Origin of the sequence: Leeuwenhoekiella blandensis MED217 (assembly GCF_000152985.1) — a bacterium.
GTDB lineage: Bacteria > Bacteroidota > Bacteroidia > Flavobacteriales > Flavobacteriaceae > Leeuwenhoekiella > Leeuwenhoekiella blandensis.
The window spans coordinates 1424202-1481872 of record NZ_CH672395.1; the positions used below are offsets into that span (position 1 = coordinate 1424202).

Consider the following 57671-nt stretch of genomic DNA (forward strand, 5'->3'; position numbering starts at 1 on the left):
AAAATACCACGAATAAAGGCGGTGGAGCTTGCTATGACTTTAGAGAAATCCTAAAGATTAGAAAGGTTTGTGACGATAATGGTTTAGGCTTTCATCTTGACGGTGCACGTCTTTGGAATGCACTTGTGGTGACCGACGAATCTCCTAAAGATTACGGGGCTGCTTTTGATACGATTTCGGTGTGCTTGTCTAAAGGTTTAGGAGCACCAATGGGATCTGTTTTGGTAGGTAAACAAAAGTTTATGGATAAGGCGATGCGTGTACGTAAAGTTTTAGGAGGCGGTATGCGTCAAGTAGGTTTTGCCGCTGCTGCGGGGCTTTACGGTATTGAGCATCATTGGCAACGTATGGCAGATGATCACAAGCGCGCTCAAGAACTTTCGATTGCTTTAAATCAGCATCCTGATGTAGCACACGTGGAGCCGGTAGAAACCAATATTCTGATTTTCAATCTACGCCCAGATGCAGATGAATTGCAATTTATAGAACGTCTAAAAGCCGAAGATATTCACATAAGTGCTTTGGGTAAAGGCAAACTTCGCATCGTTACGCATTATGACTATACCGAAGCAATGCATCAGCATTTTTTGGCATTTTTAAAAAATGCTTAAGACTGGGAGTGTAGTAGGCAGATTTGTAATCTGCTATTTTTCAGTATAAATATGGGATTTTGATTGACGAAATCAGGCTCAAGTACTTTTAAATTATCAATTTTTTAAAAATAGGCTGTATTGAACTAGTTTTTTAAGCTTCTCGCTTGATTTACTTTGGTGAATGCTATCTTAGTAAGAAGTTAACCCAATTTGCGCGTTGAGCGCCAAGCATAATAAAACCAGTTCTTTATGGCCTTAAAAGTAGCGATCTCTCATAAGACGAAATACAAATATGACAAACGTATTTCCCTGTCGCCACACATTTTTAGACTACGTCCTGCGCCACACAGTAGAACGCCTATTGAGGCATATTCGCTCAAAATAAAGCCGGAAAATCATTTTTTCAACTGGCAGCAAGATCCTTTTGGGAATTACCTTGCGCGCGTGGTTTTTCCTGAAAAAACAGACGAACTATCAATTGATGTTGAAATTATAGCCGACCTTAAAACGATCAATCCGTTTGATTTTTTTGTAGAAGATTCGGTGGAAGAATTTCCGTTTAAATATAAAGATTCCCTTAAAAAAGAATTACTTCCTTACCTAGAAATAACAGACGACGGCCCGCTACTCAAGAAGTTTTTAAAAACTATTGATGTTTCAGAGCAGCTCACGATTTACTTTTTAATCGGTCTTAATCGCCACATCAATGAGTACCTCAATTATACCGTGCGTATGGAACCCGGCGTACAATCTTGTGAAGAAACGCTGGAGAAAAAATTAGGTTCTTGTCGTGATTTTGCCTGGTTATTGGTACAAAGTTTACGGCATTTAGGATTGGCAGCACGCTTTGTTTCGGGCTATTTGGTGCAGTTAAAATCTGATGAAAAATCTCTAGATGGTCCATCTGGTCCTGAAGAAGATTTCACCGATTTACACGCTTGGGCAGAAGTCTATATTCCCGGAGCCGGCTGGATTGGTTTGGATTCCACTTCAGGTTTATTGGCTGGGGAAGGACATATTCCGTTAGCCTGTACGCCTTCTTTTGAAAGCGCTGCGCCTGTTGTTGGTTTTTCTGATCCTGCGGAAACGGAGTTTGAATTTGATAATTCGGTTACCCGAATATTCGAATCTCCGCGAGTTACCAAGCCCTATACAGAAGCACAATGGAACGCAATTTATGAGCTAGGGTTTGAGGTTGAAAAAGAATTGCAAGCAGGCGATGTGCGCCTTACGATGGGAGGGGAGCCGACTTTCGTTTCTATAGATGATATGGAATCAGACCAGTGGAATACTGCTGCAGACGGTCCTGAAAAGCGAAAACTTTCTGAAGGACTTTCTAAACGCTTGCTGCATAAATTTGGTCAGGGTGGAATGTTTCACCACGCACAAGGAAAATGGTATCCCGGCGAGCCTATTCCACGTTGGTCTATAGGTTTACATTGGCGTAAAGACGGCATTCCTATCTGGAAAGACGAGTCGCTTATGGCTTCTTTCAATGAGGAATATGATTTGCCGGAAGGAGTCACAAAGACTTTTCTGCAAGAATTGGCGCTTAATCTTGGGATCCGTTTAGAGTACATTACTCCCGCCTATGAAGATGTATTTTATTTTATGTGGGAAGAGGGGAGACTTCCAGTAGATGTTGATCCCTTAAAAGGCGATGATGTAGCGACTTCTGTGCGCAATCGCCTCAATAAAGTTTTAGAACAAGGATTGGATAAGAAAATCGGTCACGTGATGCCGTTGGCCAATATTCAAGGAAAATGGGTTACGAGTCCGTGGCGTTTCCGTAGAAATCATCTTTTTCTCATTCCGGGGAATTCACCGGTAGGTTTGCGTTTACCGCTTAATTCGTTGATCGAAGAACCCGATGTACCCACACAGCCCATTGCAGATCCTGATCTTTTTGACAAACGGAAGCCTTTTGGCCCATACGGTGAAGCTTTAGAAAAACGTAAAGCCGCTGAAAAACCTAAAAAGAAAAACGGGAAAGTTGATCATAATGCAGATAAGAAAGAAAAGAATCCGTTTGCACGCACCGCGATTTGTGCTGAAGTTCGGGATAAAAAACTTTATTTATTTCTTCCGCCTTTAGACAATGCCGAAACTTTTATTGACTTAATGGCTTCTGTGGAAGCTGCAGCAAAAAAGCTCAATGTTCCTGTATTGATCGAAGGTTATGAGCCGCCACGAGATAATCGTCTTGAGGTGTTGAAGGTAACGCCAGATCCCGGAGTTATTGAAGTGAATGTACATCCGGCGAAGAACTGGGACGAACTTACTAAAAATACGCTCACGTTGTATGAAGAGGCTAAAAAGAGCCGTTTGGGTACCGAAAAATTTATGCTCGACGGAAAACACACCGGCACCGGTGGTGGAAACCACGTGACCTTAGGCGGTGTCACTCCGGCTGATAGTCCGTTGTTGCGCCGACCAGATTTGTTGCGCAGCTTGCTTACGTTTTGGCAACATCACCCCGGACTTTCCTATTTATTTTCCGGGGGATTTATCGGTTCAACGAGTCAGGCGCCACGAGTTGATGAAGGTCGTCAGGAAAATTTATACGAACTGGAAATCGCATTCAATCAAATTCCGGAGGATGAAGATGTACCGTTTTGGTTGACCGATCGATTATTCAGGCATTTACTTACTGATATTACCGGAAACACGCATCGCGCAGAGTTCTGTATCGATAAATTATATTCGCCAGATTCGTCTTCCGGAAGATTAGGAATTCTTGAATTACGCGCGTTTGATATGCCACCACACGCACAAATGAGTTTAATGCAAATGTTGCTCGTGCGCACACTGGTTTCCTGGTTTTGGAATGAACCTTACAAACATAAACTTACCCGTTGGGGCACACAGTTGCACGATAAATTCCTGATGGAGCATTATGTGCGAGAAGATATTAAGGACATTGTTGAGCAGCTTAATGCGGCAGGATATCCATTCAAATTAGATTGGTTTGATCCGTTTTTTGAATTCCGTTTTCCTCTGTATGGTTTAGTTGATATCAAAGATATGCAGGTAGAATTGCGTGCCGCGATAGAACCTTGGAATGTACTGGGAGAAGAAATGACCGGTGGCGGGACTTCGCGCTACGTAGACTCATCTCTAGAACGTGTTCAGATCAAAGTTTCAAACTTTAATGATGAGCGCTATGTGTTGACCTGCAACGGCGTGAAAGTACAATTAAGCAATACCGGTGTCAAAGGAGAATATGTTGCCGGTGTACGTTATAAAGCTTGGCAACCGTGGTCTGCTTTGCACCCTACAATTCCTGTAGATACACCATTGGTTTTTGATATTGTTGATTTGTGGAATCAGCGCTCTATTGGAGGTTGTACGTATTTTGTATCACACCCGGGTGGACGCAATTATGAGACATATCCTATAAACAGCTTAGAAGCAGAATCTAGAAGAATCAATCGTTTTTGGGATATTGGTCATACGCAAGGCAATTTGGTTTATACTGAAAAAGAGCCCGATACCAAGCTTGCAGGCCGAACTTTAAAATCAACTTCTTCAGAAAAAACATTTAATTTTAAAGAAATTCCTGTAAATCCAGAATTCCCACATTTACTAGATTTGCGAAAGAAATAATTATTTACAACCCTGAATATGACTGTGGCTACTAATGCTTGGTTTACCAAGTATTTTACAGATTATACCTACGACGAGATGTTTACCCCAGATCTCAGCGTTAAGGAAGATTGGCAGGAGCTTTTAGAGAACTTTAAGCGCATAGGTATTGACGGCTTAACACAACGTCAAAATGATATCAATTGGCTGCTGGAAGAAAACGGGGTTACGTATAATGTGTATAACGATCCCAACGGGCTTAATCGCCCTTGGAATCTTAATGTTGTTCCTTTTATCCTTAAAGCGAACGAGTGGCAAAAAATTGAAAAAGGCCTTAAACAGCGCGCACACCTACTCGATCTTGTTCTTAAAGATATTTATGGCGAGCGTAAGTTGATCAAAGAAGGTATTGTACCTCACGAAGTGATCTATGGACATCGCGGATTCCTACGGCAATGTGATAAAATTCAGTATAAAATTGATAAGCATTTATTGCTGTATGCCGCAGATTTAGCTCGAGGTACCGATGGCAGAATGTGGGTGGTGAATGATCGTTCTCAAGCACCATCAGGAATGGGGTATGCTCTTGAAAATCGCTCTACGGCAAACCGCGTTCTTGCCGATATTTTTGGCGAAATGAACATCAAGCGACTTTCAGAATTTTTTAAAGAATTCAACGAGCTGTTGCTTGAGGCTTCTCCCGATAAAGTTGAAAATCCCAACATTGTTATTCTTACTCCGGGCTCGCATAACGAGACTTATTTTGAACACGCCTATTTAGCTTCATTTCTAGGATATCCTTTGGTTCAGGGGAATGACTTGGTCGTTCGCGACGGATTTCTGTTTATGAAATCGCTTAAAGGATTGAAGAAAGTACACGTGGTTTTGAGACGAGTGGATGATATTTTTACAGATCCACTTGAGTTACGTGAAGACTCTCATCTTGGTGTTGCGGGATTACTGGATGTAGTGCGTAGACAGAATGTAGCGGTGGTGAATCCCATAGGAAGTGGCGTTTTAGAAAACCCGGGGCTTATTCCTTTTATGCCGGCTATTTGCAAATATTTTTTAAAGGAAGATTTACAGTTGCCTCAAATTGCGAGTTGGTGGTGTGGTCAGGAGAAAGAGAAAGACTATGTGCTGAAGAATTTAGCAAACCTCGTCATTAAGCCGATTGATCGAACCAATCGCGAACATATACATTTTGGATCTCAGATGTCTACCGAAGAGCTTGAAGCACTTCGGAAAGAAATTTTAAAGAAGCCTTATCATTTTGTTGCTCAGGAACGCATCAGTTTTTCTACAGCGCCCAACTATTCAAAAGGAACTTTTGAACCGCGTAATATGGTCGCTCGTACGTTTACCATTGCAGGAAAAAGTGGCTACAATGTGATGCCGGGCGGATTGGTGCGTGTCGCTCCGGAACGTGGAAAACTAAGGGTTTCTAATCAACGTGGGGGAACCAGTAAAGATTTTTGGATCATTGGAGATCTTAAAAGTGAAGAGACGGCAAATTATAGTTGGAATCGCAGATCTGCCGTTTCGGTAAGCGGTCTTGATGATCTACCGAGTTTGACTGCGGAAAATTTATATTGGGCTGGTCGTTATGTGGGACGCACTTTAGTAAATGCACGTTTTTTACGAATGGTCTTAAAACAGATGAATGCTCCTGAAGCCGAATCTAATCAACAAACCTGCTCGGTTAAAATGAATATCCTCTATAAGGCTGTTACCCAAATGACCGGTACCTATCCCGGCTTTATGGAGAAAAGTAAGAACGGCACCTACGCGATGGACAATCCGCTGAAAGAAATGATGGCGGTAGTTCTTGACCGAAATAAAATAGGAAGTCTAGCTAACTCAATGATGATGTTCAGCAATTCCTATTATTCCATAAGGAATTTGTGGAGTAGTGATATGTGGCGGGTTTTTGAAAATATTCAAAAATTGTGGCGCAATCTGGAAAATGAAAAGCAGATCACCGTCAATAAAATGATCAAAACCCTTAATCAATTGATTACGCGTTTGATTGCTTTTATGGGACTTATTGAAGAAAGCATTATGGTGGACCAAGGTTTATTGCTTTATTTTATTGGTCTTCAGTTAGAGCAAAGTATGCTTACAATAACCAAATGTCGCTCACTTTTGGTGATCAAGCAGTCTGGGCAAACAGAATATGAAGTGCTTGAGTCGTTGTTGAGCAGTCACGAAAGTTTAAATATTTATCGTTACAGCTACAGGTCTTACATACGCGTAGAACCTGTGATCAGCTTGTTGCTAATGGATTTGAAATACCCGAGATCATTGGCTTTTCAGCTGGGAAGATTACAAAAAGATATAGCTCGTTTGCCACATTCTCAAAAGTCAGACGCCCTTATGGATTATGAGAAAAAAGTTTTTGAAGCATTTTCAAAATTACGTTTGGCAAGTTCCGAAGCACTCGCACAAACACAAGACGATCAAGGCAACATACGAGAGCATCTTGATGCACTTTTAGAAAGCTTAAGTGACTTATTATTTTCAGCCTCACAATCAATTTCAAATACTTACTTCAACCATACGTATAAGCAGAGTCAATTGGTTGATCAAAACTTTCCGCTCTAATGCTATATTCGGTAACGCATACCACAAAGTACGATTATGATGCTCCTGTGAGCTATTGTCATAATATCGCTGTTTTAAAACCGCGACGCTCACTAGGGCAGGAGTTGCTAGAATACAAGATGGCGATTACACCCGAAGCCGATGAAGTCTCTGAGCGCGTTGATTTCTTCGGAAATTACATCACTCGTTTTTCCATTCAGAAAGAACATAGGCAGTTGAAAGTGACCACAACCAGCAAATTGCGCAGGGAATATGAGCAGTTTAAAACAGACTTTAGGTCAGATAAATGTACACGTGTTACGCTAGATCAGGCCAAAGAAAATCTTTTAAAAACTGAAATTGAAATATTAGAGGCTAAGCAGTTTGTCTTAGATTCTATTTTTATCAATAAAACCGGTGAAGCGGTTGAAAAATATGCTCGCGAAAGCTTTAAATCCAATCGTTCAGTATTTGAAGCTGCCGAGGAATTGATGCAGCGTATTTATACTGATTTTGATTTTGTTTCAGGGTTCACCAGTGTTTCTACGCCAATACATGAAGTGATGGAAGAACGTAAGGGCGTTTGTCAGGATTTTGCGCAAATCGCTATTGCGTGTATTCGATCTATAGGGCTGCCCGCACGTTACATCAGTGGATACATAGAAACCTTACCACCTCCGGGCCAAGAAAAATTAATTGGAGCCGATGCATCTCATGCGTGGTTCTCTATTTTTATCCCGGGTTTTGGGTGGGTAGATTTTGATCCTACCAATAATCAAATCCCCGGCGACCAGCATCTGGTCGTAGGTTGGGGAAGAGATTATTATGATGTTCCTCCTTTAAAAGGAGTAGTTTATGGTAGTGGAAAAAGTCAACTTTCAGTCGAAGTTGATATTGCACGTGTTGTTTAAACAGCAGCAAGATATTTTAGGAAACACATACTGCCGCCTACGCCGCTGTATTGCCCATAATTAGGAATAACATCATATTCCCGTTTTTTGTAAAGTGCAATTGCCGGCGGTTGAAAAATTCCGGTTTCAAGTACACACTTTGTGTAACCTATTTCACTTGCCCAGTTTTCTAAAGCTTCAAGAATAGCACTCGCATAACCGCGTTTGCGGTACAAAGGCTTGGTGTACATTCTTTTGATCTCTACGCTTTTAGGACCGTATTCCCTAAAGGAACCACAGGCTACCGGAATTCCACTGTCGTATGCGACAATGACATTTTTTATTCGGTCTAATGCATTAAATTGATTGTAAAATGCGTGATCAGCACCGTCTGTAACTTTGAGGGTTTGATCAAGTTCTTTTACCATTTTTAAGAAATCGGCATTTTTTGAGTCGGTACGTACAAGATTTAGCATATTTCGTAAATGTGTTTGGTTGGTAGTTGAACTTGAAAGATACGGTTCTCTTGTACTTTTTAAAACTTTTGAAGGAAGTATTTGTTAGAGATTTTTTAACTAAAGTCTTTGTGCTGCCTAAATGCTGCTTGCCAAACAATAACGCAAAAAAATAGCCTGCCTTTTAAGACAGACTTTTTTAGTACTAAAAAATTATAGATACCACCATTGTAAATGGCATCCAGATCAAGTTTACTTTAAAGGTTCGAGTTCGCCAACGGCCAAACCCAAACTGTTGAGTTCATTTTTGATGCGCTCATAAACGCTTGGTTTTGCATAGTCGACCGCAATGATTTGTTCTTTGAGATTGATCTCCAAAACACGCACTTCCATAATCCTATTGAGACATCTATTGATCACTTCTTGTGAACCTTTGAAGTTTTGATTTGCGATTTGGAGCGTAGCTTTCATAAGATTGTTGTGGTTTAGATCAGACTTGGGCTTTTAAAATTACAACAAGAATTTGTAGGAATTACTAATCAAAAGCTCAAAATCTACTGATTAACAATATTTTAGTGTTAAATTTTTTAACTAAACCGGTTTAGGGAATTTAAAAATGTATGTGTTTATTTTACACTAAAGGATTTTTCCTGCTAAGTAGCGCTGTATAGCATAGACATCAATTTGCTTATTAAACTTCTTACTTACGCTAGGAACATTTTCGCTAGAGATCCAGATTTTCAATTCAGCATCTAAATCAAAAGTTCCGGCGGTTTCTAAAGAAAAGCGAGAAATATTCTTGTAAGGCAAACTTTTATATTCGGTTTTTCTTCCTGTAAGTCCTTGTTTATCTACAAGGATTAGCCGTTTAGAAGTAAAAATGAAGACGTCTCTGAGCAGCTGAAATCCAACTTCAATATGTTCTCTTTCTGTAAGCAAGCGATCGTATTTCTTGGTAAGGTCTTCTAAAGACATTTCGCTGGCATTCCCTAATATTCTATCAATGATACTCATGGTTCGTTTAAATTATGTTATCAGGAGTATAAGAAAGGCAGTCTGCAATCTCCTAGGGAATGGCTTGTTTAACAAGCATTTAATAAAGCTTACTTAGTTTATACTAGTAACAAGTATTTACGCATAAAAAAAGCCCCCAAGAGGGAGCTTTTTGAAGATTATTAGGAGACAATTATTAGAAGGCGTTAGCCACTAAATGCTCGTAAAGTTCTTGTCTTCCGCTCAATGGGGTAGGCTCACCACTTTTTCTTCCTATTTCACTAAGTTGCTCAAGGCTTAAAGTACCGTTTTCAAACTTGGCTCCATTTCCGCCATCAAAAGAGGCGTACCGTTCTTTACGTAAGGTGCTATATGATGTGTTTTGCAATAGATGATCTGCAGCGATCAGGCCACGTGCAAAGGTGTCCATCCCGGCGATGTGTGCTATAAATTTATCTTCAAGGTCAATCGAGTTGCGACGCACTTTGGCATCAAAATTTATTCCGCCGCCTTGAATACCACCGCCTTCAAGAATGACTAGCATGGCTTGTGTAACTTCAAAAACATCTATCGGGAACTGGTCTGTATCCCAGCCGTTTTGATAATCTCCGCGATTGGCATCGATACTTCCTAACATGCCTGCATCTACAGCAACTTGTAATTCGTGCTCAAACGTATGACTTGCCAGAGTTGCATGATTCACTTCAATATTCAGTTTAAAGTCATCTTGCAAACCATATTTGTTGATGAAGCCAAGACTTGTTGCAGCATCAAAATCATATTGATGCTTGGTTGGTTCCATAGGTTTTGGCTCGATAAGGAAATTTCCTTTAAAACCTTGTTTGCGGGCATAATCTCTAGCCATGGTAAGAAATTGTGCTAGGTGATCTTGCTCGCGTTTCATATTGGTATTCAAAAGACTCATATAGCCTTCACGACCACCCCAGAACACGTAGTTCTCACCACCCAATTCAAGTGTGGCATCTATGGCTATTTTCAATTGAGCGCCGGCATAGGCCACCACGTCAAAATTAGGGTTGGTTGCTGCGCCATTCATATAACGCGGATTACTAAAGAGGTTTGAAGTTCCCCATAAAAGCTTGATGCCGCTTTCTTGCTGTTTTGTTTTTGCATAGTCAACAACCGCTGCAATGCGCTTTTCAAATTTGGCGAGATCAGGCGTTTCATCTACAAGATCTACATCATGAAAACAATAATACGGCAAGCCCAGCTTGGTCATAAATTCAAAAGCTGCATCCATTTTATCTTTAGCACGAGCCACAGGATCAGGATTGGCATCCCAGGCAAAAGTTTCGGTAGGAGCACCAAACGGATCTCCGCCTTTATTGTTGAGCGTATGCCAATAAGCCATCGCAAAGCGCATATGCTCTTTAAGTGTTTTTCCTGCGACTACTTTATTTTCATCGTAGTATTTAAAAGCAAGAGGATTATCGCTTTCTTTTCCCTCAAATTTGATCGGGTCTATGTTTTTAAAATAGGTGCTCATTAATCTAGTATTTGAATATTCTTTTTCCAGGTTTGATATAAATTAGTGTAGTGTTCTTTCAATGCTGATTGAGGTTCCTGAGTGCTTAACAATTCTAGTCCTTGTGCAGCTTCATCCAGACTTTTATAAAATCCGTAGCCATAAGCAGCGCCACGGGCAGCACCTTCAGCACCATTGGTTTCGTACAGTTCTAAGGAAGTCTGCGTAGTATTCACAAAAATCTCTCTAAATACCGGACTTAAAAATAAATTGGCTTTTGTTGCTTTTACAGAAGTACCACCGGCACCAATTTGCTGCATCACCTCAAAGCCATAATTCATTGCATATACAATACCTTCACAAGCCGCACGAACCATATGCGTAGCTGCGTGCCTGTTGAAATCTAAATTTTGCAGACCGCTAAAGGATTTTTTATTGTTAAAAATGCGTTCAACACCATTGCCAAAAGGGTAGAAGTGTAAGCCATCACTACCCGGGCCTACTTTTGCCGCTTGTGCATTTAGGAAGTCGTAGGAAAGCAATTCATCTTTTCCGGTGGAGAGCATTTTACGCAACCATTGGTATAAGATCCCAGAACCATTAATGCATAATAAAACACCGTTGCGTTTCTGAGCTTCCGTGTTGTTTACGTGCAAAAAGGTGTTGATACGGTTTTCTGCATCAAAAACATCTTGATCGGTCACCGAATAGATCACTGCCGAAGTTCCCGCAGTAGTAGCGATTTCTCCGGGTTTGTTGACGTTAAGTGCAAGCGCATTGTTGGGTTGATCTCCGGCTCTGTAAGTGATTTCTACATTTTTTGAAAGTCCTAAAGCTTCAGCGATTTTAGGAGCAATAGTCGCTTGATGACTAAAATTAGCAACGATCTCCGGAATTACCGCACGCGGAAGGTCTAAAGCCTCGAGTACTTCTTCGGCTAGAGCATTCTTTTTAAAGTCCCAGAGTGCAGCTTCAGAAAGGCCAGATTTACTGGTTTGTGCTACTCCAGAAAATTTAGCTGCCAGATAATCTCCGGGCAACATCATATGTGCAATTTGATCAAAAAGTTGAGGTTCGTTTTCTTGAACCCATTTCAACTTAGAAGCGGTAAAATTCCCCGGACTTTGTAGAACCCGGTCTTGAAAAAAGCTTGCTCCTTTTTCCTGATAGTATTTTTCACCTATAGAAGCAGCACGACTATCACACCAGATAATAGACGGGCGCAGCACATTTAAATCTTTATCGGTAAGCACGAGGCCGTGCATTTGATAAGAAATACCAATGGCTTTGATCTGTTTAAGATCGATACCTTGATTGCCTAGTTTTTTGATGCCGTTACACGTGTATTCCCACCATTTTTCGGGATGCTGTTCTGCCCAGCCACTTTGAGGTGCATCAATGCGCATTTCTTGATCAGGAACCGAAGAACTGGCTACCGATTTGCCGGTATTGGCATCAAGAACGGCTAGCTTGATCGATGAGCTGCCCAAGTCGATTCCTAAAAAATACATAAGCGTTTAAATTAAATCTCTTATTTTAGTCCAATGGACAACTTATAGTTTTTATGACTACAAGTATACATATAAAAATATAATTATCACAATACCCATTAAAACTATCTCGTCATTAGCGATTGAGAACCAGAATTATGACAAAACAAAATGAAGCGACCATACTCGATAGTATAACCATTGATTGCGTGATTTTTGGTTTTAATCAAGGAACCTTAGAAGTACTTTTGGTCAAGCATGCTGATGGAATAAGCAAGGATAAATGGGGCCTTCCGGGAGGATGGATCTTTACCGATGAAAGTACAGACGCTGCTGCAAATAGGTTGCTGTTGGAGCTTACCGGGATAAAAGATGTTTATCTAGAACAGCTGCGTGCCTTTAGTGAACCCGATCGTTTTCCTTTGTCGCGAGTGATCACGGTAGGGTATTATGCTTTGATCAAAAAGGAAGATTGGACTGGTTTAAAGCCTGGTGCAACCGCGTCTGAAGTGGGCTGGTTTAAGGTTTCTGAAGTGGAGACGCTTATTTATGATCACTTGCATATTCTGGGGGTCGGATTGCGCAGGTTACGTCGCCGAATTAAACAGGAACCTATAGGTTTTAACCTTTTGCCTGAAAAATTCACACTGCTTCAGTTGATGCATTTGTATGAAGAAATTTTAGGCTACGAGATGGATAAACCCAACTTTAGAAGAAAAATTTTAAGAATGAATTTACTCACTGCACTTGACGAAAAGCAAAAAGATGTATCGCATCGTGCAGCAAAACTGTATAAATTCAACCCGGATACCTATCAAAAGTTGATAGAAAAGGGATTCAATTTTGAATTTTAAACCTAAAAAAAGCCGCAATTATTTAATTACGGCTTTAATTTTTATAAGCATTTATTTTTATTGCCATCCACCACCAAGACTGCGGTAGAGCTCAATGTTTGCAATTAGAATTTGCTTTTTGGTATTGATTTCATTCAGTTCACTTTCTAAAGCGTCGCTTTGAGCCGTGATCACTTCCAAGTAGTTTGCGAAGCCACCTTTGAACAGGAGCGCGGCGTCTTTAAGTCCTTTCTGAGTAACTTCAATACGCTCTTGCGCGATTTTATATTCTTCGGTGAGTTTGTTGATTCGGGTTAGCGAATTTGAAACGTCTTCAACAGCACCGATCAAATTATCTTTAAACTCCAATTGCGCGATCTCCCGTTCTGAAAGTGCCACTCGATAATTGGTCTTAAGTTTTCTATTATTGAAAATAGGCTGAAAGATAGAACCGTTAAGCAATGTAAAAGCTGAACTTACCGGATCAAAGAAATTCTCTAACTGAAATGAATTCAATCCCAATCCTGCACCGATGGACAGCGAGGGATATTTTAAAGCTTCGGCAACACCGGTACGTGCGTTTTGAGCGATGAGTTCATATTCTGCCATCGCAACATCTGGACGATTTTTAATCAATTCTAAAGGAACACCGGTCTTATATTTTTTCTGAAATTCTATATCATCAAGATCTGCGTTGAGCTCGATGGGACGTGGAGATCTTCCTAAAAGTCGGTTTAATTTATTTTCTTGTACCGTGTACGCGCGTTCTAATTGCGGAATAAGAGACTGCGCTTTTAACTGCTGTGATTTGGTTTGCTGAAGCGCCAGGGAAGTGGTTTCGCCTGCATCGTATTGCAGTTTTACTATATTGTACGTACTATCATTAAGCGCATAGTTTTTCTGTGCTACTTCAACCTGAGACTTCAACATTATTAAATTATAATAGGTCGAAGCAACTTCTGCGATCAATTCGGTTTGTACAACTTTTTTAAACTCTTGAGACTTCATAAAGTCGGCACGCGCTGCTTCCTTTTGCCATCTCAATTTTCCCCAGATATCCAGCTCCCAATCGGCTTGCAATGCAGTGGTGTACTCTAAGCGTTCTGTATATAAACTTCCCGGTACATTTTCTCCGTGATTGCGTCTCGCACGGTTAGAACCGTAATTGTTATAATTCTCTGAGTAATACTCTCTTCTAAAACCTGCCGGAGTTGCATTAACCGATGGTAAAAAGTTGGCCTTAGATTGGGATAAATATTCCATCCCAATATCCATATTGCGCATCGCTTTTTGCAAATTGATATTATTAACAAGAGCTGTGTCTATAAGAGAAATCAACGTGCTGTCTTCAATAAATTCTCTCCACGGAATATGCGACATCATCAAGCTGTCCCGACTGATTGCCGCTTCGGCTAATGAATCGTTCAGAACAGAATCTTTTACGTAGAATTCTTCAGAAACATCATCAAATTGAGGGCGCTCATATTTTTGTCCCACCTTACAACTACCAAGTATTAAAAGTATCAGCAATATCAAGCTTGCGCCGAGATATCGGCTTATATTCGGCTTTCTTTTTATGGTGTTTATATTAATCGTTTTCATAGTGGTTAGGTTAGTTTTCTTCTTCAATTTCTTTATCTCCGTAGCGCTCTAAGTTGTACTTATCGTGCAACATCTGGAAGATGTATGCCATCACAGGAATTACAAAAATTCCTAAAACAATACCACCTACCATTCCGCCGGCAGTACCAATACTCACCGAGTGATTACCTTGAGCTGAAGAACCTTCAGCAAACATCAACGGTACAAGTCCTACAGTAAATGCAAGCGAGGTCATAATAATAGGTCTGATACGCAACGCACTGGCTTCAAGTACGGCATCAAAGGCGTTTAAGCCTGCACGTCTTTTTTGAGCAACAAACTCTACAATAAGAATGGCGTTTTTAGCCAAAAGACCAATCAACATGATGATCCCAATTTGTACATAAATGTTGTTGTCAAGTCCGGCTAAATTAATCGCGGCAAACACACCAAAAATCCCAACAGGCAGCGATAACATTACCGCTAGCGGAAGTAAGAAACTTTCATACTGGGAGGCCAGAATAAAGTATACCAGAAGAATGATGATGATAAATACAATCATAGTGTCTCCACCAGAATTTTTCTCTTCCAGACTCATACTGGTCCACTCATAGCTCAAACTTGCTGGCAGTTTTTCACTGGTCAATTCTTCGATCTTTTTCATCACGTCACCGGTACTGTATCCTTTAGCCGGTGTCACATTGATCTTTGCAGCGTTATACAGGTTGTAACGGTTTACGACCTCAGGACCATAAGCTTGCTCTAAACGCACGATCGTGTTTACAGGCACCATTTCACCTTTATTATTCTTTACAAAAATGCTATTGAAAGACTCCGGCGATTCTCTATAAGGAATATCGGCCTGCATATACACACCATATTGTCTGCTAAAGCGGTTGAAATCACCCGGCTGTACACGACCAAAATAGGACTGCACCGTAAACATCATGTCTTTTACGCTAACACCTAAAGCCTTTGCTTTTTCGTAGTCGATCTTGAGACGATACTGTGGGAAATTTGGATTAAAAGAGGTAAACGCATTGTCAACTTCTTTCTGATTACTCAGTGTATTGATGAATTCATTTACGATCTGACCGAACTCTCCCAAATCACCGTCGGAGCGATCTTGTAACATAAACTGAACACCATCAAAGTTACCAAACCCTTGTATCGTAGGTCTTGGATACATATTGAAATCGGTCTCTGGTATTTGCTCTAGTTTCTTCAGAAGGTTTTTGATGACCTCTTGAATGTCTTCAATTTCTCCACGATCTGCTGCATGTTTTAGCTGAACATATCCTAAACCTGAAGACGGACTGTTAGCATTATCTACAACATTAAAACCAGAAACAGTATTCACGCCTTTCACGGCAGGATCTAATTGAAGAATAGAATCTGCTTTTCTTAGCGCAGCATTTGTTCTGTGCAGTGAAGAACCTTCTGGCATTTTCATGGAGAAAATCAAGAAGTTATCATCTTCAGTTGGGATAAAGGCGCTAGGCGTAATTCGCGAAAGAAAAATGGTAGCGACAATAATTGCTGCCAGAGCACCTACGCCTATCCATTTATGGTTCAAGAACCAACGTACAACATTGAGGTATTTGTCTGTAAACTTATCAAAACCACTGTCAAACTTACGCAGTCCTTTCCGCTTTGCTACTTTAGCCTTACGCACCTGACGCAGCTCTGAAACCGTTTTGGCCATTCCGCGTTTTTTCTTGTCACGCTTTTTCTTTCCGAAGAAAATCTTGGTCAATACCGGAGTAAGCGTCAATGCATTGATTGCAGAAATTAAAACCGCAAAAATGATCGTATAGGCAAACTCCTGATAAAATACTCCCACAGGACCACTCAAGAAAGCGACGGGTAGAAATACGGCAGCAATTACCACTGTAATAGAAATAATCGCACCTGTAATTTCGTCCATCGCGGCAGAAACTGCTTTGCGGGCAGAAAGGCCGTGATGCGTCATTTTCTCGTGAATAGCCTCCATTACTACAATCGCGTCATCTACCACAATACCAATGGCAAGTACCAACGACAACATACTGAGTACGTTCATCGAAGCGCCAATAATATTTAGGAAGAAAAACGTTCCTAAAAGGGAAACCGGAATTGAAATAGCTGTAATAATGGTTGCTCTAAAGTCCTGCAGGAATATAAATACTACAATAAAAACCAGAATAAATGCCTCTACAAGCGTGTGCATCACCTGGCTCATCGATTCATCGATTTGATCTCTTACACTGTAAGTAATCTCATAATCGATGCCTTCGGGGAATAATTTTTTCTGTTCTTCAAGTATCTCTCTAATGCGTTCATCAATGGTTTTAGCATTTGCACCATTCATTTGCACAATATCGATCGTTACCGAAGGTTTTCCGTCTAGTCGGTTTTCACTGGTATAGTTTGACGCACCAAACTCGATACGCGCAACATCTTTAAGGCGCAGTTGGGCACCATCTTCATTGGTTTTAATGACAAGATTTTCATATTCTTCAATCTCGCTGAAACGCCCGTCATACTTCATTACAATTTCAAAAAGCTCATCTGAATTTTCACCGAATTTACCCGGTGCAGCTTCAAAGTTTTGATCTTTTACCTGATTGTAAACCTCTCTTGGAGTAAGGTTATATGAAGCCATTTTTTGTGGATTCAACCAAATACGCATCGCGTAATCCCGCTGACGTAAGATGGAAGCTTCGGCTAGACCTTCGACACGTTTAAGCTCGCGACGAATATTAATTCTTGTATAAGCATTAAGGAAGGTCTCATCATAGGTAGAATCTTTACTGAAGATATTGATCGTCATGATACTACCTTTCATTCTTTTAGTAACCGAAATACCGGCTTCAGTTACCTCTGGCGGAATTTTTTCAGTAATCACTGAAATCCGGTTTTGAATGTCTACCGCTGCCTGATCGGGATTGGTTCCCGGTTTGAAGTAAATGGTAACTCGACCACGACCAGAGTTGGTCGCTGTGGAGTTGGCATAGGTCATATTTTCTGTACCATTAAGCGCTTCCTCGATAGGTAATAAAACAGATTTTGCTACCGTTTCGGCATTACCACCAGGGTAATATACCGCCACACTTACACTGGGAGGAGCAATTTCAGGAAAACGTTCAACGGGTAAGGAAGTGATACTAGCGGCTCCCGCAAGTACCAATACTATTGTGATCACCAGCGTAAAAACCGGCTTTTTTATAATCTTTTTAAACATAGGTTAGCTGTTTCGGTATTAGACTTAATACGAAATAAGAACTCTTAAAATGTGTCTAGGATGTTATAGACTGCTGGTAAGCTGGCCTCTCTGTATAGGTTTAACCTTGATGCCAGAAGCCAATTTATCTAATCCCGAAACCACGATGCGATCTTTAGGAGATAAACTTTTGGAGTCTACGATATAGTTATCACCAGAACGTCCTTTTGTGATGATCTCACGACGTTGTGCAACATTGTTTTCGTCTAGGATAAAAACGAATTTCTTATCCTGAATAAAGGTTGTAGCACTTTGTGGAACGAGAATCGCAGATGGGTAAATCTCTTCCATCAAGATTTTACCGGTGTTACCAGAGCGTAGTAAGGTGTCCGGATTATTGAATTTTGCTCTTAAAGTAATCGAACCTGTAGAACGATCAATTTGACCAGAGTTCGCATCAATCTTACCACCGTGCTCGTAAATAGAACCATCAGCCAGAACTAATTTAACTTGATCGTTTACCTTGTTTTTCTTTGAAGTTTTGTCATTTTTAGCACGCTCAAAATAGAGGTAGTCAGACTCACTCATAGAAAAATACACATAGATATCATTTACGTTAGAAAGATTGGTCAAGGGCTCAGAATCTGTTTTCTTAACCACATTACCTATTGATTTTGGTATACGTCCCATAAATCCGTTTACAGGAGCTTTAATTGTTGTGAAATCTAAGTTGATACGCATATTGGCAGCTTGCGCCTGCGCTTGTTGCAAGGATGAAAGTGCCACTTGATAATCTGCTTTAACCGATTTCATACGCACTTCAGAAATCACTTCATTATCAATAAGTGGCTGTAAACGCTCAACGTCGCTTTTTGCTTTTTCTAGTTTAGCTTTTTCAAGATTTACGTTAGCCATCGCATTTTTATAGTCTTCCATATACGGCTGACTATTTATTTTGAATAAAGGCTGTCCTTTTTCAACAAACTCGCCTTCATCAACATATATTTCTTCCAGAATGCCATCAACTTGGGGTCTGATCTCAACAGATTCAACACCTTCTATAGACCCGATGTATTCAAAATTCTTAGCAGCACTGGTTTCTTGTAAGCTGATCACCGGTAATGGCAATCCTTCATCTTCTACCTCTTCCTCTCGGCAAGATGTAAAAGCAGCAAGACAAAGCGCAAGAATGATCGCAAACTTTGTATTGGGGTTATTTAAATAATTCATATTTCAATTTTTTAGGTTTCCACATAATAGTATTCAAGAATGAGACCTAAACGACACTAGGAAGCTGGATGAATCATTTTGTCTTGTTTTATAGGGGTTTAGCGCTTTTTTGAGAAAAAGGAAGTATGGAAACAGCTGTAGAAAAGTGTAGAAATAATCTACACTTTTGTGGAAATTGATCAGGTTGTGAGGCGTAGCTCTTGACTAAGATGTTAAGAATACTGCTTGAAGAACATTGATAGGAATAAGACTGATTTCTTTGATCGTAGCTTCTTTTAAAATTGTGCCAATCCCAAAACCCCAGAATCATTAATAATTCCTTAACGTTTATCTGATTCTTACCCTAAGAGCGACGTTTTGAGATAAGATAGTACAGAGGGGCAACCTAAATTTTAAACGCTGTTAAAGATTTCGTAAAACTCAAAAGTTTACATATAGTCAAAATATGACAAAATTTGTGATTAATTATTTACTAATATTAATAATTGATCCAAGCAATGAAAAAACTAATTTATGTAACACAAATTACGCTGTTCTTTTTGGCTACTGTGCTGTTCGCTCAGGATAGGTCGCTTCAAGGTACGGTGACAGACACTAACGGAATGCCACTTCCCGGGGCAAGCGTTGTGGTTAAGAACACTACTGTAGGTGTGGTAACCGACTTTGATGGAAACTTTACTATAGCTATTCCTGAAAATGAAAATCTACTTGAAGTAACCTTTATGGGATTCAAATCTCAGGAAGTAGATATAACCGGAAAATCAGAAATTACGATCGTATTGGAAGAGGATGCTCAAAGTCTTGATGAGGTTGTAGTAACAGCCTTAGGGATTAAGCGATCTACCAAAAAACTAGCATACGCTGTACAAAAAGTAGAAGGAGATGATCTCGCTGAGGCTAAGGAAACCAATGTTGTAAACTCATTATCTGGTAAAATGGCCGGTGTACGGGTTACCGGCGGTAACAGCGGAGTAGGTTCAAGTTCGCAGATCATCATTCGTGGTGAAAACTCTTTAAACCCAAGTCCTAACGCTAATTCCCCACTTTTTGTTGTAGATGGAATTCCTATTAATAACAACGTTAATAATGCCGGTGGAGACGGTAATATGGAAGTAGATTTTGGTAACGGCGCAATGGATATCAACCCTGATGATGTTGAAGAAATGACCGTACTTAAAGGCCCTAACGCAACAGCACTTTACGGTTCGCGTGGTGCAAATGGTGTTGTTTTGATCACTACAAAGTCGGGTAAAGGAACTAAAGGAATTGGCGTTTCTTTTAATCACAATTCTACTTTTGAGACCTTACTTACTTTACCAGAATATCAAAATGAATACGGTCAAGGTTCAAACGGGCAGTTTGCTTTTAATGATGGTGGTCAAAATCGCTCGATAACAGGTGGTGTAAACGATCACGTTGATGAGAGCTGGGGACCTGCACTTAACGGCCAGTTGATTCCGCAGCACGATAGTCCGACGACAAGCGGATTTAGAGCAGGTGATGTCAATTTGAGACCGCGTAATGCTGATGGAACTTTTGCAGATGAGATCATCGCAACGCCATTTGTTGCGCATCCTGATAATATTAGAGACTTTTTTGAAACCGGTTTTACGATGAGTAACAACATCGCGTTAACGGGCGCTAATAAAGACGGAAACTTTAGAGTTTCGTTTACAGATTTAGATAGTGAAAGTATCGTTCCGAATTCAAATTTTAAAAGACGCACTTACGCGATCAATGGTTCGTATAATTTAACCGATTGGTTAAAAGTCACTGCTTCGATGAATTACATCAATTCTAATTCAGACAACCGTCCTAACAATTCCTATGGTACAGAAAACGTGATGTATTTATGGATTTGGTTTGGGCGTCATATCAATATGAATGGTCTTAGAGACTACTGGCAGCCGGGCTTAGAAAACGTGCAACAGTTTAATTATAACTATAACTATCACGACAATCCATTCTTCACGGTATATGAAAATACCAATGCCTTTAACCGTGACCGTGTGATCACTAATATGCGCGCCGATCTTAAACTGGCAGATGGTTTAGATCTTATGTTTCGTACAGGGCTAGACTATTCAAATGAGCTTGATATGCGCAAACGAGCATACTCAACACAGCGTTTTCCTAATGGACAATATCGTGAGGATTATATTTTTGCTCAAGAACAAAATACCGACTTCCTTTTGTCTTACAACAAGGTGCTTACCGAAGATTTAGACTTTGGTATTTCTGTTGGAGCAAACCATCGTGTGGCGAAAAATCGTTATCAGCGTATAAGTGCTAATTCTCTTTCGATTCCTGCAATTTATAACTTCGGAAACGCAGCAGAGCCACTTACGACAAATGATTATGACAGCGAATTTAGAGTAAACAGTGCTTATGCCTTTGGAAATTTAGCCTATAAAAATTATTTGTTTTTAGACCTCACCGCCAGAAATGATTGGTCTTCTACACTTCCTGAAGATAATAACAGTTATTTCTATCCATCTGCAGGTGTAAGTGCTATTCTTTCTGATATGTTTGAAATGCCAGAAGCGATCAGCTTTGCAAAAATTAGAGGAGGTTATGCGGTTGTAGGTAACGATACCAGCCCATACAACCTTGCTGCAACCTATGGTTTTGGTGATACCTTTAACGGATTCTCGAGAGTGTATTCGCCTTCAGAATTAAGAAATTCTGATTTAAAGCCTGAAAAAACCAATTCAATAGAATTGGGTGCAGATGTGCGTTTTTTCAAAAATCGTTTAGGTCTGGATGTAGCCGTATATCAGTCCACGACAAAGAACCAAATTATATCGCTTCCGGTATCTAATACTTCGGGATATAGTTCGCGTGTGATCAATGCGGGTGAAGTTCAAAACCGCGGTTTAGAAATCACCTTAAATGCCACTCCGGTACGTACCGATAATTTCCGATGGAATTCTTCGATCAACTTTACCACAAACAGAGGTGAGGTTAAAGAACTTACAGACGGGCTAGATTTTTACACGATCAAGAGTAACTATTTGACTGTAGGAGCACGAGTAGGCGAGCGCATAGGCGATTTATACGGTACCGGTTTCCGTAAGGTTGAAGATCCTAACAGTCAATATTTTGGTCAGTGGATTATCAATCCAGATTCCGGTCTTCCTATAGTAGATAACGAGTTGAGAAAATTGGGTAATTACAGTCCGGACTTTATGGTTGGTTTCCAGAATAGCTTTCAGTATAAAAATTTCAACTTCAGTTTTCTTTTTGATTGGAGACAAGGAGGAGAATTTCATTCACGCACTGTGGCCATTGGAGGAACTACAGGAATGCTCGATTTTACAGTGCCGGGTAGAGAAACAGGTATTGTAGCGGCAGGTGTTGTAGAAAATGGCGACGGGTCTTACTCACCCAATACACAAAACGTATCTGCTTCAAACTACTATTCGCACGTGTATAACCGTAGTAATGAAGAGAGCTCTATGTTTGACGCAACTTATGTAAAACTAAGAGAGGTAAAACTAGGCTATAACTTGCCTAAGAAATGGTTTAACACTGTGCCGTTTACTTCTGCAACTATTTCGCTTGTAGGTAGAAACCTGGCGTTATGGACAGAAAATGACCACGTAGATCCAGAAAGTATTTCATTCTCAGGAGGCACTATTGTTCCCGGAGTTGAAGATATGGCACTGCCTAGCACGCGCAGTTATGGTGTAAATCTAAATCTAGAATTTTAAGAAAACACACGATGAAAAAACTAACTATCATACAAATTCTTGTACTCGCTTGTCTTTTGATAACTGGCTGTACAGACAATTTTGAAGAAATCAATACCAACCCAAATGCTCCAGAAGCAGTAAGTGCAAACTTGCTTACTTCTACGGTAACTTCAGAAATTACCAGAACGCTTACTCAAGAGGGCTATAGTGACGGTAACACGATCACCCAATTGATGGCAAAAAATAACTTTCCGGGTTTTGCGCAGTTTGATTGGGGAGATCAGGGAATGTGGAATTTTTTCTACGGAATTCTTCCGGAAATCGACGATATTCTAGAGATTTCTCGTGCCGAAGGAACACAGAACAGCACTTATGAGGGTATTGCACTTACGTTGCGTGCGTTGTGTTTTGCAAACCTTACAGATCTCTACGGAAACGTACCCTACGCTGAAGCTTTAGCCGGTCAATCTGAAGGGATTTTTACACCCGTTTACGACAATCAGGAAATGATCTACGACGGTGTTTTGGCAGATCTGGCAGCGGCAGATGCTGCCTTAGCCCAAAATCAAAGCATAAGCGGTGCTTCTGGAGATGTGATTTACGATGGTAACCCTGCACAGTGGAGAAAATTGGCAAACGCCTTAAGATTGCGTTACTTATTACGTATTTCGAAGCAGCGCGATGTGTCTTCAGCGATGCAAGCCATTGTAAATGCAGGAAACTACATCAGCTCTAATTCAGATAATGCAACCTTAACCTATAGCGGAACTTCGAATACAGATTCTTGGCCACAAAGCACCGGTCGTATTGGAGGTTTTGATGAGAAGAGTTTGTGCGATACGGCCTTAGAGTATTTCAACAGATTTAACGATCCTCGATTAGATATTTGGTTTGATCGTAACAGTGATGGAAACTGGGTAGGAATGCCTATCGGTCTAAATCAAGATAACGCACGTGCTTTTGATGATGCAAATAGTCCGAGTCGTTTAGATGTTGATTTGTTTTATTATTCAGCAACAGATGCCGAAGCTTTTATTATGAAAAACTCAGAAGTACAATTCATTTTAGCCGAAGCCGTAGCGCGTGGAATCATAAGCGGTAATGCTGAAGCATTTTATAATGCGGGAGTACGAGCAAGTATGAATTACTGGGGCGTAAACGATGCCGATGTAACGGCGTATTTAGCGCAACCGGCGGTAGCTTATGACGGTTCGTTAGAATTACTATTGACCCAGAAAACCATCGCCCTTTGGAATGTAGATTATCAAGGTTGGTTCAATTACAGAAGAACCGGTTTGCCAGCTTTAGAACCGGGACCAGACAGCCTCAATGGAGATTTGTATCCTGTGCGTTTCTTGTATCCTTCATCAGAGCAAACGTTGAATACCGCCAATTATCAAGCAGCTGTAGGTGCAATGGGGGGAGATAATATCAATGTAAAAGGCTGGTGGGAAACCGGTACCCGTTACTAACCATCAACTTCAAAACTCAGGTTGGGTTGCTCAAGTTTGTTGAGTAACCCTTACCTGTTTTTAGTTTAGATATGAAACAGCTAATTATGAATAAGTTTTTAAAGTTAAGCACTGCGCTCGCTGTGTTGATTTTAGTAGCCTGCGATACAAACGATGAACCAGAACTTGGTATTAAACACCTTGTGGTTATTGGGGTAGATGGGATGAGTCCCAATGGAATTCAAAATGCCAAAACACCGGTGCTGGATAGTCTCATTAAAAATGGAGCATCCACGCTTCAAGCGCGGTCGGTTTTACCTTCGAGCTCAAGTTCTAATTGGGCGAGTATGCTCATGGGCGCAGCTACCGAACAACACGGGATCACTTCCAACGGTTGGGACGTAAACGATTATACACTTCCTGCGGTTGTTTCAGGAGGAGATAGTCGTTTTCCTAGTATTTTCACCTTATTCCACGATCAAAAGCCGGAAGCACACGTTGGCGCCATTTATGATTGGGATGGTTTTGGGAGATTGTACAATCCGGCAGATGTTGATTTTGATATTGATGCAGACCACGAAGATAAAACGACTCAAGAAGCCATCAACTATATCAAAGCGCATAAACCAGACTTTACTTTTATTCATTTGGACCACGTGGACCACGCAGGACATAGTGAAGGTCACGGCAGCGCGAGTTATTATGAAGCGGTAGAAAAGGCCGATCTCCTTATTGGCGATATTATCAAATCGACTCAGGATGCAGGGATTTTTGAGGAAACGGTTTTTATCGTGTCTTCAGATCACGGCGGTCTCGGAAAAGGACACGGTGGTGAATCGCTCGATGAGGTACTTATTCCGTTTATTCTTTATGGAAAAAATGTAAAAAAAGGCTATGCTATCGAAGAGACGGTGTATCAATACGACAATGCCGCGACAGTAGCTTTTATGGCCGGTTTAGAAACTCCGCAAGCGTGGATAGGCAGACCGGTAAAAAGTGCTTTTGTGGGGTATGAGAAACCGGTTTTGAAGTATAAAAAGGTAGAAGCTTTACAAGCACCTCAATTTAAACCACAAAACGGACCCTATGCACCGGCTGGAGGATTGTTTCAAGAGAAGGTTTCGGTGGTTATTAACAATCCTAATGCTTCAGGGAGCATTTATTATACGCTAGATGGAAGTGACCCTAGTGCTAAACATGCGGTAAAATATGATGCGCCGTTTTACGTAGATCAAACCACGCTCGTAAGTGCAATAGTTGTAGAAGAAGGCAAAACCCAAAGCAAAATTGCAGAAGGAAATTATCGTTTTGTTTCCGCTTCAAAAAAGCCAGGGGTGACCTATGCGATCTTTCAGGAAGAACCTTTAAGTGCGCTTCCAGATTTTACCAATAAGAAACCTAAGCTATCGGGAGTTACGATGGAGTTTTCAACTGAAGTTCTTGATGAAATTTCTGAAACAACAAATACCGCACTGGTCTTTACTGCGCAACTGGAGGTTCTGACACCAGGCGAGTATACGTTTTACACGACAAGTGATGACGGAAGCAAGCTTTATGTTGATAACCAACTTGTGGTAAATAACGATGGCGACCACGGTGTGCAGGAGCGAAGTGGCAGCGTATCTATAGCAAAAGGAAAGCATACGCTTAAAATTGAGTATTTTAATGACGGTGGCGGATATTATTTGGATGCCAAATACAAAGGGCCGGGAATTGGTAAACAAATCATTCCTGCAGATAAATTGAGTCAAGACTAAAACATCAGGATGAAAGAAAAGCTTTCAAAAAATGAGATGATAGTAGAAGGGGATATCAACCTTTCGGAAGCCAGAAAAACGTGGCTTAAAGATCAAGTTTCTACCGAAGCTAAAACTTTACTGGAGAAAGATGCCAAGTATTTTATGCATCAGGCTTTATCAACGCCTTGTCTTGATGTTCTGGCAAATGCTCAAGGTGCATTGATCACCAATACTTCTGGTAAGAATTATTTTGATTTCCACGGAAACAACGTGCATCAGTTGGGATTTTCACATCCTAAACTTGTAGCAGCTTTAAAACAACAACTAGATGCGCTTACCTTTTCGACACGACGCTATACCAACAAAACAGCAATAAATTTTGCTGAAAAATTAACCAGTCTCACTCCCGGTTTAGACAAAATTTTAATGACTCCAAACGGAAGTTCGGCTGTGGGGATCGCTTTGAAATTGGCTAGAGCGGTAACGGGAAAATACAAGGTGCTTTCCTTTTGGGATTCGTTTCACGGCGCTTCTCTTGATGTGGTAAGCGTGAGTGGTGAGTCGGTTTTTAGAGAGCAAATGGGACCTATGATGCCGGGCGTAGAACGTATTCCGCCGCCAATCACGTATCGTGGGATTTATGAAAGCAACGAGGAAAAGGCTTTAGAATATCTCGAATATATTCTTGCCAAAGACAACCAGATCGGGGCTTTTTTAGCAGAAACAGTTCGCAATACCGATGCGCAAATTCCGTCAAAACACTTTTGGAAAGCAGCCCGCAAGCTTTGTGATCAGTATGGCGTATTACTCATTTTAGACGAGATTCCCATTGCCCTTGGTCGCACAGGAAAATTGTTTGCTTATGAACATTATGATATTATTCCTGATATTTTGTGCTTAGGAAAAGGCCTTGGTGGCGGTATCATTCCGCAGGCGGCGATAGTTACTAAAAAGGAGTTTGATCAATTTAATCAAATCTCTTTAGGGCATTACACTTTTGAAAAAAGTCCGATGGGCGCAGCGGCAGCACATACCACATTAGAAATAATCGAAGGAGAACACCTGCTCGAACACGTGGTTTATCTAGAAGGAATGATGCAAGCCGAACTGAATCAGCTGCAAGCCGATTTTGAATTGATTGGCGATGTGCGCGGCATCGGACTTTTATGGGGAATCGAACTGGTTACCAGTCGGGTGACTAAAGAAAAAGCTTCGGCACAGGCTGAAGCTATAATGTATGAATGTCTCAAAAATGGGTTGAGCTTTAAAGTTTCTAAAGGAAATGTATTGCAGCTTTGTCCCGCACTTACCATAACTGAAACTCAACTCGCTGAAGCTCTAAACATTCTAAGAACAGCTTTCTACAAAATAACACAAGCATAACTATGAAATTACAAACCTATTTGTTGCTTTTAATGTGCTCTTTTTATGGCATTATACAAGCACAGGAAAATTCATTTATTGTAAAACCTTATTTACAAGACGCCGAACCAAATTCGATCATCATCAAATGGGAAACCGCCATAGATGGTGAAAGTAGGGTCGAGTATGGTACTTCAGAAAAACTGGGGAAATCGGCAGAGGGAAGTTCGTATAAAGTGACTTTTGGAGCCTCGCGATTGCATGAGGTGCAGCTTACCGGCTTACAACGTTTTACAACCTATTATTACCGTGTAAAAACCGATAAACTCACGTCTGACATCTTTCAGTTTAAAACCCCTCCGTTTTCTGGAGAAGCAGAAGCTTTTAACCTGATCGCGATGAGTGATATGCAAATAGACCGCAGTCAACCCGATAAGTTTAATGAAGTGGTCAATGAAGGAATTATGAAGTATCTACAGGAGCAGTTTGGGGGTGAAGTGCCCGATAATTTGGCTTTGGTGATGATTCCCGGTGATTTGGTCGCTCAGGGAAGTAATTACGAGCAGTGGAACACCGATTTCTTTAAACCTTCAGAAAAACTATTTTCTGAGGTGCCTGTTTATCCGGTTCCCGGAAATCACGAACAGAATTCTCAGTTTTTCTTCAAATACTTCAGCCTGCCAGAAAATGGTGATCCCGCTTTTGCAGAGCACTGGTGGTATAAAGACTACGGAAATGTGCGTATCATTGGTTTAGATTCTAATGATGAATATCGCGATCTGCGACAGCAGTATACTTGGCTTGAAAATGTACTTAAAGAAACCGAGAATGCTGATGATATTGATTTTGTATTTGCGCAGTTGCATCATCCGTATAAATCAGAATTATGGATTCCGGGAGAGGAAGAATCGACCGGAAAAGTGGTCAAAATGCTCGAGGCATTTTCAGACAAAACAGGAAAACCTAGTGTACATTTCTTTGGGCATACCCACGGCTATTCCCGCGGGCAGTCTAGAGACCACAATCATCTTTGGGTAAATGTAGCTTCGGCCGGTGGGGCAATTGACAATTGGGGCGAATTTGAAGGTCGGGATTATGACGAGTTTACCGTAACGCAGGATGAGTATGGTTTTGTGATGGTCAATGTAGACCCTAATCCTGCAGATCCAAAAATTAGCCTGAAACGCATCAGTCGCGGGAATACCATAAACCCCAAAGACAATGAAGTTACAGATGAGATCACAGTTTATAAACTGAATCAAAAACCAAAAGCTCCGGAAGCGCTTTCGCCTAAAGAGGAAGAAATAGCTACTACAAAAATTACCTTAAAAGCTTCAGGCTTTGAAGGAGGACGAGCAACGAGTACCCATACCGCTTCGCATTGGCAATTGGCTACTTCTGCTGATTTCGAAAACCCGGAGGTAGACCGTTGGAAACAATCAGAAAACTGGTATTATGAAGAAAATAGGCAAAAGGATGATGATCTTACAGACGAAATGTTAGCGCGTTTAAAACCACAAACAACCTATTTCTGGCGTGTGCGTTATCGCGATCAGTATTTGAGTTGGAGTGATTGGTCTGAAGTAGCAACCTTCAAAACAAATTAAAAGCCTTATGAGAATTAAACTAATCGCTGCGATCCTCTGTATTGCGATTGCAGGAATCAACAAGGCAGTCGCACAAGAGGCGACCGAGCAAAAAGTAGTTTTAGTAACACTCGACGGTTTTCGCTGGCAAGAATTGTTTACCGGAGCAGATCCTGCGTTGATTGCCAATAAAAATTATGTACAAGACACCACTGGTTTAAAGGCTGAATTTTGGCGACCTACATCCGAAGCACGACGCAAAGCGCTGTTGCCTTTCATCTGGAATGAAGTGGTAAACCTTGGAGAAATACACGGGAACAGAACATTAGGCAGTAAAGTGAATTTGACGAATGCGATGTGGTTTTCGTATCCCGGATACAATGAAATTCTTACCGGTAAAGCTGATGATGAGCGCATAAAAAGTAACGCTAAAATTCAGAATCCTAACCGTACCATTTTAGAAAAAATAAATAAAACAGAAGCATACAAGGGTAAGGTAGCCGCTTTTAGCAGTTGGGATGTTTTTCCATTTATCATCAATGAAGAACGCAGTGGTGTTCCGGTGAATGCAGCTTTTGATTCGGCAGAAACACTACCACTCACAGATCGCGAAGACTTTTTAAATCAGTTGCAAAAGGAGATTCCGAGTCCTTGGGGAAGTGTGCGTCTCGATGCTTTTACTCATCACTACGCTTTAGAGTATCTCAAAAAGAAACATCCAAGTTTAGTCTACATCGCATATGGAGAAACCGATGATTTTGCACACGACGGCGAATATGATGCTTATCTACATTCGGCACATACTACCGATGCGATGCTCAAAGAATTATGGGGTTTTATTCAATCAGATCCGTTTTATAAGGATCAAACTACGTTCATCATAACCACAGATCACGGTAGAGGAACGCAGCCTTTAGATACTTGGAGGAGTCACGGCAGTGACATCAAAGGCGCAGACGAGACGTGGTTGATTATTTTAGGAAAGGGCGGAGCCGCACTTGGCGAAGTGCAATCTGTAGAGCAATTATATCCTACGCGTATTGTTCCCCTCATCGAGGAAATACTTAACTAGTTTATTTGCACCGCCAAAGGGATTAATCTCTGTCCCGATAGCTATCGGGATGCCTCGAAATTGAAAATTAGTTTCCAACCAATGCCTTATTGGGATGCTTTAAATATGTTTATTATTTGTAAAATAATATCAATTAAAAAGACTTTAATTTTATTATAAGTAAACTTTTGTTTATGTTTGAGGTGCTTGTTTGTATTTAAATTTTAAAATACCGGTCGATGGGGTTTAAAGCTCTCGGCCGGTTTATTCGAGAAGTACTATGGGTATTAAAAAACAAGATTTGGCTTTTGTGAGCAAGGCTTCCATAGCCGCTTTTGGTGCATATTTCTGTATGTATGCGTTTAGAAAGCCATTTGCTGTTGCCACTTTTGAAGATCTAAGTGTTTTGGGTATCGACTATAAAATAGTCCTGATCATCACTCAGGTTTTAGGATATATGCTTTCTAAGTTTATTGGTATAAAAGTAATTTCAGAATTAGAACCGCGGCAACGTTTAGCATATCTCCTGGGATTGATAGGGATTTCTGAAGTTGCGTTAATTCTTTTTGGGTGGGTATCCCAACCCTACAATTTCATTTTTTTATTTTTTAATGGACTGCCGCTGGGAATGATTTGGGGGATTGTTTTCTCTTACCTTGAGGGAAGAAAATATACCGAAATTCTCGGCGTGATTTTATGCACCAGTTTTATCGTTTCGAGTGGTGTTGTAAAATCTATAGGTTTATGGGTAATGGCAAGTTGGGGTGTTACACAGTTTTGGATGCCGGCCGTTACCGGAGCATTGTTTATAATTCCACTAGTGTTTTTTGCCCGTTTGTTAGAAACCGTGCCACAACCTACACAAGAAGAAAAAGCTTTACGCGTAGAGCGTGTTCCCATGCGCCCCAAAGACCGAAGCAACGTTATCAAGCAATTTGCTTTACCCTTGTTTATTCTTATTCTGTTTTATATCGTACTTACCGCGTTTAGGGACTTGCGAGATAATTATGCGCGCGAACTATGGGACGGCTTGGGCTATGCAGGAGATATTTCGGTGTACAGTACTTCAGAACTGGTGGTGGCTTTTTTGGTTTTGATCATTTTGGCTTCAGTGTACGCGATCAAAGATAATTTGAAAGCCTTACTTACCTATCACGGTATATTACTTTTTGGTACATTTTCAGTAGGTATTGCCACCTTTCTGTTGCAAGCGCAACTGCTTAACCCCTTTTTATGGATGGTGATCTCAGGATTTGGTTTATACATCTGCTACGTTCCCTTTAATGCATTGTTCTTTGATAGGTTTATTGCTGCCTTTCGAATTAAAGGCAACGCCGGTTTTCTAATTTATCTGGCAGATGCTTTTGGGTATTTAGGGAGTATGGCGGTCTTGCTCTACAAGAATTTTGGGATGAGTACAATCTCCTGGTTGAAGTTTTTTATCAATGGCGCCTACTGGCTTTCGATCATTGGGAGTATAAGTGTGGTTGTTTCATTCTTTTATCTGCGAAAAAAACATCGCAAAGCGAAATTTAATGTTGTGGCTTATGAAAATTAAATATGATCTGCTCGTTGTAGGCGGTGGAGTGTTGGGAACCTTTCACGCGTATCATGCTTTAAATAAAGGATTACGTGTTGCGGTTTTGGAGCAAAGTAGCAGACCTCAGGGAGCTACAACCCGTAATTTTGGTCAGGTTGTTCCGTCTGGGATGAACACCAAGTGGCAAAATTTTGGAAGAGAAAGCTTAGCTATTTATAAAGCGATTCAGAAAGAGTTTGATATTACCATTCGTCAAAACGGATCAGTGTATCTCGCTTCTAATGCTGAAGAAGTACAACTTATCGAAGAACTTTCCGATATAAATAAGCAAAATGAGTATTCTTCAACCTTACTTACCAAAGCCCAATGTCTTGAAAAATATCCCGGTTTACGGGCAGATTATGTAAAGGCCGGCCTGTTTTTTCCAGATGAGGTGACGGTAGAACCACGAACGATGATTCACCGCTTGCAGCAGTATCTTGTAGAACAAAAACGCCTAGATTTATTTACAAATACAAAAGCCGTTCACTTAGAAACGCTGGGTGATCAAGTAGAAGTGACCACTGCTGCCGGCACAGCATTTTATGCAGCGCAAGTGCTTATCTGTAACGGCAGTGATTTTAAAACCTTATACCCAAGGCTGTTTGCCGAAAGTGATTTGCAGCTTTCTAAATTGCAAATGATGCAGACCAAGCCGCAGCACAATTTTGAATTGCCAGGTTCAATTTTGACAGGATTGTCTATCAGGCGTTATGAGGCATTTTACGAGTGTCCTTCCTTCCAAGCGATAAAAGCCCAAGAAGATCCTAAAGGTCTAGAGAAAAAATGGGGTGTTCATATGCTATTTAAACAGGCGGCAGACGGCTCAGTGATTCTGGGAGATTCACACGAATATGCCGATGCAGACAAAATTGAAGATTTGGGCTATGATTTGAATATGGACATTGACAACTTTATGATCGCTGAAGCCAAAAAGATCTTCGATTTACCCACTTATGAAATCCAAGACCGCTGGTATGGAATTTACTCGCAGTGTAAAACTCAGGATATTTTCTTAAAAGATATCGACGCTCGCATTCATGTTGCAACAGGCATCGGCGGAAAAGGAATGACCGGAAGCGCCGGTTTTGCAAAACATCACCTAGAAATTATACTTAATTAAATACGTATGCATACTATAAAACTTGCCGTTTTTGATATGGCAGGAACTACTGTTAATGAGAATAATATCGTTTATAAGACGGTTCAAAAAGTAATCAATGATCTGGGATACACTGTTAGCCTTGATCAGGTTTTGGAGTATGGTGCAGGAAAAGAAAAGCATCAAGCCATAACCGATGTATTAACCCACTGCACCGCTTCTAATGATGTCAAAAAAGAGGCAGCTGTAGCTTTTGCAGCCTTTAAACCAGCTTTAGAATTGGCATACGATACGTTGGAGATCAATACGTTTGACGGGATGTTAGCCTTTTTTAAAGCCTTACGGAAGCAGGATATTCACGTGGTACTCAATACGGGATATGATGCAAAAACTGCGACAAAACTTTTAGCTAAATTAGAATGGAATGTAGGAGAAGACATCGATATGCTTATTACAGCAGATGATGTAGCAAATGGAAGGCCCGCACCTGATATGATTCAAAAAGCGATGGACGCGTTTGGAGTTACAGATTCGGCTGAAGTACTTAAAGCAGGGGATTCTGAAATCGATATTATCGAAGGTAAAAATGCCAATTGTGGTTTGACCGTAGGTGTCTTAAGCGGCGCACAAACGCGTGAACAATTAGAAAAGTCACAACCTGATTATATTTTAAATACGCTAACAGAACTTGAAGCACTATTGATCAAGTCCTAGTTTTCAGCATCTTTTAAATAGAAATATAGCACCAGCATCGATGTTGGTGCAGTCGTGCGATTGATAGGTACGTGGGGAATTCTACCGTCAAAGAATATAGAATCTCCTTGGTGTAAGGTGACTTCTTCATCTCCTATGTTATAGACGCAGCTTCCGCTAAGCATATATTTAAATTCGTAAGCGTCGGTTTCTACTTTGCCACGCTCAGATCCCGGCTGTATTTCGAGTAGCACTGCTTCAAAAGCGATCGATGAAAGCGATTTTCCAAATATAGATTTGTATTGAAAACCTTTAGCATCGTCTTCCTTTTCAATAATAGCATGTTCTTCTTTGCGTGAAACAATAAATGCTGTTTTTCCGCCTTGAGGTAAACTATTGAAGAAGGAGGCAACTTCAGTATCTAGTGCAGCAATAATATTCAGAAGAACAGGTAGTGAGGGAATCGTACGCCCGTTTTCAACGCGTGAGATAAGTCCGTTGCTCACTTCGGCGCTAGAAGCTACGGTATTGATGGTAAGTCCTTTTTCTTTTCTGATTTCGCGAATGCGTTTCCCAATGCCAATGATATAATCTTCCAATTCTGACTAAATTTTACTCAATAATCGAAGTTAAGTACTTCGAGATTTGCCTCGAGGATTTTTACTATTTGTAAATATCTTAAAACTTTGGTGTATTTCCACGGCAGCACATTATTTTGATAGAAGCTGAATAAAATGCTGATTTTTAAAACTTAAATGTGCTTAAAGTACGGGAATAAAAAAAGGCAATTGCTTTTGCAACTGCCTTTAAATTGTGTAGCGAGAGGGGGGCACGATCCCCCGACCTCCGGGTTATGAATCCGACGCTCTAACCAACTGAGCTACCTCGCCAAATTTTAAACTTAAAAAGAAAGCCCAAGCCTTTTTCCTAAGCGGGTGCAAATATAATAACATTTATCAAGTTGGCAAGCATCTTAATATTAAAATAAAAAAATAGGGCGAATCTTTTTTACTCTGTAATTAATATTTATATTGGCAATCCAACCGAATAAAGAATCAATGGAAGAAAAAGTAAAATTTGAAATAGAGTTTCCTATACAGGCATCGCCTTCATTATTATATCAATATATGTCTTCACCTTCAGGAATGTCTGAGTGGTTTGCAGATAACGTAAACTCACGTGGTGAGTATTATACTTTCATCTGGAATGGGAGTGAAGAGAAAGCAAAATTGCTGGGTAAGAAAAGTGATGAGCGTATCAAGTTTAGATGGATGGATGATGTAGAAGATGAAAATCTGTACTTCTTTGAGTTGCGTATTGTCGTTGATGAGATCACAAAAGATGTTTCTTTAATCGTTACCGATTTTGCCGAAGAAGATGAGATCGACGAAGGAAAAATGTTTTGGGAAAATCAAATCGCAGAGTTAAAACATATCATAGGTTCTAACTAAGAAACCTATTCTTAAATCTTATATTTGTCCCTTTGAAAAAAGGGACTTTTTTTATGATCAATTTTAACGGAACACTTACCGAAACGCCACAATTTTCAGCACACAACAGAGGGATGTTGTATGGCGATGCCGTTTTTGAAACCATCAGATATTCTGGAGGGAAACTGTTTTTTTGGGAAGATCATTACTTCAGATTAATGGCTTCCATGCGTATCCTACGTATGGAAATCCCTATGCATTTTACCTTAGAAGATTTGCAAGACGAACTTCTTAAACTCATTGATGCTGAAGGGTTAAAAGATAAGGCAGCTAGTGTACGACTTACGGTTATTCGTAATGAAGGCGGTAAATACCTTCCGGAAGACAACAATGTGTCTTATTACGCATTTGCTAAAGCATTGAAGGATCCTTTTTTTACGCTGAATGAAGAGGACTACGAAGTAGAACTCTACAAAGACCATTATGTGAATGCAGACCTGCTTTCTACGTTAAAGACTGCTAATAAAATCATTCACGTCACCGGAAGCATTTATGCAAAAGAGAATAACTATGCCAACTGTCTTTTGCTTAATACCAATAAATCTGTGGTAGAAGCCCTGAATGGAAATTTATTTTTAGTTAAAGGAAACACCATTAAAACGCCACCTTTAGAAGAAGGATGCCTTCGTGGAATCGTGCGTAAGCAACTTAAAGATATCATAGGTAAGTTAGAAGAATATACGCTTGAAGAAGCAGCGATTTCGCCATTTGAATTGCAAAAGGCAGACGAACTTTTTATAACCAATGCCATTGCAGGGATTCAACCCATTACGAAGTACCGTAAGAAAACCTATACTAACGAAGTGGCTAAAAATATTTTAGGTAAGCTTAATGCGAAAGCCCGTCTAGGAAAGTAAAGAGCTTTTAATTATTGCTTGGATTTTCAGGAGCATTAGACCATAATAAGTATTCGCCTCCCAGTTCAAGCATTTTTTCTTTCCAAAGTTCAGGAAAGCATTTATTGATTATTTCTTTATCGTAGGTGTTGTCTGTAACGATCCAGGCGTTTGCGTCTAATTCACTATCAAGCTGGTTGCAATCCCATCCCGAATAGCCCAAAAAGAAACGTATTTCGTCAGTAGAAATTTTATTTGCAGTTATAAGCTCTACCACGGTATCAAAATCACCGCCCCAATAAATGCCGTTAGAGATCTCAATACTTTCAGGAATAAGATCTGGTACTTTATGCAAAAAGTATAGATTGTCCTGTTCTACAGGGCCACCATTGTAAATTTGCATTTCGTCTCCTTTAATTTCAGGAATCAGCTCATTTAAAGTGAAAGTAAGCGGTTTGTTGAGAATAAAACCTACAGAGCCGTCCTCGTTATGGTTTGCCAATAAGACAACAGAGCGATTGAAGGAAACATCCCCAATAATAGCAGGTTCTGCGATTAGAAGTTTACCTTTCTGAGGCTTTTTGGTCGTCATAGACTTGTTTTGTTCTAAACTACTTCATTTTTTTTAATTAACAAAAAAATAACATGCATAAAAAAGCCCCGATAATCGGGGCTTTTGATATTGTATATCTAAAAAGACTTAGTTTACAGCGTCAGATAAATCTGAACCTGCTTTAAACTTCACTACGTTTTTAGCAGCGATTTGGATAGTTTTTCCAGTTTGTGGGTTTCTTCCTTCACGAGCTGCACGCTTAGATACAGACCAAGAACCGAATCCTACTAATGAAACGCGGTCTCCACCTTTTAATGATTTCTCGATATTTCCTAAAAATGATTCTAATGCTTTTTTAGCTGCTGCTTTAGTAATTCCAGCATCTTCTGCCATTGCATCAATTAAATCTGATTTGTTCATAATTTTAAATTTTAAAAAAATTAAATGTCGGTTAAACTTTTGTTTATTGTCCTAACAAATTTAGACGGATATTTTGTTCACGCAAGCAATAGCGCAGGAAATCGGGGTTTATGTTGATAACTTTAACGATTTGTTGATAACGGAAACCAATTTTAACAAAATATAACGAAAATCGCGGTATGTCTAGTATTACAACGTTTTAGCTTCATCTTGGAAGGTAAAACCATTTAGGAGATCTTTTACTGGCATTCTCTTTTTACCAGAAAGCTGAATTTCATCCAAACGCAACCAATTATTTTCAGTAGCAACAAACAGTTGGTCGTTAAAAACTTTGAGTTTACCGATAGGTTCTTTACCTAATTCCTGACTTTGCTCAGCACTAGTGATAGTAGCCTTATACACCTTTAATTGTTGTTCTTTAGCATCACCATTGGTAAAATGCGTCCAAGCCACCGGATACGGACTCAAACCTCTAATGTGATTATAAATCGCTTCAACGGGTTTTGACCAATCGATTTTAGTATTCTCGCGGGTAAGTTTGTATGCCGTATGCAGCTGCTCTTGTTTAGGTTGTACTGTAGTCGCAACCTCACCTTGCTCAATGGCTTTTACGGTTTTAAGAATGAGATCACTTCCTAAATGCATGAGGCGATCGTGTAACGATCCCGCATTTTCGTCTGGCGCAATCTTCAGTTTTTCTTGAAATATGATCGCTCCCGTATCTATTTTTTCATCAATAAAAAAGGTGGTAACCCCGGTTTCTTGTGCTCCTTTAATGATCGCCCAGTTGATAGGCGCTGCTCCGCGATAATCGGGGAGAAGTGAAGCATGTAAATTAAAGGTGCCAAATTCTGGCATTTGCCAGACCTGTTGCGGTAACATTCTAAAAGCAACGACGATTTGCAAATTGGCGTTTAACGCTTTTAATTCTGAGAGAAATTCTTCCGCTTTTAAATTGGTGGGTTGTAAGACGGGCAGATCGTGAGCTAAAGCAAACTTTTTTACCGCACTTTGTTGAATTTTTTGACCACGACCGGCAGGGCGATCCGGAGCGGTTATCACTCCTACAACATTCAGTTTATTTTCGACTAATTTTTGTAAACCGGCAACAGCAAAATCTGGTGTGCCCATAAAAACAATGCGTAAATCTCTCATAGAAGTTTATATAAATTTGAAGGGGTTAGGCTTATTTTTTTATTCATCAATAGTCTTTTGAGCATTTTAAGAAGTGCTGCTTCGTCTTCAATACTAAGCGTTTCAATAAGTGTTCTTGAAGAAGCGGGACCTTCAGCTAAAGTTTTAATTATTAAAGTTTGTAAATCCTGATAATTTCTGGAATTTCCGCTCTTGAGCTTTTCTCGACAAATATCGCAGATTCCGCAGGGTTCTTCTTGCTTTTCTTCAAAATATGCAAGCAGCTGTTTACTTCGGCATACAGGCGTTTCAATATAATTAAGCATACTTTTTACCTGTTCTACTTTGCGGGTGTTCTGCGCGTTTATCGCTTTTGCAATGCGATTGATGCTAAGATCATCTTCACGTTGTACCAAAAAGGTCACTTTGGTATCTGCGTTGGTATGATCGTATAGCGCGACGTCATCTTTGTGAAGCTGCAATAAAGTCTTGTGAATTTTAACCAGAGGCACACCTGCTTTTTTTGCTATGAGCGCGTGGTCTATAAGTATCGGCTGATCGTAAATGCCGCTATAGGTGCGCAGCATACTTTTTACAATGGAGTCAATTCCCGGATTTTTAATAAGGTAATAGGTCAAATTAATGGGTGATACTGTAAACTGTAAACTCGCTCTCCGGTAAAACTCCTGACTCAGGATAATTACACTGTTTCGGTCAAGAAGGGTGAGTGCATTGTAAGTTAGCAGCGTATTGAGACTATAGGTTTTGCAGAAATCCATAAAGTCAAAACGGTGTGTTTCCTGTTCGCCTTCGCCATAAGAGATACGGAAAAAGCTATTCAGTTTTTTATAAATCTTCTTCACAAAAGATACTGAAGGCAGTACGCGCAGAAACTGATTATTGAGCCGCTCTTTATCTGAAGCATTATAAAAAATTATGCTACTGGCAGAAGCTGCATTTCTTCCGGCTCTTCCTGCTTCCTGAAAGTAGCTTTCTAAGCTCTCAGGAAGTTCTACGTGTACAACGGTTTGTACATCGGCCTTATCGATTCCCATCCCAAAGGCGCTGGTGGCTACCATAATTTGGGTTTTGTTTTGTGACCAACTTAAAAAGCGCGCTTGACGTTCGACATTGTCTAAGCCACCGTGATAAAACTGAGCTGTAAAACCGCGTTCGGTTAAAAACTGAGTGTATACTTGAGCGGTTTTTCTACTACGCACATAAACAATTGCACTGCCTGTAAACTTTTTAAACAGTTGAATCAATCTGTGATGTTTATCTTCTTCAAAAAGTACTTTGTAGGCAAGGTTTCTCCGCAGAAAAGAATCCTGAATTAAGCTTACTTCTTTCAGCTCAAGTTGTGCTATAATATCTTCTTGTACTTTTTTTGTAGCAGTAGCGGTAAGTGCAATGCAATTGACCTCCGGAAATTGCGCTCTAAAGTCTTGAATGTTGCGATATGCAGGTCTAAAATCGTGCCCCCATTGGGAGATGCAGTGCGCTTCATCTATAGCAATGAGGTTGATGTTCATTTGTTTGAGGCGCGCAAGAACCAGTTCGTTTTGCAAGCGCTCAGGGGATAGATATAAGAGTTTATAATTTCCGTAAATACAATTATCTAGTAAGATGTCCAGGTCTTGATACCTGATTCCGCCGGGGATATGTAATGCTTTAATGTTGCGCTTTTCTAACTGTAAAACCTGATCCTTCATTAAGGAAAGTAGGGGCGAAATGACCACAGTTATCCCTTCGGTAACTACTGCAGGAATTTGATAACATAGTGATTTACCGCCACCGGTAGGCAAGAGCGCAAAAGTGTCTTTGCCCTCAAGCACCGATGTTATGATTTCAAGTTGTTTAGGTCTAAAAGACGCATAACCCCAAAACTTTTGTAAAGCTTCTTGCGGAGTCATACTCATAGACTTAGATTTTTACGAATGAATGCCACGCGCTCTTCAACCCCAACTTTAGGAACTTCGATAGGATTGTAGTCGTAAGCTTGGTAGGTTTTAACCAATTCATCTTGAATTTTTTTCGCCTCATCAAAACTTTCATAGCGCTCTTTATCGGTAACGTGAATGTCTTGCCATAAGGGTAGTAGAAAAATATGATCGTACCTGTAGTTCTCACTTGCTTTAGTAAAACGCTCCGGGTAGTCTTGACCAATAAAATCCATATACGCCGTAACGTCTGGGATCCCACGATCAATAAAAACATGGTTAGCCTCCAGCGCTCCTGCATCCAGATATTGCTGGATGCGACGTTCTAGAAGCTTATCGCTAAAAAGCAGCGGTTCGGTAAGAAAAAGTTGTTCTATACCTTCTTGTTGTGCAGCTTTTATAACCTCGCGAGACACTTCATCAAGGCAAGGAAACCCGTGTGCCTTAAGCGCATTGAGCAATGTTGTTTTTCCTGTACTTGGCCCTCCAATTAAGACGATGCGTTTTGCTGTCAAATCAATCTAATTTATGCTGAAAATTACCACGAGCAGGATTCGTGCTTTGGTGGTATGTTTCTTGATTAAGATGGTAAAAATACTCAAATAGCGCCCGATTAAAAAATTAGCTTGAGAATGGTATCTTTGCATCCTAAAAACAGGCAATGAGCACAGATAAAAATACCGAAGCATTTTATAAAAAACTCAAGGGCAGATTAATAGAAACCACATTGTGGCCTTCACAGTATTTATACAAATTTATTGTTCCTTCAGACAATCAAAAAATTGCAGAGATAGAAAATATCTTTGACAATATGGGAGCGGTGATCAATACTAAAGCGTCAAGCAAAGGCACATACACCAGCGTTTCTATTCACGTAAAGATGAAAAATCCTGACGCGGTTATTGCCAAATACAAAGAAGTAGCCAAGGTAGAAGGGGTTATTTCATTATAATCGCATTAAAACAGCGTATAAATCGTATTAAATTAAATTTGGGCTGTGGGCTTTTCTACATTTTTTAGTACTTTGCCTTATCGTTTCTTTTAAGAGACAACTTCACTTAAATTTTTACAGTTGATAGATCAATTAGAATATAACACAGAGCGTGAAAAGCTCATAATACCAGAATATGGACGCCATTTGCAAAAAATGGTGAATCAGGCAGTTGAAGAAGAGGATGAGAAAAAACGCAATATCATTGCGCGCAGTATTATTGCGGTGATGGGTAATTTGCAACCACATTTGCGTGATGTGCCCGACTTTCAACATAAACTTTGGGATCAACTGTTTATCATGAGTGATTTTAAACTGGATGTTGTTTCGCCATATGATAAGCCTTCTAAAGAAAAATTAGAAGAACATCCTGATCCTTTAGACTACCCACAAAATCATCCTAAATATCGTTTCTACGGAAACAATATCAAGCGTATGATCGATGTTGCGGTTAAATGGGAGAAAGGTCAGAAGCGTGAAGCACTTGAGTTTACTATCGCTAATCACATGAAAAAATGCTTCCTAAACTGGAATAAAGATACCGTTGATGACGAAGTGATCTTTAAGCATTTGTTTGAATTGAGTGATGGGCAGATCAATCTTGCCAAAAAAGATGAAGATCTAAAAGAAGCGCAAAAACTTATGCGCTCAAAAAAATCAGGTAAATCTAACTACCGAAAAAAATCTGGACGCGGTAAAAAGCGTTACTAATTTTTAGCAACACATTTAATGGGAACATTTCAGATAGAAGGAGGGCATCAGCTTAAAGGGTCCATCCAACCTCAGGGTGCAAAAAATGAAGCACTTCAAATTCTTTGTGCCGTTTTATTAACGCCAGAAAAAGTGGTGATTGACAACATACCCGATATCGTTGATGTCAATAAGTTGATCAATATCTTGAGCAATCTGGGCGTTAAAATCCAAAAGCTGGGTAAAGGAAAATATTCTTTTAAAAGTGATGCACTGCAATTAGAATATCTGGAAAGTGAACAATTTAAGAAAGAAGGTGGCGGTCTGCGAGGTTCTATTATGATCGTAGGTCCTTTATTAGCACGTTTTGGCAAAGGATATATTCCACGTCCGGGAGGTGATAAAATTGGCCGTAGACGTCTGGATACGCATTTTGAGGGAATGATCAAACTGGGCGCAAAGTTCAGATATAATAAAGAAGAGCGTTTTTATGGGGTAGAAGCCCCAGAAGGTTTAAAAGGAACTTTTATGTTGCTTGATGAAGCTTCGGTAACCGGTACTGCAAACATTGTGATGGCTGCGGTTATGGCTGAAGGCGAAACCACGATCTACAACGCAGCTTGCGAACCGTACTTGCAGCAGCTTTGTAAAATGCTCAACAAAATGGGTGCAAAGATCTCAGGAATTGGATCTAATATGCTCAAAATTGAAGGTGTAAAAGCCTTGAATGGATGCGAGCACAGCGTACTTCCTGATATGATCGAGATCGGTTCTTGGATCGGTTTGGCAGCAATGACCAAAAGTGAAATTACCATTAAGAATGTAAGTTGGGAAGATTTAGGTCTTATTCCGGCTACGTTTAGAAAATTAGGAATCACGGTCGAAAAACGCGGGGATGATATTTTTATCCCGGCACATACTGAAGGATACGAAATTGAAACTTTTATCGACGGATCTTTTATGACCATCAGTGATGCGCCTTGGCCTGGATTTACACCTGATCTTTTGAGTATCGTGCTCGTAGTTGCTACACAAGCAAAGGGAGAAGTGTTGATTCACCAAAAAATGTTTGAAAGCCGTCTCTTCTTCGTTGATAAATTGATCGATATGGGGGCTAAAATCATTCTTTGTGATCCACACCGTGCTACCGTAATTGGTCATAATTTTAAATCAACGCTCAAGGCCACAACGATGACTTCGCCAGATATTAGAGCGGGAATTTCCTTATTGATCGCAGCATTGAGCGCCAAAGGAACTTCAACCATTCATAACATTGAGCAAATTGATCGCGGTTATGAGAATATCGATGAGCGTCTTAGAGCTATTGGTGCCAAAATTATTCGTACAGCTTAAACAAGTTTTACCGAATTTACTTCGGCGTGAGCATCGATTAACGCATAGATCAAGCGTGAAGCAAGTCTTGCTGTTGCATTGTCCAGATCGTATTCAGGGTTAAGCTCAACTACGTCTACGCTTACCAACTTTTGCGACTGAACCAAATACTTTATGGTTTTTAGCGCGACGTCTGGTGCAAATCCCAGCGGGGAAGGAGCGCTCACTCCTGGAGCATATGCTGAACTGAATCCGTCTAAATCTATGCTGAGATAGATCAGCTCTACTTCTTCAATGAATTGATCCAATTCCTTTTGAATGTGATACCAGTTTTGAAGATTAAATGCAGAATTTAATAAATAGCGAACTCCATAATCTGAAGCCGTTTGGAATAATTGCCGACTATTGCTTTCTTTTTGAATACCGAAGCAGTAGTAGGTGAAATTTTCTTTTTCTTCCTGAGCGATTTGCCAAAACGGTGTTCCCGAGGTTGCCTCCGTCGATCCATCACGTAAATCAAAATGCGCATCCAGATTTACGATTCCTATTTTTTTCTTCGGAAAGGCTTTACGAATACCTTTAAAATGTGCGTAGGCCAGATCGTGTCCGCCGCCCATAAGTATTGGGAAGTGACCGTTTTTTAATAGTTCAGATGCAGCTTGTGCTGTGTCATTTTGATGCGATTCAAGATTTTGATCGGTACAAATTAGATCACCAAAATCACAAAGATTTAAAGGAGTTTCGTGCCAATGATTAGAAAGCGAACTCAACGTTTTTCTAATTGCATTTGGTCCTTCAATTGCTCCTGGACGGCCAAGATTACGCGACACGCCTTCATCACAAGCGTAGCCCAAAAGTGCAACTGAAGCATTTTGTGCTCTTTCAATTTGGGTAAGATCCTTCAGTTGAATCAACTCATGCAGGTACAACGCATCTTCAGAGATTCTTCCTTGCCAAAATTTAGCTTCTGCTTGCTTATAGTTTTTCATCAATTTAAGGTATTTAGCAGTTCATCATCGACCAAATAAGGAAGCGTGACTTTTAAATTCGGAGTACGTTTCATCTCACGTTCTATTGCAAATCGCGCTTCGGGATTGCGTGCCCAATTGCGTCGTGCGATACCATTATTCACATCAAAAAACAGCATATTCTTGATCTGAGCATTTGCATTTTCAGAACCATCAAGCAGCATTCCGAAGCCTCCATTGATCACTTCGCCCCAGCCAACACCACCGCCATTGTGAATCGAAACCCAAGTAGCACCTCTAAAGCTATCACCAATCACGTTGTGAATCGCCATATCTGCGGTAAAGCGGCTGCCATCATAAATATTGCTGGTTTCGCGATAGGGCGAATCGGTACCACTCACATCGTGATGATCCCGACCTAAAACTACCGGAGCACAGAGTTTCCCTTGTTTAATTGCTTCATTGAATGCCAAAGCAATTTTTTGACGTCCTTCGGCATCTGCGTAAAGAATTCGCGCTTGTGAACCTACAACCAGACGGTTGCTTTCGGCTTCTTCAATCCAGGTAATATTATCTTGCATTTGCTGCTGAATCTCCTCAGGAGCTTCAGCCTTTATTTCTTTTAGTACCGAAGCTGCGATCGCATCGGTCAGGCGTAAATCTTCAGATTTTCCTGACGTACAGACCCATCTAAAAGGCCCAAAACCATAATCAAAACACATAGGTCCCAGAATATCTTGGACATACGAAGGATACTTGAATCCGTTTTGATCTTCAGCAAGTACATCAGCACCGGCACGTGAGGCTTCGAGTAAAAAAGCATTTCCGTAGTCAAAAAAGTAGGTTCCTTTTGCTGTATGCGTATTGATCGCAGCGGCGTGTCTTCGCAGAGATTCCTGTACTTTTTCTTTGAACTGTTCGGGACTATCGCGCATCATTTTATTGGCTTCTTCAAAGGAAAGACCCACCGGGTAGTAACCACCCGCCCAAGGATTATGCAACGAAGTTTGATCTGACCCCAAATGAATCTTGATATTTTCTGAAGCAAAACGCTCCCAGACTTCAACCACATTACCAATGTATGCTAGCGAAACTACTTCGTTATTTTGCTGAGCATCGCGCGTTCGTTTGATCAATGCTTCAATATCTTCAAACAGTTCATCTACCCAACCCTGATCTTTACGTTTGTGAGCAGCATTTGGGTTTACTTCAGCGCAGATAGTGATGCATCCGGCAATGTTACCGGCTTTAGGCTGTGCGCCGCTCATCCCGCCAAGTCCAGCGGTTAGAAAGATTTTCCCTGCCGGAGTTTCGCTTTGCGGAAGTAATTTTCTAAAGGCATTCATTACCGTGATCGTCGTGCCGTGCACAATACCTTGCGGACCGATATACATAAACGAGCCTGCGGTCATCTGGCCATATTGTGTTACGCCTAACGCATTGTAGCGTTCCCAATCATCAGCCTTTGAATAGTTAGGGATCATCATCCCGTTTGTAACTACAACGCGAGGAGCATCTGCACTTGAAGGAAACAGCCCCATCGGATGCCCGGAGTACATGTGTAAGGTTTGGTCTTCAGTCATTTGAGCCAGATATTGCATTGTCAATAAGTATTGCGCCCAATTCTGAAATACTGCTCCGTTGCCACCGTAGGTGATAAGTTCGTCAGGATGTTGTGCCACCTGTGGATCCAGATTGTTTTGAATCATCAACATAAGTCCGGCAGCCTGCGAGCACTGCGCAGGATATTCATCGATTGGGCGTGCATACATGGCATATTCCGGTTTAAAGCGGTACATATAAATGCGACCAAATTGCTGCAGCTCTTCATAAAACTCGGCAGCGAGTTCTTGATGCCAAGCTTTGGGAAAATAGCGCAGCGCATTGCGTACGGCGAGTTTTTTTTCTTCAGAAGAAAGAAGGTCTTTGCGCTTAGGCGCGTGATTTGCTTTAGGATCTAGTACTCTTTTTGGAGGAAGATCACTAGGAATTCCGGCTAAAATGGCTTCTTTAAATGTCATACTACGAGGCTTTAAAAACTAATTTTCCATTTTTGAAAACACGTGCCGGCTGCAATTGTCCTTGATGATAAAGTACATCCTGGTAAGAAGCCGTTTTAAAAAGAATCAAATCGGCAGCATTACCTGCTTTGATTGAAGCATCCTGCTCGAGGTTCAAGGCTTTTGCTGCTCTTACAGTAATTCCTGCAAGAACTTCAGCATTGCTCAATTTTTGAAAAGTTCCTAAAATCGCTGCTTGGGTAAGAAGATCTCCCATAGGAGCAGATCCCGGATTCCAGTCACTGGCGATGGCGAGCGTTCCATTGTGATCCAATAGTTCACGCGCCGGTGTAAATGCGCAACCCAGACCGATGCTCGCTCCAGGTAGGGCGGTAGCCACCGTATTTGATTTGGCAAGTATTTGTATTTCTGCAGCGGTACTTGCTTCTAAATGGTCGGCACTTACTGCTTGATATTCGAGGGCAACAGCGCTTCCACCTGTGGTAAATTGATCTGCGTGCACGGTAATATCAAAGCCCAATTCTTGAGCCTTGTCAAAATAAGGTTTTATCGTTTTTGCGGTAAACGAACCTTTTTCAATAAAAGCATCTACGCGATTGGCGAGTTTTTCTTCTTTAACGACAGGAAGTAATTCTTCAGTTATTAATTGAATATAGCCTTCCGGATTTCCTTTATATTCTCGGGGTATGGTATGTGCTGCGAGACAGGTAGCTATTAAAGTTGCTTCAGTTTTTGTGTTGGCAGTTTTTATAGCGTGCAGCATTTTTAATTCTTCGTCAATGCTCAGACCATAACCGCTTTTCACTTCAATGGTTGTAATCCCCTTTTGTAAAAGCAAGTTGGCCCGTTTTACAATATCTTCAACAAGTTGCTCTTGGGTGGCTTTACGTGTTTCGGTTACCGTATCCCATATTCCACCGCCGGCTTCAGCAATTTCTAAATAGGTTTTTCCGGCATTACGCATGGCATAATCTCGTGCTCTTGAACCACCAAAACAAATATGCGTATGGCTGTCGATAAAACCAGGAAGTGCACAAAAATCTTCTTCTAAAATTTCAAGATGCGCATTCAAATTTTGAGCTTTTTCATACAGTTTTTCATGTACATCGATCTGCTCAATAGTTCCATCCTTTATGAGTATTCCGTAGTTTTTTAAAGGATGAAGTTGGTCATCACTTAAAGCTCCGCGAACGGGCAATTCTGCTAGCGTGATCAACTCTTTTATAGGTCCTATATAGGTATACATATATGTTTTTTAAAGGGTTTGGAATTCATCTTCGTACACAGTCGTTTGTTCAAGACTGTTGTTTGCGATACAAGCAGTATAAACTTCTTGTAGTTTTTGATCCTGAATGATTTTATGCGCAATGTTAATATCCTCTGCAAAAATGCGATCGGCCTCAGCAAAAGGTATTTCCTCACGTATCATCGTGTGCACATTTTCAAGAAAAGCACTGGATTTCAAGATGTCTCTAAAGTCGAAGGCCTGTGCAGCAGTGAGCATTTCTATAGCGAGAATATGCTCTACATTCTTGAGTACTTGTAAGGCTTTACGACCACTGATAGACCCCATACTCACGTGATCTTCCTGCCCCATAGAAGTAGGAATACTGTCTGCACTTGCAGGATGACACAAGCTTTTATTTTCGCTGGCGAGCGCAGCCGTGGTATACTGCAAGATCATATAGCCGCTATTGATTCCGGTTTCTTTAAGCAGGAGTTTGGGCACTCCGGCATATTTTCCTTCTAAGGCCAGATAGATGCGACGGTCTGAAATATTGCCTAGTTCACTAGCCGCCACCGTGGCATAATCAAGCGCCATTGCCAGCGGTTGCCCGTGAAAATTACCACCACTAATGGTAAGGTTTTCGTCTATTAGAATAGGATTATCTGTGACCGAATTCAGTTCGATCTCTAATAATTCTTTAAGGTGTAACCACGCATTGCGCGAAGCACCGTGCACTTGTGGCATACAGCGTAAGGAATACGGATCTTGAACACGATCACAATCTTTATGGGAGTCTAAAATGGTAGAACCTTCTACAAAAGATTTGATTCGGGCTGCAACGTGTTGGTTTCCTTTAAAAGGGCGCAATTGATGCAATTCGCTATAAAAGGGTTTCACCGATCCTTGCAGTGCTTCAAGCATGAGCGCGCCAATAATATCTGCCTGATCGAGACAGCTTTTGAGTTTTTCGACTGTTTTGACGGCGTGTGCTGCAATAAATTGCGTACCATTAATAAGCGCCAGGCCTTCTTTGGGACGAAGTGTGATCGGTTCTATATTAATGGCTTTGAGCACTTCAATAGTAGGTTTACGCTCGCCTTGGTAAACTACTTCTCCTAAACCTAGAAGCGGTAAAAATAAGTGAGAAAGCGGCGCCAAATCACCACTTGCGCCAACTGACCCTTGCTCAGGAACAATGGGAGCGATCCTGTGATCTATAAACCATAAAATACGCTCTAGGGTATTTGTTGAGATACCAGAATATCCTTGCGCCAGCGCATGTGCTTTAAGAACCAGCATCAACAATGAAAGTTCTGAATCAATAGGATTACCAACTCCCACGCTATGACTTTTTATGATGTTTTCTTGTAGAGCGAGTGTTTCTTCCTTAGAGATTCGAGTAGTGCATAACGGTCCAAAACCGGTATTTATGCCGTAAACAGGTTCGCTCTTTTCAACAATATCGTCAACCAGTTTACTACTAGCCTTAATGTTTTCGAGTGTTTTTGGAGAGAGTTTTCCTTTTTTATTACCTCTGGCGAGGGCTAGAGCAATGCCTGCAGTTAGGTGATCTTCTCCAAAATGAAATATAGATTGAGATGCTGTCATAGCCGTATTTAAATTTTGTTGCTGACAAGTTAACGGCTATATTTAATAATCGGAAATACCAATTTTATCATTAATTAATAACTATGAGTTATCAGTTTGAATTGAGACATCTTACGTATTTTTTGGCGGTGGCTGAAGAATTACACTTTAGAAAGGCAGCAGAACGTCTTTTTATTTCGCAACCCGGCTTAAGCAGACAAATAAAGCAAATGGAAGAAATGCTAGGGGTTACGTTATTTGTTCGCGATAAGCGTAATGTAAAGCTTACACCGGCAGGGATGTACTTGAAGAAAGAGGTCGCGTATATCTTTAATCATCTTGATTTTACGCTGAAGCAAACCAAATTGGTTGATGAAGGGATTTCCGGAGAAGTGCGCATTGGTTTTTTGGGCTCTGCAATGCAGTCTATTTTGCCGGATTTGTTGATCAAGGCTGATGAGGTTTTGCCTAAGATTCAGTTTAGTTTAGAAGAATTGTCAAATAGTGCCCAAGTGGAAGCTTTAGAAAAAGATCAATTAGATTTGGGATTTGTACGTCTAGCGCGAGTGCCTGAAACGCTTCAGTTAAAACCGGTTTTTACAGATCGTTTCTCATTAGTGATTCCGAGTGGGCATAAATTGAATAAAGACTCTTTTACGAGTATCGCGCAAGTTTCCGAAGAGCATTTTATCCTGTTCTCTTCAGATTACAGTTCGCTGTATTACGATCAGATTATGAGTATTTGTGAAGATAAAGGGTTTACACCAAAGGTGAGTTATAAATCGGTTCACGCACTCACCATTTTTAAATTGGTAGAAAGCGGGTTAGGAGTTGCGATTGTACCTTCTTCATTGCAATTAGGCTTTGATATGCGTGTGAAATTTTTAGAAATTCCAAACATACCCCAAGAAGCCACGCTTTATGCCTGCTGGAAAAAAGACAACCGCAATCCTGCTTTACAACCTATTCTTGAATCATTAAACGAGCTTTGATTATTTGCTGTCGGTTACAAGAGTAAGCCGGCTACATCTTGCCAGGTGTCGGCACGGTCAAAGCCATTGGTATTCACATTATGCGGAGAAGTAAATTGAATGCCGCGGCCATCAAACGCATCTAAATTGTAGGAGCGATCGTCGATTAAAATATCACCGCGCAAGACGTGTTTGTGTCCACATAAAATTCGGTTTTGCCAAGGTATAAACGGGAAATGCTTATCTAACCAATCTGCTTTTTCTTCAAGGCTGGTTTTAAATTGCATTGCTGCAGAGGCGATATACAAATCATATTTGTCGTGAAGTTCGCGCATCACTTCCTGGCTGTCTTTCATCACTTTTAAATCGATAAAAAAGCCGCGCTCATTGGCATGGTTTCTTACATAATCTTGATGCGGCTCAGGAACCATTTGCCACACTTCGTGACCCAGGCAGTCTTCTTTTTTAAGGTTTGCGTTGTACTTGTGGTTATAGAGGTCAATGTGCGCCTGGTATGTATCGGCGATCACCTCGTCCATATCTACGAATAATGTCATTGTGTAAGGGTTTTGATAAACAGCCAAAATACGGCTTAGGGTTTAAAACTATTTTAAATTCAACTTAAAAAAACGACACTAAACTTTAACGCAAAGGTTATAAATAGCTATTTTTAAAAAGACAGCTTTTTTATGTGGAAATTTTACAGAGACCTTACGCGTTTTGCAGTCTTATTTGCCCTTGTTTGTATTCCACTGGGGAGTCTTTTGAGTGCAGTCATTCTTTTTGGAGTGCTGGGAACTCCCATTGGATTATTGATGTTTAACTATTTTCAGAAGGATGAATTTTACGGGTATTACAATCTGGGATATACAAAATTGAGATTGATAGGCACCACGTGGTTAATCAATCTCGCCGTCACCCCAATACTTTTGCTCATCGCATTTTTAATTTTAAAATTGATTAGTCTTGGCGCTCTTACAAGTTAAACAGATCGAAAAAAGTTTTGGAAAGAAAAGGTTGCTCAAAGCGGTTGATTTTGAACTGAAAACGGGAGAGATCTTAGGCGTTTTCGGAAGAAATGGAAGTGGTAAAAGCACCTTGCTCAAAATTCTATTCGGTACGCAAACAGCCAAAACCGGAAGCATCAAGATCAACGAATCAAAATACGCTGTGCGAAAGCATTTTTGGAACAGAAATCCTGTTGTAGCCGATGAAGTCATTGGGTATCTGCCGCAATTCAGTTTTTTGTCACAGTCTTCAAAGGTTTGGGATTTGATTCCTAAGTATTTTGAGGGTGAAGAACAGGATTTAATCTTCAGAGCACCGCGTATGACTAAGATCGCAAAGCGGAAAGTAAACGAACTTTCTCTGGGCGAGCGTCGCTATCTTGAAGTGTTGATAGTAGGTAACTTGAAGCATCCGTTTCTTTTGCTCGACGAGCCTTTCTCTATGGTAGAACCACTGTTTAAAGAATTGATTCACGAGTTTTTGAGTTCGTTAAAAGCTAAAAAGGGAATTTTATTGACCGATCATTATTATCACGATGTCTGGCAACTTGCCGATCGCAATCTTGTGTTGAAAGAGGGCAATTTACAGGAAGTTAATACGCTTGAAGATCTGGTTCAAGCCGGGTATTTGAGAAGTAAATAACAAAATTAAGGGTATGAAAGATAACTTTTCAAACCACGCAGCAGATTACGCTAAGTTTCGCCCGACGTATCCTCAAGAGGTTTTTGACTTCTTGTATGATTTGATTGAAGAAAAAAACGATGCTTGGGACGTGGCTACAGGCAACGGACAAGTAGCAGTAGAACTGACAAAACATTTTAAACAGGTTTTAGCAACCGATTTAAGCGCGCAACAGCTCGAAGAAGCACCAAAAAATGATAACATTACCTATCGCGTTCAAACCGCGGAAGCTTCATTTGAAAACGCAACAAAATTCGATTTGATAACGGTAGCACAAGCAATGCATTGGTTTGATTTTGAAGCCTTTTATAAAAATGTTCAGGATCATCTAAAACCCGACGGCATTTTTGCTATGATAGGCTATTCGGTATTTGAAACCTCAGGAAAATTGAACGAAGTGATTCAGCATTTTTACAAAAACATTACCGACCCTTATTGGGATCCTGAACGCAAATATCTCGACGAGCATTATAAAACGATTCCTTTTCCCTTTAAAGAAATTCAAACTCCAGAACTTGAAATGGACGTGATATGGACTAAAAACCAGTTCTTGAGTTACCTCAATACATGGTCTGCAGTTAAACATTATGAAAAGGCAAACGGTCAAAATCCGCTTGAACGAATTCAAGATGCTGTGGACAGATCTTGGGGAAATGCGGTCACGCGCAAGTTTAGTTTCCCATTACTCTTAAGGGTAGGAAAAAAGAATATCTAATTCTAGTTTCTCTTGTTCTTCTTTTTCTTTTGTTGTCCGGGAGCAAATGCTTTTGCACTTTTAGCTCCGTAGGCTTTTTTGACTTGACCGGGAGCATTAGTATTGGCGTTTCTCGAAGTGCGATAGCTAGAGCAATAAGCTGAAGATAATAGCATTCCGCCTAGTGCAAATAATAAAACAAGCTTTTTTATAGTATTCTCTTTTCTTGTAAAGATAAAAGTGCAAAAGCTTAGTTTTTTGTGATTTAAGTATTGCTTAGTAAAGGTTTATAACTTTTTAGCATTAAGAGACTGCTGCTTTATAAGTTTCAAGACAGCGCTCCCGCGCCTCTTTATGATCTACCATTTTTTCCGGATAGTCATCGGTGTCAAATTCCGGAACAAATTCTTTAATGTATTTTTTATCCTTATCAAACTTATCAACCTGCGTCATTGGGTTAAAAATTCTAAAATAAGGAGCCGCATCTACACCGCTTCCGGCTGCCCATTGCCAGTTGCCTACGTTACTAGATTGTTCATAATCCAGAAGCTTTTCGGCAAAATAGGCTTCGCCCCAGCGCCAGTCGATCAATAAGTGTTTACATAAAAAGCTTGCAACCAACATACGCACGCGATTGTGCATATAGCCCGTTTTATTAAGTTGACGCATTCCTGCATCCACTAGCAAATAACCGGTTTCTCCTTTTTTCCATTTTTCAAACTCCTCTTTATTGTTGCGCCATTCGATTCGGTCGTATTTTGATCTAAATGCATTATTTACCGTTTCGGGATAGTGATATAGAATTTGCATAAAGAACTCACGCCAAATGAGTTCGCTCCAAAAAACAGTGTTTTTTTCAGCAATGGCTTTTTTAACCATTTTTCGCACGCTTACTGTACCAAATCGTAAATGCGGACCTAAATGTGATGTGCCGTCCTGTGCGGGAAAGTTGCGTGTATCCTCATAGTTTTGAATGAGCGTTGGAGTAACCTCATAATCTGGAATTTCTATTGAAGATTTTTTGAATCCCATATCACTAAGGGAAATATTAGGTAGTCGGCTATGCTCAATAAGATTTTCTAAATACTGACTGGTGTAATGAATTTTCAGATGTTTATCAGCATCAAAAACTTCTTGCCACTTGTTTTTATAAGGCGTGTAAACCACATAAGGATCGCCGTCGCCTTTTACCACTTCATCTTTCTCAAAAATGACTTGATCTTTAAACGTTTCAAAAGATACTTCTTGATCTTCTAAAAGTTTTTTAATTTTTTTGTCACGCTCAAGCGCATAGGGTTCATAATCGTGATTGGTAAAAACGGTATCCACTTTATAATCCTCAAGAAGTTGTTTCCAGATGGTTTCAGACTTGCCGTGATATAAAGCAATCGAGCTCCCGTGTTTTTCCTGTAATTCATCGCGCATTTTTTGCAAAGTCTCAAAGATGAAAGTTACACGCGCATCATCTTCTGGCAACTCATTTAGAATTTCCTTATCAAAGATAAAAATAGGCAGTACAGGATGTTCTCCTTTTAAGGCTTCAAGAAAACCTACGTTGTCGTCCAGACGTAAATCTCTACGAAACCAAAAAATGTTAACAGTGCTCATAAATAAAAAAGGTTGGTTAGATTGAATCGCTGATCGGGTTTAGGAACGCGATTAGTTTACGTTTAAGGTAGACATTCCACCGTCAATACCCAAAATTTGTCCGGTTACCCAGCTGCTGTCTTCGCTGAGTAAAAATGCGGCAATTTTTGAAATATCCTGTGGAGTTCCCACACGCTTTAAGGGATGACGTGCATCCATCTTTTCTTTTTTCTTATCATTTCCTAAGAGGCGAGAGGCTAGTGGCGTATCAGTGAGACTTGGTGCTATAACATTCACTCTAAACTGTGGTGCATATTCTGCAGCCAGCGCTTTTGCAAAACCTTCAATAGCTCCTTTAGCTGCCGCAACACTCGTGTGGAAGGGCATTCCCATCTTAACGGCAACCGTGCTGAAAAAGACAAGACTTGCTTGATCTGCCTTTTTGAGTCGGTCTTCAACGGCCTTCAACGATTTGATGAGTCCCATAAAATTAAGCTGAAGATCTTCATTAAAGGTTTCTTCAGAAAGCATTTTGAACGGCTTGAGATTGATAGAACCGGGACAATACACAAAGCCATCCAACACTTCAGGAAGCTCTTCAGTATTTAAAATATCTGCGGTCACATCATATTCAATATGTGTAATTTCTTCGGGAAGTTCTTCTTTTGTCCTTGATGCAACATAAATCTCATAGTCACCGCTTAGGTTATCGATAAGACTTTTTCCGATTCCGTGAGAACCTCCAATAAGTAGTATATTCTTTTTCATAGCAATTTTTTAGTTGAGGATATCTTCGCGAGATACGCCTTGCAATTCTTTTTCGGGTTTGGTGTAGGTGCCGAATAACTCGGTTAATTTTTTCTCCCGATATTCGAAAATCTCTTGAAGTTTTGGTTTTACGAGAAAGGGATGCACCATTTGACCTATAATACCTGCCGGAACTTTATAATCCACAATATCTTCCATTTCAACTCCGCCCGGAATCTCTTTAAGAAAATGTTTGTGATGCCATAGTGAATAAGGCCCATAGCGCTGCTCATCAACAAAATATTCAAGATGTTTTACGTGTGTGATTTCGGTAACCCATTTGGTGTTGATTCCGGCAACAGGCGTCACATTGTACTGAATGATTTGCCCGGGAAACATTGGTCTATCTGCTCCTGAGAGAATCTCAAAGCCCATATAGTCGGGAGTGATGACTTTTAAATTTTTGGGATCAGAGAGAAAACTCCACGCTTTTTCAATAGAAATGGGGAGGTTTTGTTTGGTATACAGCGTATAAATTTTCATAATCAAAAAGATGAGGTTCAAGGTTGAAACCAATTTGAAGTAAATATACCGGCTATATTGTTTAACAAAAAATGATTTAAGTTAAACAAAAATTAAAGTTGAACAGGTTAACTATGCAAACAGCTTTAATTTTTCAGTTAAAAAAAGAATGATACTGAAGCGAAAAACCGACTTAAATCGTAATTTGGTAGACCAGTTTATAACGTTGTAATTCAAGAGCTTTTTTGCTTAAATTACCTCGTAGATAACTGTAATTAAACACACTAATAATTAAATGATTTTCAGATGAAAAAAATAATCCTTTCTTGTTTTCTGGCTTTGGGAGCTTTAGCCCAGGCACAAATTCAAACTCCAGCTGCCAGTCCGCACGCAACGTTGACCCAAACGGTAGGTTTAACTGAAGTAAGCGTAGATTATTCTAGACCCAATATGCGCGGTCGGGAGATCTTTGGTGAGCTTATTCCTTATGGTAGATTGTGGAGAACCGGAGCAAACGCAACAACAAAATTTACTGTAAATAAAGGTGTGAGCATTTCTGGTAAAGATTTACCGGCGGGAACGTATAGTATTTATACGATTCCGGGTGAAGATACTTGGGAAGTGATTTTTTATACAGATCATTCCAACCCGCTAATTCCTGAACTTGATGAGAGTAAAGTAGCTTTACGCACCATGGTTGAACCCGTTGAGATGCCAATGCAGATGGAGACTTTTACCATTGTGATTGATGAGGTTATGGCAGACAGTGCTGTGTTAAACTTCTTATGGGCAGATACGGTAGTACCGGTAAAATTTATGGTAAATACAGATGCTGAAGTAATGGCAAACATCAAACAAACACTTGATGGCCCGAGTGCCGGAGATTATTACAACGCTGCTGTATATTACTTGAACAGTGGGAAAGATATTCAACAAGCTAAATCGTGGATGGACGAAGCCATGGTCAAGACCGAAACTCCACGTTTCTGGCAGTTGCGTCAGCAGTCTTTAATATTGGCAAAAGCAGGCGATAAAAAAGGCGCTATTGAAGCTGCAAAAGCTTCATTGGCTGGAGCTAAAGAAGCAGGAAATGCTGATTATATAAAAATGAATACCGATTCTCTTAAAGAATGGGGAGCGCTATAATCGCGAATAACATCACAAAAAAAGCCGGGAATTCCCGGCTTTTTTATTGGTACCGCCAAATGGTTTTATACTCCGAGGCTTGCCTCGAAATTGAAAATTAGTTTCTTAGAATTGCCTCATGGGCTTGCCCTGAGTTAGTTTACTTGCGCCGTCAAAGGATTGAAAAACCCTAAACTTTGCCAGAATCTTATTTACACCTCGTAGTGTAAATCAATGCGTGTTCTTACTTCATCTAACATACTAATGAGTTGCCTGCTAAACTCAAAACTCATCAACGGACTTTCTTTTTGATTTTCACGTAGGAGATTGGCAAAATGTTCTATTTCAAAATAATAGCCTTTACCTGTGTAGGCAAAGTCATGCTCAATCTTGTTACCTTCTAAAATACTTGTGATTTTATCTGTTTGATGAAAGCGACTGTTTAAAACCAAAATTCCATTATCGCAGACCAACGTGGCTGTTGATGGAGTTTGCTTGACAATGCTTGAATTCAAAAACGCTGTAGTTCCCGAGTTATATTTAAAGGTCATTTCGATCTCTTCGTCAACTCCGGTTTTGCCGATTTTGGCCTTTGCTTCAAATGAATCTGGTTTTCCCAATAGTGCCAATGCACAAAATATAGGATAAATACCAATATCAAGTAAAGAACCACCTCCAAGGGCTTTGTTGAAAAGACGACCTTCAGGATTAAAGTCGGCTTCAAAACAAAAATCTGCGGTTAAGGTTTTTACAGCACCATAGCGTCCACTTGCTAATTCCTCTTTTACAAATTTAAAATGAGGCATAAAGCGCGTCCATAATGCTTCCATCAAAAGCGTGTCGTTTGCCTGAGCGGTTGTGATCATTTCTTCCACTTGGGAACGGTTCATTGCAAACGGTTTTTCGCATAAAACCGCTTTTTTATGTTTCAAGCAAAGCAAGGTGTCTTGATGATGTCTTACGTGAGGCGTGGCGATATATACCGCATCTACGTTAGGATCTTTGGCAAGTTGCTCATAGCTGTTGTAACATTTGGAGGCACTATATGTTGCACCAAAACGATCTGCTTTTTCCTGAGAACGTGAAGCAACTGCATATACCTCAGAACCTTCAACAAGGGCTACATCACTAGCAAAGCTGTGCGCAATTTTTCCTAAGCCTAAAATTCCCCATCTAATTGTTTTCATGCTGTTTCGGTTTTATCAGATCCCATAGTGCTCTGGATAGTTAGACTTATAAGAATCACTAAAGCACATCCTACCACATTAAGCCATAGGTAAGGCAAGCTGATGTATTCAAATTTATCTAAAGCAAATAAGGCGAAGACGATAAGTTGCGTTAGGATCGCTCCTATGAAAACGGCACGGGCTTTTATGGTTTTGATAAAGAAAGCAGACATAAAAATGCCTAGAATGCTTCCATAGAAAAGGGAGCCGATGATGTTGACCAGTTGAATCAAATTATCAAACAGGTTTGCCGTACAGGCAATAAGAATGGCTAAAATTCCCCAACTCAGAGTGAACCATTTAGCTGCATCTACAAAATGCGATTCCTCCCGATCTTCTTTAAGGTTACGTCTGTAAAAATCGACTGTAGTCGTGGTTGCGAGTGCATTGAGTTCTGAGGCAGTAGAAGACATTGCGGCAGATAAGATCACCGCCAGCAAAAGCCCAATGAGTCCGCTGGGTAGGTTATTCAGAATAAAATGAATAAACACATAATCTTTATCGTTGGTCTCTACGTTTTTATCAGCCAAGCCTATGAGCATGCGCCCTTGATCACGTAACTTATTTTCTTCGGCATTGATATTTTTAAGCGCTTCTTTAGCAGTGATTTGAACTCCGGAAGCATCAGCAACTGAAGCTTGCGGATCAAGAGCCACACGGTGACTCAATTCGGTTTTATCAGAACGCAGGTCATTGAGTTTATTTTGAACCTCGTTGTATTCTTTTTCAAAAGGGGTACCG

48 protein-coding genes and 1 tRNA gene (2 of these 49 cut by a window edge) are annotated in these 57671 nt (G+C 40.4%); 24 read left to right on the forward strand and 25 right to left on the reverse strand.

Features of this window, described 5'->3' with window-relative positions; all coding sequences use genetic code 11:
* From MED217_RS06185 to MED217_RS06200, 4 genes are all read left to right on the forward strand, one after another.
* Positions 1–611, forward strand: partial view of a threonine aldolase family protein gene (locus MED217_RS06185; protein WP_009779634.1) — the 3' portion only. 409 nt of this gene lie to the left of the window's left edge; only the last 611 of its 1020 coding nucleotides appear in the window; its start codon lies beyond the left edge, outside the window; the stop codon is at positions 609–611.
* 231 nt (positions 612–842) lie between these two features.
* Positions 843–4199, forward strand: a complete 3357-nt coding sequence (locus MED217_RS06190) for a transglutaminase family protein (RefSeq protein ID WP_009779635.1) — start codon at positions 843–845, stop codon at positions 4197–4199.
* Between the two features lie 18 nt (positions 4200–4217).
* Positions 4218–6782 carry a circularly permuted type 2 ATP-grasp protein gene (locus MED217_RS06195; RefSeq protein ID WP_009779636.1) on the forward strand — a complete coding sequence of 855 codons (2565 nt, stop codon included), beginning with the start codon at positions 4218–4220 and terminating at the stop codon, positions 6780–6782.
* Complete coding sequence (locus MED217_RS06200) at positions 6782–7672, forward strand: transglutaminase family protein (RefSeq protein WP_009779637.1); 891 nt, start codon at positions 6782–6784, stop codon at positions 7670–7672. The genes MED217_RS06195 and MED217_RS06200 overlap by 1 nt, the downstream gene beginning before the upstream one ends.
* On the opposite strand, the gene MED217_RS06205 is transcribed toward MED217_RS06200, so the two are convergent.
* From MED217_RS06205 to MED217_RS06225, 5 genes are all read right to left on the reverse strand, one after another.
* Positions 7669–8127, reverse strand: coding sequence for a GNAT family N-acetyltransferase (locus tag MED217_RS06205; RefSeq protein ID WP_009779638.1), 459 nt, complete (start codon positions 8125–8127; stop codon positions 7669–7671). The genes MED217_RS06200 and MED217_RS06205 overlap by 4 nt on opposite strands.
* Before the next feature lie 231 nt (positions 8128–8358).
* Entirely contained in the window at positions 8359–8577 is a 219-nt protein-coding gene (locus MED217_RS06210; RefSeq protein ID WP_009779639.1) for a hypothetical protein, read from the reverse strand.
* A 165-nt stretch (positions 8578–8742) separates the two neighbouring features.
* A complete protein-coding gene (locus MED217_RS06215) occupies positions 8743–9120 on the reverse strand; it encodes a PH domain-containing protein (protein ID WP_009779640.1) in 378 nt (125 codons plus the stop codon).
* 175 nt (positions 9121–9295) lie between these two features.
* Positions 9296–10606, reverse strand: coding sequence for a xylose isomerase (gene xylA / locus MED217_RS06220; RefSeq protein ID WP_009779641.1), 1311 nt, complete (start codon positions 10604–10606; stop codon positions 9296–9298).
* Complete coding sequence (locus tag MED217_RS06225) at positions 10606–12096, reverse strand: xylulokinase (RefSeq protein ID WP_009779642.1); 1491 nt, start codon at positions 12094–12096, stop codon at positions 10606–10608. The genes xylA and MED217_RS06225 overlap by 1 nt, the downstream gene beginning before the upstream one ends.
* Positions 12097–12233: 137 nt before the next feature.
* Here MED217_RS06225 and MED217_RS06230 point away from each other — a divergent pair, with 137 nt between their 5' ends.
* Entirely contained in the window at positions 12234–12929 is a 696-nt protein-coding gene (locus tag MED217_RS06230; RefSeq protein WP_009779643.1) for an NUDIX hydrolase, read from the forward strand.
* A 57-nt stretch (positions 12930–12986) separates the two neighbouring features.
* On the opposite strand, the gene MED217_RS06235 is transcribed toward MED217_RS06230, so the two are convergent.
* The 3 genes from MED217_RS06235 to MED217_RS06245 form a co-directional block, all read right to left on the reverse strand.
* Positions 12987–14510, reverse strand: coding sequence for a TolC family protein (locus MED217_RS06235; protein ID WP_009779644.1), 1524 nt, complete (start codon positions 14508–14510; stop codon positions 12987–12989).
* Between the two features lie 10 nt (positions 14511–14520).
* Positions 14521–17712: an efflux RND transporter permease subunit gene (locus MED217_RS06240; protein ID WP_009779645.1), complete on the reverse strand. Its 3192-nt coding sequence runs from the start codon at positions 17710–17712 to the stop codon at positions 14521–14523.
* 63 nt (positions 17713–17775) lie between these two features.
* The gene (locus tag MED217_RS06245; protein ID WP_009779646.1) at positions 17776–18921 is read right to left on the reverse strand and encodes an efflux RND transporter periplasmic adaptor subunit; all 1146 of its coding nucleotides are present in this window, start codon (positions 18919–18921) and stop codon (positions 17776–17778) included.
* 497 nt (positions 18922–19418) lie between these two features.
* Between MED217_RS06245 and MED217_RS06250 the strand changes: the two genes are divergently transcribed.
* The 9 genes from MED217_RS06250 (at position 19419) to MED217_RS06290 (ending at position 33200) form a co-directional block, all read left to right on the forward strand.
* On the forward strand, positions 19419–22634 hold the full coding sequence (locus MED217_RS06250; protein WP_009779647.1) for a SusC/RagA family TonB-linked outer membrane protein: 3216 nt from the start codon (positions 19419–19421) through the stop codon (positions 22632–22634).
* Positions 22635–22645: 11 nt separating this feature from the next.
* Complete coding sequence (locus MED217_RS06255; protein ID WP_009779648.1) at positions 22646–24088, forward strand: SusD/RagB family nutrient-binding outer membrane lipoprotein; 1443 nt, start codon at positions 22646–22648, stop codon at positions 24086–24088.
* Between the two features lie 86 nt (positions 24089–24174).
* The gene (locus tag MED217_RS06260; RefSeq protein WP_009779649.1) at positions 24175–25824 is read left to right on the forward strand and encodes an alkaline phosphatase family protein; all 1650 of its coding nucleotides are present in this window, start codon (positions 24175–24177) and stop codon (positions 25822–25824) included.
* A gap of 9 nt (positions 25825–25833) precedes the next feature.
* On the forward strand, positions 25834–27189 hold the full coding sequence (pbfA, locus tag MED217_RS06265; RefSeq protein ID WP_009779650.1) for a (R)-1-hydroxy-2-aminoethylphosphonate ammonia-lyase: 1356 nt from the start codon (positions 25834–25836) through the stop codon (positions 27187–27189).
* A 2-nt stretch (positions 27190–27191) separates the two neighbouring features.
* Positions 27192–28775, forward strand: coding sequence for a purple acid phosphatase family protein (locus MED217_RS06270; RefSeq protein WP_009779651.1), 1584 nt, complete (start codon positions 27192–27194; stop codon positions 28773–28775).
* Positions 28776–28782: 7 nt separating this feature from the next.
* Complete coding sequence (locus MED217_RS06275) at positions 28783–29826, forward strand: alkaline phosphatase family protein (RefSeq protein WP_009779652.1); 1044 nt, start codon at positions 28783–28785, stop codon at positions 29824–29826.
* 259 nt (positions 29827–30085) lie between these two features.
* Positions 30086–31363, forward strand: a complete 1278-nt coding sequence (locus MED217_RS06280) for a DUF5690 family protein (RefSeq protein ID WP_009779653.1) — start codon at positions 30086–30088, stop codon at positions 31361–31363.
* Positions 31353–32507, forward strand: coding sequence for a TIGR03364 family FAD-dependent oxidoreductase (locus tag MED217_RS06285; RefSeq protein WP_009779654.1), 1155 nt, complete (start codon positions 31353–31355; stop codon positions 32505–32507). Before MED217_RS06280 ends, MED217_RS06285 begins: the two co-directional genes overlap by 11 nt.
* A 6-nt stretch (positions 32508–32513) precedes the next feature.
* Positions 32514–33200, forward strand: coding sequence for a phosphonatase-like hydrolase (locus tag MED217_RS06290; protein WP_009779655.1), 687 nt, complete (start codon positions 32514–32516; stop codon positions 33198–33200).
* Here MED217_RS06290 and MED217_RS06295 read toward each other — a convergent pair.
* A complete protein-coding gene (locus tag MED217_RS06295) occupies positions 33197–33778 on the reverse strand; it encodes a helix-turn-helix domain-containing protein (protein WP_009779656.1) in 582 nt (193 codons plus the stop codon). The two genes, MED217_RS06290 and MED217_RS06295, sit on opposite strands and share 4 nt — an antisense overlap.
* 217 nt (positions 33779–33995) lie before the next feature.
* Positions 33996–34069 (reverse strand) — tRNA-Met (locus MED217_RS06300).
* Between the two features lie 168 nt (positions 34070–34237).
* On the opposite strand from MED217_RS06300, the gene MED217_RS06305 reads away from it, so the two are divergent.
* Both MED217_RS06305 and MED217_RS06310 read left to right on the forward strand, forming a co-directional pair.
* Entirely contained in the window at positions 34238–34630 is a 393-nt protein-coding gene (locus MED217_RS06305) for an START-like domain-containing protein (protein ID WP_009779657.1), read from the forward strand.
* Between the two features lie 53 nt (positions 34631–34683).
* Positions 34684–35526, forward strand: coding sequence for an aminotransferase class IV (locus tag MED217_RS06310; protein WP_009779658.1), 843 nt, complete (start codon positions 34684–34686; stop codon positions 35524–35526).
* Between the two features lie 7 nt (positions 35527–35533).
* On the opposite strand, the gene MED217_RS06315 is transcribed toward MED217_RS06310, so the two are convergent.
* From MED217_RS06315 to MED217_RS06335, 5 genes are all read right to left on the reverse strand, one after another.
* A complete protein-coding gene (locus tag MED217_RS06315; protein WP_009779659.1) occupies positions 35534–36097 on the reverse strand; it encodes a YqgE/AlgH family protein in 564 nt (187 codons plus the stop codon).
* A 108-nt stretch (positions 36098–36205) separates the two neighbouring features.
* A complete protein-coding gene (locus MED217_RS06320) occupies positions 36206–36478 on the reverse strand; it encodes an HU family DNA-binding protein (RefSeq protein WP_009779660.1) in 273 nt (90 codons plus the stop codon).
* Positions 36479–36667: 189 nt separating this feature from the next.
* Entirely contained in the window at positions 36668–37633 is a 966-nt protein-coding gene (fmt, locus tag MED217_RS06325) for a methionyl-tRNA formyltransferase (RefSeq protein WP_009779661.1), read from the reverse strand.
* Positions 37630–39525 carry a RecQ family ATP-dependent DNA helicase gene (locus MED217_RS06330; protein WP_230199242.1) on the reverse strand — a complete coding sequence of 632 codons (1896 nt, stop codon included), beginning with the start codon at positions 39523–39525 and terminating at the stop codon, positions 37630–37632. The genes fmt and MED217_RS06330 overlap by 4 nt, the downstream gene beginning before the upstream one ends.
* Before the next feature lie 2 nt (positions 39526–39527).
* Complete coding sequence (locus tag MED217_RS06335; protein WP_040532626.1) at positions 39528–40067, reverse strand: AAA family ATPase; 540 nt, start codon at positions 40065–40067, stop codon at positions 39528–39530.
* Between the two features lie 146 nt (positions 40068–40213).
* Between MED217_RS06335 and MED217_RS06340 the strand changes: the two genes are divergently transcribed.
* The 3 genes from MED217_RS06340 to murA all read left to right on the forward strand — a co-directional run bounded on the left by MED217_RS06340 (position 40214) and on the right by murA (position 42586).
* Positions 40214–40504: a DUF493 family protein gene (locus tag MED217_RS06340; protein ID WP_009779664.1), complete on the forward strand. Its 291-nt coding sequence runs from the start codon at positions 40214–40216 to the stop codon at positions 40502–40504.
* A gap of 120 nt (positions 40505–40624) precedes the next feature.
* Positions 40625–41254 carry a DUF4290 domain-containing protein gene (locus MED217_RS06345; RefSeq protein WP_009779665.1) on the forward strand — a complete coding sequence of 210 codons (630 nt, stop codon included), beginning with the start codon at positions 40625–40627 and terminating at the stop codon, positions 41252–41254.
* 18 nt (positions 41255–41272) lie between these two features.
* Positions 41273–42586 (forward strand): UDP-N-acetylglucosamine 1-carboxyvinyltransferase, encoded by a 1314-nt coding sequence (gene murA / locus MED217_RS06350; protein WP_009779666.1) that lies wholly within the window; start codon positions 41273–41275, stop codon positions 42584–42586.
* Here the strand turns inward: murA and hutG are convergent.
* The 4 genes from hutG to hutH are packed head-to-tail and all read right to left on the reverse strand — an operon-like array spanning position 42583 to position 48390.
* Entirely contained in the window at positions 42583–43554 is a 972-nt protein-coding gene (hutG, locus tag MED217_RS06355) for a formimidoylglutamase (protein WP_009779667.1), read from the reverse strand. The two genes, murA and hutG, sit on opposite strands and share 4 nt — an antisense overlap.
* Entirely contained in the window at positions 43554–45554 is a 2001-nt protein-coding gene (locus MED217_RS06360) for a urocanate hydratase (protein WP_009779668.1), read from the reverse strand. Before MED217_RS06360 ends, hutG begins: the two co-directional genes overlap by 1 nt.
* A 1-nt stretch (position 45555) precedes the next feature.
* On the reverse strand, positions 45556–46800 hold the full coding sequence (gene hutI / locus MED217_RS06365; RefSeq protein WP_009779669.1) for an imidazolonepropionase: 1245 nt from the start codon (positions 46798–46800) through the stop codon (positions 45556–45558).
* A gap of 9 nt (positions 46801–46809) precedes the next feature.
* Positions 46810–48390, reverse strand: coding sequence for a histidine ammonia-lyase (gene hutH, locus MED217_RS06370; protein WP_009779670.1), 1581 nt, complete (start codon positions 48388–48390; stop codon positions 46810–46812).
* A gap of 83 nt (positions 48391–48473) precedes the next feature.
* On the opposite strand from hutH, the gene MED217_RS06375 reads away from it, so the two are divergent.
* The gene (locus tag MED217_RS06375; protein ID WP_009779671.1) at positions 48474–49361 is read left to right on the forward strand and encodes a LysR family transcriptional regulator; all 888 of its coding nucleotides are present in this window, start codon (positions 48474–48476) and stop codon (positions 49359–49361) included.
* 14 nt (positions 49362–49375) lie between these two features.
* On the opposite strand, the gene MED217_RS06380 is transcribed toward MED217_RS06375, so the two are convergent.
* Positions 49376–49897, reverse strand: a complete 522-nt coding sequence (locus tag MED217_RS06380) for a 5' nucleotidase, NT5C type (protein WP_009779672.1) — start codon at positions 49895–49897, stop codon at positions 49376–49378.
* Positions 49898–50029: 132 nt separating this feature from the next.
* Here MED217_RS06380 and MED217_RS06385 point away from each other — a divergent pair, with 132 nt between their 5' ends.
* The 3 genes from MED217_RS06385 to MED217_RS06395 are packed head-to-tail and all read left to right on the forward strand — an operon-like array spanning position 50030 to position 51744.
* Positions 50030–50326 carry a hypothetical protein gene (locus MED217_RS06385; RefSeq protein ID WP_009779673.1) on the forward strand — a complete coding sequence of 99 codons (297 nt, stop codon included), beginning with the start codon at positions 50030–50032 and terminating at the stop codon, positions 50324–50326.
* On the forward strand, positions 50307–50990 hold the full coding sequence (locus MED217_RS06390) for an ATP-binding cassette domain-containing protein (protein WP_009779674.1): 684 nt from the start codon (positions 50307–50309) through the stop codon (positions 50988–50990). The genes MED217_RS06385 and MED217_RS06390 overlap by 20 nt, the downstream gene beginning before the upstream one ends.
* 13 nt (positions 50991–51003) lie before the next feature.
* Positions 51004–51744 carry a class I SAM-dependent methyltransferase gene (locus MED217_RS06395; protein ID WP_009779675.1) on the forward strand — a complete coding sequence of 247 codons (741 nt, stop codon included), beginning with the start codon at positions 51004–51006 and terminating at the stop codon, positions 51742–51744.
* Positions 51745–52026: 282 nt separating this feature from the next.
* Here MED217_RS06395 and MED217_RS06400 read toward each other — a convergent pair whose 3' ends face one another.
* The 3 genes from MED217_RS06400 to MED217_RS06410 are packed head-to-tail and all read right to left on the reverse strand — an operon-like array spanning position 52027 to position 54600.
* Positions 52027–53331 carry a cryptochrome/photolyase family protein gene (locus tag MED217_RS06400; RefSeq protein WP_009779677.1) on the reverse strand — a complete coding sequence of 435 codons (1305 nt, stop codon included), beginning with the start codon at positions 53329–53331 and terminating at the stop codon, positions 52027–52029.
* Positions 53332–53382: 51 nt separating this feature from the next.
* Positions 53383–54078, reverse strand: a complete 696-nt coding sequence (locus MED217_RS06405) for an SDR family NAD(P)-dependent oxidoreductase (protein WP_009779678.1) — start codon at positions 54076–54078, stop codon at positions 53383–53385.
* A gap of 9 nt (positions 54079–54087) precedes the next feature.
* The gene (locus MED217_RS06410) at positions 54088–54600 is read right to left on the reverse strand and encodes an SRPBCC family protein (protein ID WP_040532628.1); all 513 of its coding nucleotides are present in this window, start codon (positions 54598–54600) and stop codon (positions 54088–54090) included.
* Between the two features lie 285 nt (positions 54601–54885).
* Between MED217_RS06410 and MED217_RS06415 the strand changes: the two genes are divergently transcribed.
* A complete protein-coding gene (locus MED217_RS06415; protein ID WP_009779680.1) occupies positions 54886–55725 on the forward strand; it encodes a DUF2911 domain-containing protein in 840 nt (279 codons plus the stop codon).
* 191 nt (positions 55726–55916) lie between these two features.
* On the opposite strand, the gene MED217_RS06420 is transcribed toward MED217_RS06415, so the two are convergent.
* The gene (locus MED217_RS06420; RefSeq protein ID WP_009779681.1) at positions 55917–56891 is read right to left on the reverse strand and encodes a Gfo/Idh/MocA family protein; all 975 of its coding nucleotides are present in this window, start codon (positions 56889–56891) and stop codon (positions 55917–55919) included.
* Positions 56888–57671 carry the 3' end of a sodium:solute symporter family protein gene (locus tag MED217_RS06425; RefSeq protein ID WP_009779682.1) on the reverse strand. The gene runs 941 nt beyond the window's last position, so 784 of the gene's 1725 nt are visible here — the last part of the coding sequence; its start codon lies off the right edge, out of view — the gene reads right to left on this strand; the stop codon is at positions 56888–56890. The genes MED217_RS06420 and MED217_RS06425 overlap by 4 nt, the downstream gene beginning before the upstream one ends.

Excerpts from the sequence above, each read along its gene's own strand:
- MED217_RS06190 (WP_009779635.1), top strand. The coding sequence starts at position 843 with ATGGCCTTAAAAGTAGCGATCTCTCATAAGACGAAATACAAATATGAC.
- MED217_RS06195 (WP_009779636.1), top strand. The coding sequence starts at position 4,218 with ATGACTGTGGCTACTAATGCTTGGTTTACCAAGTATTTTACAGATTAT.
- MED217_RS06200 (WP_009779637.1), top strand. The coding sequence starts at position 6,782 with ATGCTATATTCGGTAACGCATACCACAAAGTACGATTATGATGCTCCT.
- MED217_RS06205 (WP_009779638.1), bottom strand. The coding sequence starts at position 8,127 with ATGCTAAATCTTGTACGTACCGACTCAAAAAATGCCGATTTCTTAAAA.
- MED217_RS06210 (WP_009779639.1), bottom strand. The coding sequence starts at position 8,577 with ATGAAAGCTACGCTCCAAATCGCAAATCAAAACTTCAAAGGTTCACAA.
- MED217_RS06215 (WP_009779640.1), bottom strand. The coding sequence starts at position 9,120 with ATGAGTATCATTGATAGAATATTAGGGAATGCCAGCGAAATGTCTTTA.
- xylA (WP_009779641.1), bottom strand. The coding sequence starts at position 10,606 with ATGAGCACCTATTTTAAAAACATAGACCCGATCAAATTTGAGGGAAAA.
- MED217_RS06225 (WP_009779642.1), bottom strand. The coding sequence starts at position 12,096 with ATGTATTTTTTAGGAATCGACTTGGGCAGCTCATCGATCAAGCTAGCC.
- MED217_RS06230 (WP_009779643.1), top strand. The coding sequence starts at position 12,234 with ATGACAAAACAAAATGAAGCGACCATACTCGATAGTATAACCATTGAT.
- MED217_RS06235 (WP_009779644.1), bottom strand. The coding sequence starts at position 14,510 with ATGAAAACGATTAATATAAACACCATAAAAAGAAAGCCGAATATAAGC.
- MED217_RS06240 (WP_009779645.1), bottom strand. The coding sequence starts at position 17,712 with ATGTTTAAAAAGATTATAAAAAAGCCGGTTTTTACGCTGGTGATCACA.
- MED217_RS06245 (WP_009779646.1), bottom strand. The coding sequence starts at position 18,921 with ATGAATTATTTAAATAACCCCAATACAAAGTTTGCGATCATTCTTGCG.
- MED217_RS06250 (WP_009779647.1), top strand. The coding sequence starts at position 19,419 with ATGAAAAAACTAATTTATGTAACACAAATTACGCTGTTCTTTTTGGCT.
- MED217_RS06255 (WP_009779648.1), top strand. The coding sequence starts at position 22,646 with ATGAAAAAACTAACTATCATACAAATTCTTGTACTCGCTTGTCTTTTG.
- MED217_RS06260 (WP_009779649.1), top strand. The coding sequence starts at position 24,175 with ATGAATAAGTTTTTAAAGTTAAGCACTGCGCTCGCTGTGTTGATTTTA.
- pbfA (WP_009779650.1), top strand. The coding sequence starts at position 25,834 with ATGAAAGAAAAGCTTTCAAAAAATGAGATGATAGTAGAAGGGGATATC.
- MED217_RS06270 (WP_009779651.1), top strand. The coding sequence starts at position 27,192 with ATGAAATTACAAACCTATTTGTTGCTTTTAATGTGCTCTTTTTATGGC.
- MED217_RS06275 (WP_009779652.1), top strand. The coding sequence starts at position 28,783 with ATGAGAATTAAACTAATCGCTGCGATCCTCTGTATTGCGATTGCAGGA.
- MED217_RS06280 (WP_009779653.1), top strand. The coding sequence starts at position 30,086 with ATGGGTATTAAAAAACAAGATTTGGCTTTTGTGAGCAAGGCTTCCATA.
- MED217_RS06285 (WP_009779654.1), top strand. The coding sequence starts at position 31,353 with ATGAAAATTAAATATGATCTGCTCGTTGTAGGCGGTGGAGTGTTGGGA.
- MED217_RS06290 (WP_009779655.1), top strand. The coding sequence starts at position 32,514 with ATGCATACTATAAAACTTGCCGTTTTTGATATGGCAGGAACTACTGTT.
- MED217_RS06305 (WP_009779657.1), top strand. The coding sequence starts at position 34,238 with ATGGAAGAAAAAGTAAAATTTGAAATAGAGTTTCCTATACAGGCATCG.
- MED217_RS06310 (WP_009779658.1), top strand. The coding sequence starts at position 34,684 with ATGATCAATTTTAACGGAACACTTACCGAAACGCCACAATTTTCAGCA.
- MED217_RS06315 (WP_009779659.1), bottom strand. The coding sequence starts at position 36,097 with ATGACGACCAAAAAGCCTCAGAAAGGTAAACTTCTAATCGCAGAACCT.
- MED217_RS06320 (WP_009779660.1), bottom strand. The coding sequence starts at position 36,478 with ATGAACAAATCAGATTTAATTGATGCAATGGCAGAAGATGCTGGAATT.
- fmt (WP_009779661.1), bottom strand. The coding sequence starts at position 37,633 with ATGAGAGATTTACGCATTGTTTTTATGGGCACACCAGATTTTGCTGTT.
- MED217_RS06330 (WP_230199242.1), bottom strand. The coding sequence starts at position 39,525 with ATGACTCCGCAAGAAGCTTTACAAAAGTTTTGGGGTTATGCGTCTTTT.
- MED217_RS06340 (WP_009779664.1), top strand. The coding sequence starts at position 40,214 with ATGAGCACAGATAAAAATACCGAAGCATTTTATAAAAAACTCAAGGGC.
- murA (WP_009779666.1), top strand. The coding sequence starts at position 41,273 with ATGGGAACATTTCAGATAGAAGGAGGGCATCAGCTTAAAGGGTCCATC.
- hutG (WP_009779667.1), bottom strand. The coding sequence starts at position 43,554 with ATGAAAAACTATAAGCAAGCAGAAGCTAAATTTTGGCAAGGAAGAATC.
- MED217_RS06360 (WP_009779668.1), bottom strand. The coding sequence starts at position 45,554 with ATGACATTTAAAGAAGCCATTTTAGCCGGAATTCCTAGTGATCTTCCT.
- hutI (WP_009779669.1), bottom strand. The coding sequence starts at position 46,800 with ATGTATACCTATATAGGACCTATAAAAGAGTTGATCACGCTAGCAGAA.
- hutH (WP_009779670.1), bottom strand. The coding sequence starts at position 48,390 with ATGACAGCATCTCAATCTATATTTCATTTTGGAGAAGATCACCTAACT.
- MED217_RS06375 (WP_009779671.1), top strand. The coding sequence starts at position 48,474 with ATGAGTTATCAGTTTGAATTGAGACATCTTACGTATTTTTTGGCGGTG.
- MED217_RS06380 (WP_009779672.1), bottom strand. The coding sequence starts at position 49,897 with ATGACATTATTCGTAGATATGGACGAGGTGATCGCCGATACATACCAG.
- MED217_RS06385 (WP_009779673.1), top strand. The coding sequence starts at position 50,030 with ATGTGGAAATTTTACAGAGACCTTACGCGTTTTGCAGTCTTATTTGCC.
- MED217_RS06395 (WP_009779675.1), top strand. The coding sequence starts at position 51,004 with ATGAAAGATAACTTTTCAAACCACGCAGCAGATTACGCTAAGTTTCGC.
- MED217_RS06400 (WP_009779677.1), bottom strand. The coding sequence starts at position 53,331 with ATGAGCACTGTTAACATTTTTTGGTTTCGTAGAGATTTACGTCTGGAC.
- MED217_RS06405 (WP_009779678.1), bottom strand. The coding sequence starts at position 54,078 with ATGAAAAAGAATATACTACTTATTGGAGGTTCTCACGGAATCGGAAAA.
- MED217_RS06410 (WP_040532628.1), bottom strand. The coding sequence starts at position 54,600 with ATGAAAATTTATACGCTGTATACCAAACAAAACCTCCCCATTTCTATT.
- MED217_RS06415 (WP_009779680.1), top strand. The coding sequence starts at position 54,886 with ATGAAAAAAATAATCCTTTCTTGTTTTCTGGCTTTGGGAGCTTTAGCC.
- MED217_RS06420 (WP_009779681.1), bottom strand. The coding sequence starts at position 56,891 with ATGAAAACAATTAGATGGGGAATTTTAGGCTTAGGAAAAATTGCGCAC.